This window comes from Nitrospirillum karajorum (assembly GCF_036348415.1).
Taxonomy (GTDB): Bacteria; Pseudomonadota; Alphaproteobacteria; order Azospirillales; family Azospirillaceae; genus Nitrospirillum; species Nitrospirillum amazonense_B.
The window spans coordinates 1,369,566-1,427,236 of the sequence record NZ_JAZBQB010000001.1 but is presented as its reverse complement, the minus strand read 5'-3'; the positions used below and the strand labels follow the sequence as shown (position 1 = coordinate 1,427,236).

At 68.9% G+C, this 57,671-nt stretch carries 48 protein-coding genes and 1 pseudogene (2 of these 49 cut by a window edge); 20 read left to right on the top strand and 29 right to left on the bottom strand.

Annotated features, from left to right (window positions below; translation table 11 throughout):
* The 8 genes and pseudogenes from UCD39_RS06235 to pyk form a co-directional block, all read left to right on the top strand.
* Positions 1-216, top strand: partial view of an MFS transporter gene (locus UCD39_RS06235; RefSeq protein WP_330495189.1) — the 3' end only. 1,350 nt of this gene lie to the left of the window's left edge; only the last 216 of its 1,566 coding nucleotides appear in the window; its start codon lies beyond the left edge, outside the window; the stop codon is at positions 214-216.
* A 67-nt stretch (positions 217-283) separates the two neighbouring features.
* Positions 284-1,306 carry an HlyD family secretion protein gene (locus UCD39_RS06230; protein ID WP_330495188.1) on the top strand — a complete coding sequence of 341 codons (1,023 nt, stop codon included), beginning with the start codon at positions 284-286 and terminating at the stop codon, positions 1,304-1,306.
* On the top strand, positions 1,303-2,673 hold the full coding sequence (locus tag UCD39_RS06225) for an efflux transporter outer membrane subunit (RefSeq protein WP_330495187.1): 1,371 nt from the start codon (positions 1,303-1,305) through the stop codon (positions 2,671-2,673). Before UCD39_RS06230 ends, UCD39_RS06225 begins: the two co-directional genes overlap by 4 nt.
* A gap of 318 nt (positions 2,674-2,991) precedes the next feature.
* Positions 2,992-5,231: pseudogene (locus tag UCD39_RS06215) on the top strand (DUF3141 domain-containing protein).
* 32 nt (positions 5,232-5,263) lie between these two features.
* Positions 5,264-6,247, top strand: a complete 984-nt coding sequence (locus UCD39_RS06210) for a phosphate acetyltransferase (protein WP_145729260.1) — start codon at positions 5,264-5,266, stop codon at positions 6,245-6,247.
* A gap of 4 nt (positions 6,248-6,251) precedes the next feature.
* A complete protein-coding gene (locus tag UCD39_RS06205; RefSeq protein ID WP_330495184.1) occupies positions 6,252-7,484 on the top strand; it encodes an acetate/propionate family kinase in 1,233 nt (410 codons plus the stop codon).
* Positions 7,481-8,275 (top strand): enoyl-ACP reductase FabI, encoded by a 795-nt coding sequence (fabI, locus tag UCD39_RS06200; RefSeq protein WP_330495183.1) that lies wholly within the window; start codon positions 7,481-7,483, stop codon positions 8,273-8,275. Before UCD39_RS06205 ends, fabI begins: the two co-directional genes overlap by 4 nt.
* A 205-nt stretch (positions 8,276-8,480) precedes the next feature.
* Positions 8,481-9,899, top strand: coding sequence for a pyruvate kinase (gene pyk, locus UCD39_RS06195; RefSeq protein WP_330495182.1), 1,419 nt, complete (start codon positions 8,481-8,483; stop codon positions 9,897-9,899).
* Between the two features lie 275 nt (positions 9,900-10,174).
* On the opposite strand, the gene UCD39_RS06190 is transcribed toward pyk, so the two are convergent.
* Positions 10,175-10,558 carry a VOC family protein gene (locus UCD39_RS06190; RefSeq protein ID WP_145729255.1) on the bottom strand — a complete coding sequence of 128 codons (384 nt, stop codon included), beginning with the start codon at positions 10,556-10,558 and terminating at the stop codon, positions 10,175-10,177.
* A gap of 331 nt (positions 10,559-10,889) precedes the next feature.
* Between UCD39_RS06190 and UCD39_RS06185 the strand changes: the two genes are divergently transcribed.
* The 3 genes from UCD39_RS06185 to UCD39_RS06175 all read left to right on the top strand — a co-directional run bounded on the left by UCD39_RS06185 (position 10,890) and on the right by UCD39_RS06175 (position 15,884).
* Entirely contained in the window at positions 10,890-11,519 is a 630-nt protein-coding gene (locus UCD39_RS06185) for a TetR/AcrR family transcriptional regulator (RefSeq protein ID WP_330495181.1), read from the top strand.
* A 97-nt stretch (positions 11,520-11,616) separates the two neighbouring features.
* The gene (locus UCD39_RS06180) at positions 11,617-12,783 is read left to right on the top strand and encodes an efflux RND transporter periplasmic adaptor subunit (protein WP_330495180.1); all 1,167 of its coding nucleotides are present in this window, start codon (positions 11,617-11,619) and stop codon (positions 12,781-12,783) included.
* Positions 12,780-15,884, top strand: a complete 3,105-nt coding sequence (locus UCD39_RS06175; RefSeq protein WP_330495179.1) for an efflux RND transporter permease subunit — start codon at positions 12,780-12,782, stop codon at positions 15,882-15,884. The genes UCD39_RS06180 and UCD39_RS06175 overlap by 4 nt, the downstream gene beginning before the upstream one ends.
* A gap of 71 nt (positions 15,885-15,955) precedes the next feature.
* On the opposite strand, the gene UCD39_RS06170 is transcribed toward UCD39_RS06175, so the two are convergent.
* From UCD39_RS06170 to UCD39_RS06145, 6 genes are all read right to left on the bottom strand, one after another.
* A complete protein-coding gene (locus tag UCD39_RS06170) occupies positions 15,956-17,410 on the bottom strand; it encodes a S9 family peptidase (RefSeq protein ID WP_330495178.1) in 1,455 nt (484 codons plus the stop codon).
* Positions 17,374-18,048, bottom strand: a complete 675-nt coding sequence (locus UCD39_RS06165) for a TolB family protein (protein ID WP_330495177.1) — start codon at positions 18,046-18,048, stop codon at positions 17,374-17,376. Before UCD39_RS06165 ends, UCD39_RS06170 begins: the two co-directional genes overlap by 37 nt.
* A gap of 128 nt (positions 18,049-18,176) precedes the next feature.
* The gene (locus UCD39_RS06160; RefSeq protein ID WP_330495176.1) at positions 18,177-18,353 is read right to left on the bottom strand and encodes a hypothetical protein; all 177 of its coding nucleotides are present in this window, start codon (positions 18,351-18,353) and stop codon (positions 18,177-18,179) included.
* Between the two features lie 85 nt (positions 18,354-18,438).
* Positions 18,439-20,550: a methyl-accepting chemotaxis protein gene (locus UCD39_RS06155; RefSeq protein ID WP_330495175.1), complete on the bottom strand. Its 2,112-nt coding sequence runs from the start codon at positions 20,548-20,550 to the stop codon at positions 18,439-18,441.
* A 126-nt stretch (positions 20,551-20,676) separates the two neighbouring features.
* Positions 20,677-22,626, bottom strand: coding sequence for a methyl-accepting chemotaxis protein (locus UCD39_RS06150; RefSeq protein ID WP_330495174.1), 1,950 nt, complete (start codon positions 22,624-22,626; stop codon positions 20,677-20,679).
* A gap of 212 nt (positions 22,627-22,838) precedes the next feature.
* On the bottom strand, positions 22,839-23,777 hold the full coding sequence (locus UCD39_RS06145; RefSeq protein ID WP_330495173.1) for a GlxA family transcriptional regulator: 939 nt from the start codon (positions 23,775-23,777) through the stop codon (positions 22,839-22,841).
* A 105-nt stretch (positions 23,778-23,882) separates the two neighbouring features.
* On the opposite strand from UCD39_RS06145, the gene UCD39_RS06140 reads away from it, so the two are divergent.
* Positions 23,883-24,575 carry a DJ-1/PfpI family protein gene (locus UCD39_RS06140; protein WP_330495172.1) on the top strand — a complete coding sequence of 231 codons (693 nt, stop codon included), beginning with the start codon at positions 23,883-23,885 and terminating at the stop codon, positions 24,573-24,575.
* On the opposite strand, the gene UCD39_RS06135 is transcribed toward UCD39_RS06140, so the two are convergent.
* The 15 genes from UCD39_RS06135 to UCD39_RS06065 all read right to left on the bottom strand — a co-directional run bounded on the left by UCD39_RS06135 (position 24,572) and on the right by UCD39_RS06065 (position 42,044).
* Complete coding sequence (locus tag UCD39_RS06135; protein ID WP_330495171.1) at positions 24,572-25,939, bottom strand: sensor histidine kinase; 1,368 nt, start codon at positions 25,937-25,939, stop codon at positions 24,572-24,574. The two genes, UCD39_RS06140 and UCD39_RS06135, sit on opposite strands and share 4 nt — an antisense overlap.
* Position 25,940: 1 nt before the next feature.
* Positions 25,941-26,624, bottom strand: coding sequence for a response regulator transcription factor (locus UCD39_RS06130; RefSeq protein ID WP_330495170.1), 684 nt, complete (start codon positions 26,622-26,624; stop codon positions 25,941-25,943).
* A 17-nt stretch (positions 26,625-26,641) separates the two neighbouring features.
* Positions 26,642-29,773: a multidrug efflux RND transporter permease subunit gene (locus UCD39_RS06125; RefSeq protein ID WP_330495169.1), complete on the bottom strand. Its 3,132-nt coding sequence runs from the start codon at positions 29,771-29,773 to the stop codon at positions 26,642-26,644.
* On the bottom strand, positions 29,770-30,813 hold the full coding sequence (locus tag UCD39_RS06120) for an efflux RND transporter periplasmic adaptor subunit (RefSeq protein WP_330495168.1): 1,044 nt from the start codon (positions 30,811-30,813) through the stop codon (positions 29,770-29,772). The genes UCD39_RS06125 and UCD39_RS06120 overlap by 4 nt, the downstream gene beginning before the upstream one ends.
* Complete coding sequence (locus UCD39_RS06115) at positions 30,741-30,974, bottom strand: hypothetical protein (RefSeq protein ID WP_330495167.1); 234 nt, start codon at positions 30,972-30,974, stop codon at positions 30,741-30,743. Before UCD39_RS06115 ends, UCD39_RS06120 begins: the two co-directional genes overlap by 73 nt.
* 4 nt (positions 30,975-30,978) lie before the next feature.
* Complete coding sequence (locus UCD39_RS06110; protein WP_330495497.1) at positions 30,979-32,328, bottom strand: efflux transporter outer membrane subunit; 1,350 nt, start codon at positions 32,326-32,328, stop codon at positions 30,979-30,981.
* A 248-nt stretch (positions 32,329-32,576) separates the two neighbouring features.
* Positions 32,577-33,506 carry a DUF2268 domain-containing putative Zn-dependent protease gene (locus tag UCD39_RS06105; RefSeq protein ID WP_330495166.1) on the bottom strand — a complete coding sequence of 310 codons (930 nt, stop codon included), beginning with the start codon at positions 33,504-33,506 and terminating at the stop codon, positions 32,577-32,579.
* Between the two features lie 100 nt (positions 33,507-33,606).
* Positions 33,607-34,272 carry a glutathione S-transferase family protein gene (locus UCD39_RS06100; protein ID WP_330495165.1) on the bottom strand — a complete coding sequence of 222 codons (666 nt, stop codon included), beginning with the start codon at positions 34,270-34,272 and terminating at the stop codon, positions 33,607-33,609.
* Positions 34,273-34,369: 97 nt separating this feature from the next.
* The gene (locus UCD39_RS06095) at positions 34,370-34,759 is read right to left on the bottom strand and encodes a C-glycoside deglycosidase beta subunit domain-containing protein (protein ID WP_330495164.1); all 390 of its coding nucleotides are present in this window, start codon (positions 34,757-34,759) and stop codon (positions 34,370-34,372) included.
* 57 nt (positions 34,760-34,816) lie between these two features.
* A complete protein-coding gene (locus tag UCD39_RS06090; RefSeq protein WP_330495163.1) occupies positions 34,817-35,821 on the bottom strand; it encodes a sugar phosphate isomerase/epimerase family protein in 1,005 nt (334 codons plus the stop codon).
* A 28-nt stretch (positions 35,822-35,849) separates the two neighbouring features.
* Positions 35,850-37,076, bottom strand: coding sequence for an MFS transporter (locus UCD39_RS06085; protein ID WP_330495162.1), 1,227 nt, complete (start codon positions 37,074-37,076; stop codon positions 35,850-35,852).
* A 185-nt stretch (positions 37,077-37,261) separates the two neighbouring features.
* Complete coding sequence (locus UCD39_RS06080) at positions 37,262-38,764, bottom strand: MFS transporter (RefSeq protein ID WP_330495161.1); 1,503 nt, start codon at positions 38,762-38,764, stop codon at positions 37,262-37,264.
* Positions 38,765-38,916: 152 nt separating this feature from the next.
* A complete protein-coding gene (locus tag UCD39_RS06075) occupies positions 38,917-40,629 on the bottom strand; it encodes a GMC oxidoreductase (protein WP_330495160.1) in 1,713 nt (570 codons plus the stop codon).
* Positions 40,626-41,234 (bottom strand): gluconate 2-dehydrogenase subunit 3 family protein, encoded by a 609-nt coding sequence (locus UCD39_RS06070; RefSeq protein WP_330495159.1) that lies wholly within the window; start codon positions 41,232-41,234, stop codon positions 40,626-40,628. The genes UCD39_RS06075 and UCD39_RS06070 overlap by 4 nt, the downstream gene beginning before the upstream one ends.
* 174 nt (positions 41,235-41,408) lie before the next feature.
* Complete coding sequence (locus UCD39_RS06065; protein ID WP_330495158.1) at positions 41,409-42,044, bottom strand: TetR/AcrR family transcriptional regulator; 636 nt, start codon at positions 42,042-42,044, stop codon at positions 41,409-41,411.
* A gap of 274 nt (positions 42,045-42,318) precedes the next feature.
* On the opposite strand from UCD39_RS06065, the gene UCD39_RS06060 reads away from it, so the two are divergent.
* From UCD39_RS06060 to UCD39_RS06050, 3 genes are read left to right on the top strand one after another with little or no spacing between them, the layout of a single operon-like run.
* A complete protein-coding gene (locus UCD39_RS06060; protein WP_330495157.1) occupies positions 42,319-43,425 on the top strand; it encodes an LLM class flavin-dependent oxidoreductase in 1,107 nt (368 codons plus the stop codon).
* Positions 43,425-43,994, top strand: a complete 570-nt coding sequence (locus tag UCD39_RS06055; protein WP_330495155.1) for an NADPH-dependent FMN reductase — start codon at positions 43,425-43,427, stop codon at positions 43,992-43,994. The genes UCD39_RS06060 and UCD39_RS06055 overlap by 1 nt, the downstream gene beginning before the upstream one ends.
* 24 nt (positions 43,995-44,018) lie before the next feature.
* Positions 44,019-46,439, top strand: coding sequence for a glycoside hydrolase family 3 protein (locus UCD39_RS06050; RefSeq protein ID WP_330495154.1), 2,421 nt, complete (start codon positions 44,019-44,021; stop codon positions 46,437-46,439).
* Between the two features lie 74 nt (positions 46,440-46,513).
* On the opposite strand, the gene UCD39_RS06045 is transcribed toward UCD39_RS06050, so the two are convergent.
* The 3 genes from UCD39_RS06045 to UCD39_RS06035 are packed head-to-tail and all read right to left on the bottom strand — an operon-like array spanning position 46,514 to position 49,729.
* Positions 46,514-47,494: a sugar phosphate isomerase/epimerase family protein gene (locus UCD39_RS06045; protein ID WP_330495153.1), complete on the bottom strand. Its 981-nt coding sequence runs from the start codon at positions 47,492-47,494 to the stop codon at positions 46,514-46,516.
* A 20-nt stretch (positions 47,495-47,514) separates the two neighbouring features.
* Positions 47,515-48,567 (bottom strand): sugar phosphate isomerase/epimerase family protein, encoded by a 1,053-nt coding sequence (locus tag UCD39_RS06040; RefSeq protein WP_330495152.1) that lies wholly within the window; start codon positions 48,565-48,567, stop codon positions 47,515-47,517.
* A gap of 34 nt (positions 48,568-48,601) precedes the next feature.
* Positions 48,602-49,729, bottom strand: coding sequence for a Gfo/Idh/MocA family protein (locus tag UCD39_RS06035; protein ID WP_330495151.1), 1,128 nt, complete (start codon positions 49,727-49,729; stop codon positions 48,602-48,604).
* Between the two features lie 125 nt (positions 49,730-49,854).
* Between UCD39_RS06035 and UCD39_RS06030 the strand changes: the two genes are divergently transcribed.
* On the top strand, positions 49,855-50,862 hold the full coding sequence (locus UCD39_RS06030) for a LacI family DNA-binding transcriptional regulator (protein WP_330495150.1): 1,008 nt from the start codon (positions 49,855-49,857) through the stop codon (positions 50,860-50,862).
* Here UCD39_RS06030 and UCD39_RS06025 read toward each other — a convergent pair.
* Genes UCD39_RS06025 through UCD39_RS06010 form a run of 4 tightly spaced genes read right to left on the bottom strand, consistent with a single transcriptional unit; the run spans position 50,859 to position 53,590 of the window.
* Positions 50,859-51,335: a hypothetical protein gene (locus UCD39_RS06025; RefSeq protein ID WP_330495149.1), complete on the bottom strand. Its 477-nt coding sequence runs from the start codon at positions 51,333-51,335 to the stop codon at positions 50,859-50,861. The two genes, UCD39_RS06030 and UCD39_RS06025, sit on opposite strands and share 4 nt — an antisense overlap.
* Complete coding sequence (locus UCD39_RS06020) at positions 51,332-52,183, bottom strand: FAD:protein FMN transferase (RefSeq protein ID WP_330495148.1); 852 nt, start codon at positions 52,181-52,183, stop codon at positions 51,332-51,334. Before UCD39_RS06020 ends, UCD39_RS06025 begins: the two co-directional genes overlap by 4 nt.
* Positions 52,164-52,685 carry an FMN-binding protein gene (locus tag UCD39_RS06015; RefSeq protein WP_330495147.1) on the bottom strand — a complete coding sequence of 174 codons (522 nt, stop codon included), beginning with the start codon at positions 52,683-52,685 and terminating at the stop codon, positions 52,164-52,166. The genes UCD39_RS06020 and UCD39_RS06015 overlap by 20 nt, the downstream gene beginning before the upstream one ends.
* A gap of 47 nt (positions 52,686-52,732) precedes the next feature.
* The gene (locus UCD39_RS06010) at positions 52,733-53,590 is read right to left on the bottom strand and encodes a DUF6662 family protein (protein ID WP_330495146.1); all 858 of its coding nucleotides are present in this window, start codon (positions 53,588-53,590) and stop codon (positions 52,733-52,735) included.
* Positions 53,591-53,867: 277 nt separating this feature from the next.
* On the opposite strand from UCD39_RS06010, the gene UCD39_RS06005 reads away from it, so the two are divergent.
* From UCD39_RS06005 to UCD39_RS05990, 4 genes are all read left to right on the top strand, one after another.
* Complete coding sequence (locus UCD39_RS06005; RefSeq protein WP_330495145.1) at positions 53,868-54,866, top strand: MBL fold metallo-hydrolase; 999 nt, start codon at positions 53,868-53,870, stop codon at positions 54,864-54,866.
* A 129-nt stretch (positions 54,867-54,995) separates the two neighbouring features.
* Positions 54,996-56,219 (top strand): MFS transporter, encoded by a 1,224-nt coding sequence (locus tag UCD39_RS06000; RefSeq protein ID WP_330495144.1) that lies wholly within the window; start codon positions 54,996-54,998, stop codon positions 56,217-56,219.
* Positions 56,220-56,222: 3 nt separating this feature from the next.
* On the top strand, positions 56,223-57,338 hold the full coding sequence (locus tag UCD39_RS05995) for an FAD binding domain-containing protein (RefSeq protein WP_330495143.1): 1,116 nt from the start codon (positions 56,223-56,225) through the stop codon (positions 57,336-57,338).
* Positions 57,307-57,671: the beginning of an HlyD family secretion protein gene (locus tag UCD39_RS05990; RefSeq protein ID WP_330495142.1), read on the top strand. It continues 763 nt past the right edge of the window; 365 of the gene's 1,128 nt are visible here — the first part of the coding sequence; the start codon lies at positions 57,307-57,309; the stop codon falls past the right edge of the window. The genes UCD39_RS05995 and UCD39_RS05990 overlap by 32 nt, the downstream gene beginning before the upstream one ends.

Here is a 57,671-nt window from a genome sequence, read left to right as displayed (position 1 = left end):
ACCCTGTCGGAACACCTGGTGGCATCCGACCCCCAGGTGGTGGGCCGCCTGGCGGCGGGCGGCGCCGGCCAACTGGGCCAAGCCATGGGGCGCGAGGCCGCCGTTCTGGCCTTCAACGATGTCTTCCTGTTCGTGGCCGGCCTGGCGCTGCTGAACGCGCTCTATGTCGGCTACCTCATCCTGTTCAACACCCTGCGCCGGAGACGCGGATCATGAGCGCCCCCGATACCCCCCTCACTGGCACCCGCCCCGGCGCGGCTGGCCGGCCGCCCTGGCCATCCTGGTGGTGGCCACGGGCGCCATCCTGGCCCTGCTGGCCGCCTGGCGCCTGCCCCCCTTCGCCGGCGCGGTGGAGGCGACGGAGAACGCCTACATCCGCGGCCGCACCACGGTGATCGCCCCCCAGGTCAGCGGCTATGTCGTGGATGTCGCCGTGGGCGACTACGCCCACGTCAAGGCCGGCCAGGTACTGGCCCGCATCGACGACCGCATCTACCGCGCCCGGGTGGACCAGGCCCGGGCGACGCTGACCGCCCAGCGCGCCGCCCTGGCCAACAGCGAACAGGCCCACGCCGCCCGCACCGCCGCCCTGGCGGGCCAGGTGGCCAACCTGGCCAACGCCCGCGCCCAGCTGGCCCGCGCGCACGCCGACATGGCGCGCGTGACCGACCTGGTGCGCGACGGCTCCGTCTCCATCCGGGAGCGGGACCAGACCCAGGCCGCCCTGGCCCAGGCCGAGGCCCAGGTGCGCCAGGCCGAGGCGGGCGGGGAGATCGCCCGCCAGGACGTGCGCACGGTGGACGTGGGCCGCGATGGCCTGCAGGCGCAGGTGGAGGCGGCCCTGGCCCAGCTGACCCTGGCCGAGATCGACCTGGAGCATACGGTCATCTACGCCCCAGAGGACGGCCAGGTGGGCGAGGTGGGCGTGCGCCTGGGCCAATACGTCACCAACGGCACGCAATTCCTGTCCCTGGTGCCGGACGACCGCTGGATCATCGCCAATTATAAGGAGGCACAGACCGCGCATATGGCCGTGGGGCAGCCGGCGCGCTTCACCGTCGACGCGCTGGGCGGGGCCGAACTGACCGGCACGGTGGAGATGCTGTCGCCAGCCGCCGGCTCAGAATTCGCGGTGCTGAAGCCCGACAACGCGACCGGCAACTTCATCAAGGTGCCGCAACGCATCGGCGTGCGCATCGCCATCACCCCCGGCCAGCCCCTGGCCGACCGCCTGCGTCCCGGCATGTCGGTGGAAACGCGGGTGGATACGGCCGCCACGGGGACGCCCAAGGGGGCCAAGCCATGAGGCGCCTGGCCTATCCCCTCGCCCTGCTGCTGGCCGCCTGCGCCGGCCCCCGGCCGGAGGCGCCCCTGACCGCCGCCGTGGAACCGCCGCCGGCATGGCGGGGCGCCCCCGTCGGCGACGACGCGGTCGAGGCCGCCTGGTGGCGGGCCTTTGGCGATCCGGTGCTGACCCGTACCGTCGACCGGGCCCTGGCCAGCAACACCGACGTCATGGTGGCGGCGGCCCGCGTGGCCGAGGCGCGCGCCCAATACCGCCTGGCGGAAGACCAGCGCCTGCCCAATGTCGTCCTTGCCGCCGGCGGGGGGCGGCAGCGCGACGTCAGCCCGTTCGGCCAGCCGCGCCAGCAGACGGCCGGGCAATGGCAGGCCACCGCGTCCTACGACCTGGACCTGTTCGGCCGGCTGGCGGAGGCCAGCGAGGCCGCCCGCGCCACCCTGCTGGCGACCGAGGCGGCCCGCGACGCCGTGCGCCTGGCGGTCGCGGCCTCGGCCGCCGCCGGCTACGTCGGCCTGCGGGCGCTGGACGCCCGGCGGGATGTCGTGCAACGCACCCTGGCGGCGCGCGCGGCCTCGCTGCACCTGGCGCGGCGGCGGGCGGAAGCGGGCTACGCCGCCGAGCTGGACCTGGCCCAGGCCGAGGCCGAATACGAGGCCACGGCGCAACTGCTCCCGGCCATCGACCTGGCGATCACTCGGCAGGAGGATGGCCTGAGCCTACTGCTGGGCGAAAGCCCTGGCGCCATCGACCGGGGGGCGGGCCTGGACGACCTGACCACGCCGGCGGTACCGGCGGGCCTGCCGGCGGACCTGCTGCGCCGCCGGCCGGACATCGCGCAGGCGGAACAGCAGGTGGTGGCCGCCGACCATGGCCTGGACGCCGCCCGCGCGGCCTTCCTGCCCGACGTGCAGTTGAGTGCGGCGGGCGGCACCGTGGTCAGCAGCCTGATCGACCCCGTGAACGTCTTCGCCTTGGGCGGCAGCGTCCTGGCCCCCCTATTCGACAGCGGCCGACTGCAGGCCCAGGCCGACAGCGCGGCCGCGCGGCGGGACGCGGCGGCCTTCGGCTACCGCAAGGCCGCCCTGACCGCCTTCCGCGAGGTCGAGGATGGGCTGGCCATGGTGCAGCGCAGTGCCGAACAGGAGACGGCGCTGCTGCGCCAGCGCGACGCCCTGGCCCGCACCCTGGCCATCGCCACCAGCCGCTACCGCGCCGGCTATTCCCCTTATCTGGAGCAATTGGATGCCGAGCGCGGCCTTTTGTCGGCGGAGCTGTCCCTGGTGCAGTCGCGCGCCGACCGGCTGTCCGCCGCCATCAGCCTGGCCCAGGCCCTGGGCGGTGGCTGGCGGCCGCCGGCACCCCCGCCCTGACGACACCGGCGGGGCGGCGCTATGACTGCCCATCCTGTTCATTTTCCCGCCGAATCGTTGATATAGGTCATAAATATAATCAAGCGCAGAAGCTACCCTGCTCAACGGTGATACCTGGGGTGGACTTGAGTATTGTTGGTTAATAATCCACGGTGAATTCATTATTAATCAGAACACAATTGCTCAAATCACCGAACCGCCCCGCTGGATTAGTTTCGATTCCGAACTAACAGAAATCCCTCTGCTGATTTCTCCTATCCTTCATATTTATCGCTTACAATTACCGCGTTGCAGCATTCTCCCCGAACGAGGAACTTCATGGACACGGCACGGATGGCGACCACGACGCCCCTCACGCGAACGGAACCGTCCCTTTTTACGACGCCCTGGACCAGCCTGGCACAGCAGGCGGTGGACTATTGGGTGGACGCGGGCCAACGCTCCCTGCTGTTCCTGGATGTGCTGCGCCAGCGCGGGAACGACCATTTCCAGCATATGGACGAGACTTGGCCCAACGTCCTGAGCTTCCCCTACGAACTGGTCCTGGATGGGCGGACGCTGGACCGGCCCGTGAACTATTGCCTGGTGCGCATCCTGCCGCCGCCAGACCGGCCCACCAACCCCCGCCTGCGGCCCTTCGTCGTCTTCGACCCCCGGGCCGGCCACGGCCCCGGCATCGGCGGGATGAAGCATGACAGCGAGATCGGCGTGGCCATCGCCGAGCGGCATCCGTGCTATTTCGTCGGCTTCCTGCCGAAGCCGGTGCCAGGCCAGACGGTGGAGGATGTCTGTCGGGCGGAGGCCGCCTTCGTGGAAAAGGTGGCCGCGCTGCATCCCGAGGCGGACGGCAAACCCTGTCTGATCGGCAACTGCCAGGCCGGCTGGCAGGTCATGATGATGGCCGCCACGCGGCCGGACCTGACGGGGCCCATCGTGCTGGCGGGCTCCCCCTCTCCTACTGGGCGGGGGTGCATGAGAAGAATCCCCTGCGCTATCTGGGCGGCCTGCTGGGCGGCACCTGGCTGACGACGCTGAGCGGCGACCTGGGGCGCGGCATCTTCGACGGTGCCGCGCTGATCGCGAACTTCGAAAACATGAACCCGGCCAACACCCTGTGGAAAAAGAACTACACCGTCTATTCCAAGGTCGACACCGAAGGGCCGCGCTTCCTGGAGTTCGAGCGCTGGTGGGGCAGCCCCATCCTGCTGAGTGCCGGGGAAATGCAGTACATCACCGATGAGCTGTTCCTGGGCAACCACCTCACCCGCGGCGGGATCACCCTGTCGGATGGCAGCAAAGTCGACCTGCGGGCCATCAAGTCGCCCATCATCGTCTTCTGTTCCTGGGGCGATGACATCACCCCGCCGCAGCAGGCCCTGGACTGGATTCTGGACCTGTACGCCAGCGACGCGGAGCTGGAGGCCGGCGGCCAGACCATCGTCTACTCCCTGCACCCCAGCATCGGCCACCTGGGCATTTTCGTCTCCGCCACCGTGGCGACCAAGGAACATGACGAGTTCGCCCGGACCATGGACCTGATCGACATGCTGCCGCCCGGCCTCTACCAGGCCGTGTTCACGGAAAAGACCGGCGTGGCGCACGCCGAACTGGTGTCGGGGCGGTATCTGACACGGTTCGAGCGGCGGGGCCTGGACGACATCCGGGCGCTGGGCGGCAACGACGCGCGCGATGAACGCCGGTTTGCCACCGTGGCCCGAATCTCCGCCCTCAACGGCGACCTGTACGCCCATACCTTGCGCCCGGTGGTGCGGCAACTGGCGACGGATGAAAGCGCGGAGCTGCTGCGCCGCCTGCATCCGAATCGCCTGCGGTTCGAGGTGTTTTCCGACAAGAACCCGCTGATGCGCCCCGTCGCCGCCCTGGCGGAAACGGCCCGCGCCCACCGCCGGCCCGTGGCGCCCGACAACCCCTTCCTGAAGGTGCAGGAGGCGATGTCGGATAGCGTCGTCCAGGCGCTGGACACTTGGCGCGAGTTGCGCGACCGGGCCACGGAAACCTTTTTCCTGACGGTCTACGGTTCCGCCCTGCTGCAGGCGGCCATCGGTGTGGAGACGCCCGCGCGGCAGCCTGCGGACATCCCGCCGCCGGCCAATGAGGACAAGGCGGTGGATGCCGGCCACGACGGGCTGACGACCGCCGTCACCCGCGCCCTGCTGTATGTCATGCAGGCGGACGCCCACCCCGGCGCCGATGAGCGGCGCTTCACCGTGCTGCGGGCCCTGCGGCGTCAAACCCCGGCAGATCAGCGGCTGAGCCTGACCCAGTTCAAGGCCCTGGTGCGGGAGCAATCGGCCCTGTTGCATCGGGACGAGGCGGCGGCTCTGGCCACCCTGCCCGCCCTGCTGCCGCCGGACGCCGAGGTCCGGGCCACTGCCGCCACGGCCCTGCGCCGCCTGGTAGAGGCGGGCGACCCGCCCGGCCCCGCCGAGGCGGCGCGGCTGAACCAGGTGATGACCCTGTTCCAATCCGCGGACACACCTGCGCCCAGCGCAGCTCCCGCCAAACAGAGGCGCGGGAACGCCACCACCGCCGCCTGACCGCTTTCGACCCGCCCGTATTGGAGACCGCCATGGACAGCCCCACCGCCGCGACCACCCCCCGGGTGCAGGCCGACATCGCCCGCCACAAGAAGTACCAGCGCCTGATCGCCGCCGCGCACCAGGCCGGCCCACCACCCACGGCGGTGGCCCATCCCTGCGACCAGAGCGCGTTGGAGGGCGCGGTGGATGGCGCCCGCCTGGGCCTGATCGCCCCCATCCTGGTGGGGCCGGAGGCGCGCATCCGGGCGGTGGCGGAGCAGGCGGGCCTGGACATCGCGTCCCTGCCCATCATCGACACGCCGCACAGCGTGGCCTCCGCCCAGCGGGCGGTGGAGCTGGTGCGCGAGGGCAAGGCCGAAGCGCTGATGAAGGGCAGCCTACACACCGATGAGCTGATGGGTGCGGTGGTCAGGACGGAGACCGGCCTGCGCACCGCCCGCCGGCTCAGCCACTGCTTCGTCATGGACATCCCCGGCCATGACGATCCGCTGATCATCACCGACGCCGCCGTCAACATCGCCCCCACCCTGGCGGAGAAGGTGGACATCGTGCAGAACGCCATCGACCTGGCCCTGATCCTGGGCTTCGGCGAGGTGCGCGTGGCCATCCTGTCGGCGGTGGAGACGGTGAACCCCAAGATCCCCTCCACCATCGAGGCGGCCGCCCTGTGCAAGATGGCGGAGCGTGGGCAGATCACCGGCGCCATCCTGGACGGCCCCCTGGCCCTGGACAACGCCATCAGCCCCGAAGCCGCCACCATCAAGCACCTGACCTCCCCCGTCGCCGGGCACGCCAACGTCATCCTGGTGCCGGACCTGGAGGCCGGCAACATGCTGGCCAAGAGCCTGACCTTCCTGGCGGGGGCGGACGCCGCCGGCATCGTGCTAGGCGCCCGTGTGCCCATCATCCTGACCAGCCGGGCCGACAGCGTGCCGGCCCGGCTCGCCTCCTGCGCCGTGGCGGCCCTGATCGCCCGGCATCGCCGCACCGTCTCGGCCATGGCGGTGGGGTGAGCCCATGCGCCGCAGGAAGATCAGCAACGCCATCATCGTCATCAACGCCGGCTCCTCCAGCATCAAGTTCTCGCTGTTCGCGGATGAGACGCGGCACCTGGAACTGTTCCTGAAGGGACAGATCGAGGGGCTGCATACCGACAACGCCCACTTCATCGCGCGGCACCCCGCCGGCGACGTGGTGGGGGAGCAGCGCTGGACCGGCGCCGAAACCGGTGCCTTCGACCATGACGCCGCCACGCGCTTCCTGATGGGGTTCATCAACACCCATCTGGAAGGCCACAAGGTGGAGGCGGTGGGCCATCGCATCGTCCACGGCGGCGGCGACTTCACCGCTCCGGCGGCGCTGAACACCGCCGTGCTGGACCGGCTGGCGACCCTGGTGCCCCTGGCCCCCCTGCACCAGCGGCACAACCTGGCGCCGGCACGCAGCATCCTGGCGAGCACGCCCGGCCTGTTCCAGGTGGGCTGCTTCGACACCGCCTTCCACGCCACCCAGCCGCCCTTGGCCCAGGCCTTCGCCCTGCCGGCGGAGATCACCGACCGGGGTGTGCGCCGCTATGGCTTCCACGGCCTGTCCTACGAATACATCGCCTCCCAACTGGGCGAACTGGGCCTGGACGGCGCCAAGGTCATCGTGGCCCACCTGGGCAACGGCGCCAGCCTGTGCGCCATGGATGGCGGCCGCAGTGTCGCCAGCACCATGGGCTTTACGGCGGTGGAGGGCCTGCCCATGGGCACCCGCTGCGGCACGCTGGACCCCGGTGTGCTGCTGTACCTGATGGATGAGATGCATATGGGGCCGCGGGAACTGGAGAAGCTGCTGTACCAGCGGTCCGGCCTGCTGGGCGTCTCCGGCATTTCCAGCGACATGCGGACGTTGGAAATGTCGGCCGAGCCCCGGGCCAAGCTGGCGGTGGACCTGTTCACCTACCGCATTGGGCGGGAGATCGGGTCGCTGGCGGCGGCGCTGGGCGGCCTGGACGCCCTGGTGTTCACCGCCGGCATCGGGGAGCACAGCGCCGGCGTGCGGGCCGCCGTCTGCCAGCACGCCGCCTGGCTGGGTGTGACGCTGGATGCGGAGGCCAACGCCCGGCCCCAGGTGGGCGCCACCGAGGTTGGCGCCACCCGCATCAGCGCGCCCGGCAGCCGCGTGGCCGCCTGGATCGTGCCGACGGATGAGGAACAGATGATCGCCCGCCACACGCGGCGCCTGCTGACGGAGGCGATTCCATGACGACGGATATCCACCTGCCTACGCCCCACCGCATCCTGGCCGGCAAGCGCGCCCTGGTGGTGGGCATCGCCAACGACCAGTCCATCGCCTATGGCTGCGCCAAGGCCTTTCACGAGGTGGGGGCGGAACTGGCGCTGACCTACCTGAACGACAAGGCCAAACCGCATGTGGAGCCACTGGCGCAGGAGCTGGGCGCCCGCCTGTTCCTGCCGCTGGACGTGACGGCGCCGGGGCAGCTGGAGGCGGTGTTCGATGCGGTGCGCGATACCTGGGGCGGGCTGGACATCCTGGTCCATTCCATCGCTTACGCCCCCAAGGAGGACCTGAAGGGCGGCCTGTTGGACTGCTCGGCCGAGGGCTTCGCCCGCGCCATGGACATCTCCTGCCACTCCTTCATCCGCATGGCCAAGCTGGCGGCGCCGTTGATGACGCATGGCGGTGCCATGTTCGCCATGAGCTATCTGGGTGCCGACCGCGTGGTGCCCAATTACAACGTCATGGGCCCGGTCAAGGCCGCGCTGGAGGCATCGTGCCGCTATCTGGCGCATGAGCTGGGGCCGCAGCACATCCGGGTGCACGCCCTGTCACCCGGGCCGCTGATGACCCGGGCGGCATCGGGCCTGAAGGACTTCGACCGCCTGCTGAACGACGCCATAAGCCGCGCGCCGGTTGGGGAATTGGTCGATATCATGGACGTGGGCTACACCTGTGCCTACCTGGCCAGCCCCTTCGCGCGGCGGCTGACGGGCAGCACCCTTTATATCGACGGCGGCGCGAACATCGTGATCTGAGACGCGCCCGCCGGTGCGCGTTATGTAGTAAAATTACCGCCTTTAACCGGAATTTCGCATATCCCCATGTTGTTGTCGGCGGGCGAAGCGGGTACCATCGCCGCCGACCGGACCGGGCAACCGTTGGCCATGCCGATGGTGCGCCCGGAAACCGTTTCCAACCGGCATTCACTTCTGGGGCGGCCCGCCAGGGCCGAAAACAACAATGCGTCGCCACCGCCGTGCCAAGATCGTCGCCACCGTCGGACCCGCCAGCAACTCACCCGAGATGCTGAAGGCGCTGTTTCTGGCGGGCGTGGACACCTTCCGCCTGAACTTCAGCCACGGCACCCATGAGGACCACGCCAAGGTCCACGCCCACATCCGGGCGCTGGAGAAGGAAGTGGGCCGGCCCATCGGCATCCTGCAGGATCTGCAGGGCCCCAAGATCCGCGTCGGCACCATCAAGGACGGCAAGATCACGGTGGCCAAGGGCGACACCATCCGCTTCGTGCTGAAGGGCCAGGACGGCGACCGCGACGCCATCCCCCTGCCGCACCCCGAGATTTTCGCCGCCGTCCTGCCGGGCCATCACCTGCTGATCGACGACGGCCGCGTGCGGGTTAAGGTGACCAGCCTGGGCGACGATGCCATGACCGCCGAGGTCGTGGTGGGCGGCGTCATCTCCAACCGCAAGGGCGTCAACCTGCCCGGCACCCTGCTGAACCTGTCGCCCCTGACCGCCAAGGACCGCGCCGACCTGGAATTCGGCCTGAACCTGGGCGTGGACTGGGTGGCCCTGTCCTTCGTGCAGAAGCCCAGCGACATGATCGAGGCGCGCGGCCTGATCGGCGACCGCGCCGGCCTGATGGCCAAGATCGAGAAGCCGCAGGCGCTGGAGCAGATCGACGACATCATCCGCCTGTCGGACGCCATCATGGTGGCCCGTGGCGACCTGGGTGTGGAAATCCCGCAGGAAGAGGTGCCCGGCCGTCAGAAGGAACTGGTGCGCGCCTGCCGCCTGGCGGTGAAGCCGGTGATCGTCGCCACCCAGATGCTGGACAGCATGGTGGCCGCCCCTACCCCCACCCGCGCCGAGGCGTCGGACGTGGCCACCGCCATCTATGACGGCGCCGACGCCGTCATGCTGTCGGCGGAGTCGGCCAGTGGCGCCTACCCGCTGGAAGCCGTGTCCATGATGGACCGCATCATCGCCACCACCGAGCGGCACAAGCTGTACCACTCCCTCATCCGCGCGTCGGACCCGGCGGAGGAGCAGACCCCGCCGCACGCCGTGGCCGCCGCCGCCGCCGACCTGGCGGAGGCCGTGCGCGCGCCAGTGATCGTCGCCTTCACCTCCAGCGGCACCACCGCCGCCCGTATCGCCCGCAAGCGTCCGGAAGTGGCCATCCTGGCCATCACCGCCGACCAGGCCGTGTCGCGCCGCCTGTGCCTGCTGTGGGGTACGCACAGCGCCCTGTCGGAGGACATCCACTCCTACGAGCAGATGGTGGATGTCGCCACCGCCGTGTCGCAGAGCGCGGAGTTCGCCAAGCTGCACGACCAGATCATCGTCGTCGCCGGCATCCCCTTCGCCCAGGCCGGCACCACCAACAACCTGCGCATGCTGCAGATCGGGGGGTAATACCAGCGGCACGAGACGTGATTCGTGCCGCTGTAGCCCGCGACTGCGGGCGCCGGAGATTTCTGGGGAGCCGAAGGCGGACTGGAAATCGAGGACAAGCCAAGGGCACGGATGTGGCCGCCCGGCGTTTGAGGGGGCATTTGAACGATCACGTTCAAATGCCGCACGTATAAGCCTCCCTGGGATGCCGGACGCCATCGCGTCCGGCGGCATGCGCCCAAAGATAAACGGCGCCGCATCGCTGCGGCGCCGTTTTCATGTGCGCGGGAAGACGGTTATTCGGGCTTAAAGCAATAGGCGGCCAGCTTGTTGCCGTCCAGGTCGCGGGCATAGGACGCGTAGGCGTTGGGGGCCCAGCCGCGCGGGCCCGGCTTGCCTTCGCACACGCCGCCCTGGGCCAGGGCTTCGGCATGGAAGGCGTCGACGGCGGCGCGGTTCGGCGCCTCGAAGCTCACGGTCACGCCGTTGCCGACGGTGGCGGGCTGGCCATTGGCCGGCTTCAGGACGAAGAAGGACGGCTTGTCCTCACCCCAGATGGAGCCGTTGTCGCCGAGGTCGGCCACCCGCTTCAGGCCCAGCTTGGCCAAAACGGAGTCATAAAAGCCGCGGGCCTTGGCCAGGTCATTGGTCCCGACGGAAACGTGGGTGTAGATTGCCATAGTCTTCCTCCCCTTAATTCTTCGCGGAATGGGTACGACGACTATAGACAGGCGGCCAGCCCCAACAATGATGCCATATGAGGATTGACTTTTCTCCCTGTCAATCAATTCAATGGCTTACGGCGTATTGTCCTTAAGGACGAGATGCACGTGGTTGCGGCCCGTTAAGCCGCCCCACACCACCCCGGCCGCCAAGCGTGGGGGCCTGTGACGATATTGCAAGATCGTCATTTGTCACTTACATAGGAATGGCGTGTGCCCGCGCATCACGGCTTCCCACCGGACGCCGCACAAGGTGCCGGTCGACATCTTTCCATAAAGGCAGCCCCTCATGACCTCCCCGTCCGCTCGCGCCACCCCCGCCGCCGCAGGACAACGCGGTCCCGCCGACCATGAACGGCGCGCGCAGATCGTGGAGGCTGCGGACCAGCACTTCCGCCATTACGGCTATCACAAGACCACCGTTGCCGACCTGGCGAAGGCCATCGGCCTGTCCACGGCCTATATCTACAAATTCTTCAACAGCAAGCAGGCCATCGGCGAGGCTATTTGCGCCCGCTGCCTCAGCGAAATCACCGCGCAGTTGCGCGCCATCGTGTCGGAGCCGGTGCCCGCCGCCGACCGGCTGCGCCGTTTCCACCCCACCCTGGCGCGTGCCGGCGCCGCCCTGTTCTTTGAGGAGCGCCGGCTGCACGACATCGTCGTCACCGCCGTGACCGAGAACTGGCACGCGGGCACGACGTATGAGGAGGAACTGCGCGAGATGGTGCGCACCCTGGTGGTCGAGGGGCGCGAGGCCGGGGAGTTCGAGCGTGAAACCCCGCTGGACGAGGTGTGCCTGGCGATCGAGGAGACGCTGTGGCCCTTCGCCCATCCGCTGATGCTGGAGGACAAATTGGACAGGATGGAGGCCGCCACGGCGGCGTTGGCCGGACTGGTGCTGCGCGCGCTGCGCCCCTGACATGTGATAGGAAATGGATGATGCGATACGAGTGACGGATTGACTAAATCGTCACTCGTAAGTATGGTCGAAGCTCCCTCAGGGTTGGAGCTTCGCCATGCGCTTGTCCTTGTCTGCCCGTCTGCTGCCCCTCGCCGCCTTGGCCCTGGCCGGCACCTCGCTTTCCGCCTGTGACAAGCCTGCCCCCGACCCGCGCACGGCCGACCGCCTAGTGCGCGTGGCCACAGCCCAGCCGGCCGCCCGTGACGAGCGGGCCTTCGTCGGCGTCATCACCGCCAAGGTGCAGAGCGGCCTGGGCTTCCGCGTGGCCGGCAAGGTGACGCAACGCCTGGTCGACCCCGGCCAGACGGTGAAGGCCGGCCAACCGCTGATGCGGATGGACAACACCGATTACCTGCACGCCATCACCACCCAGCAGGGCCAGGTGGCCATGGCCAAGGCCACGCTGACCCAGGCCCGGGCGGACGAGGTGCGCTATCGCGCCCTGGTGGGCAACGGCGCCGTCTCCCCCTCCGCCTACGACCAGAAGAAGGCCGCCGCCGACAGCGCCCAGGCCCAACTGGACGCGGCTCAAGCCCAATTGAGGGTGGCGCAGGACGACAGCGCCTATACCACCCTGGTGGCGGATGCCGATGGCACCGTCATGGACACGGCGGCCGAGCCGGGCCAAGTGGTCACCGCCGGCCAGATCGTGGTGCGGCTGGCCCACGCCGGCCCGCGTGAGGCGTCGGTGAACCTGCCGGAAACCATGCGCCCGGCCGTGGGCTCCACCGCCAGCGCCACGCTGTACGGCGGCACCGCCCAGGTCACGGCGACCCTGCGCCAGCTGTCGGACGCGGCCGACGTCCAGACCCGGACCTATGAGGCCCGTTACGTCCTGGACGGTTCCGCCGCGCAGGCCCCGCTGGGGGCCACTGTCACGGTGCGCCTGGCGCAGGGGCGCGATGACACGCCGCCCGTTTCCATTCCGCTGGGCGCCCTGGTTGACGAGGGCAAGGGCCCTGGTGTCTGGGTACTGACGCCGGCGGCCGGCGGCGACCCCGTCAGCGGTGCCCCCCTCAGCGGTGGCCCCATCAGCGATAGCCGGGCCACCATCACCTTCCGCCCGGTCAAGGTGGGCCAACTGGGGGCCGAGGACGCCATCCTGCTGGGTGGCGTGACGGCTGGCGAACGGGTCGTGGCCCTGGGCGGCCATTTCCTGCATGAAGGCGAGCGCGTGCGCGTCGCCCAGACGGTGGCCGTGGCGAAGGAGAGCGGCAAATGAGCGGCTTCAACCTGTCCGCCCTGGCGGTGCGGGAGCGGGCCATCACCCTGTTCCTGCTGGTGGCCATCACCCTGTCCGGCGTCTACGCCTTCCTGAAGCTGGGCCGCGCCGAAGACCCGCCCTTCACCATCAAGGTCCTGACGGTCAGCGCCGTCTGGCCCGGCGCCACGGCGCAGGAGATGCAAGACCTGGTGGCCGAACCCTTGGAGAAGCGCCTGCAGGAGCTGCGCTGGTACGACAGGGTGGAGACCTTCACCCGGCCGGGCATGGTGCTGATGACCCTGTCCCTGCAGGACAAGACCCCGCCGTCGGCCGTGGCCGAGCAGTTCTACCAGGCGCGCAAGAAGCTGGGGGACCAGGCCCGCACCCTGCCATCCGGCACGCTCGGCCCCTTCGTGAACGACGAATACGCCGACACCGACTTCGCCGTGTACGCGGTGAAGGCGCCGGGCATGCCGGCCCGTCAACTGACCCGCGAGGCGGAAGCCCTGCGCCAGCGCCTGCTGCATGTGCCGGGCGTGAAGAAGGTGGACATCCTGGGCGAACGGCCGGAACGCATCTTCGTCGACTTCACCTACGCCCGCCTGGCCACCCTGGGCATCAGCGCCCGCGACATCTTCGACGCGCTCGCCCGGCAGAACACGGTGACGCCCGCCGGGTCCATCGACACCGACGGCCCCCAGGTCTTCATCCGCCTGGACGGCGCCTATGATGACCTGGAGAAGATTCGTGACACCCCCATCGTCGCGGGCGGCCGCACCTTCCGCCTGGCTGACGTGGCCGAGGTCAAGCGCGGTTATGAGGACCCGCCCACCTATCTCATCCGCCATGACGGCGAGCCGGCACTGGCCCTGGGCGTGGTCATGCAGGACGGCTGGAACGGCCTGGAACTGGGCAAGGCGCTGGACGCGGAGGAGGCGCGGATCGCCGCCGAGCTGCCGGTGGGCCTGACGCTCTCCAAGGTCAGCGACCAGGCGGTGAACATCCACGAGGCGGTGGGTGAGTTCATGCTGAAGTTCTTCGTGGCCCTGGCCGTGGTGATGTTCGTCAGCCTGACCAGCCTGGGCTGGCGCGTCGGCATCGTGGTCGCGGCCGCCGTGCCCCTGACCCTGGCCGCCGTCTTCGTCATCATGCAGCTCACGGGCCGCGCCTTCGACCGCATCACCCTGGGCGCCCTGATCATCTCCCTGGGCCTGCTGGTGGATGACGCCATCATCGCCATTGAGATCATGGTGGTGAAGCTGGAGGAGGGGTACGACCGCATCAAGGCCGCCGCCTACGCCTGGAGCCACACGGCCGCCCCCATGCTGTCCGGCACCCTGGTCACCATCATCGGCTTCACGCCCGTGGGCTTCGCCCAATCGACCGCGGGGGAATACGCCGGCAACATCTTCTGGATCGTGGGCTTCGCCCTGATCACCTCCTGGGTGGTGGCGGTTGTGTTCACGCCCTACCTGGGTGTGAAGCTGCTGCCCAATATCCGGCCCATCCCGGGCGGGCACGCCGCCATCTACGCCACCCCGCGCTATCAGCAACTGCGCCGCCTGATCACCTGGGCGGTGGACCATCGCGGCCGGGTGGCCCTAGCCGTGGTCGGCGCCTTCCTGCTGGCCGGCGCGGGCATGGGCTTCGTCAAGCAGCAGTTCTTCCCCACCTCCGACCGGCCGGAGATCATGGCGGAGGTGCAGATGCCCGAGGGCACCAGCATCGAGGCCACGGCGGCGGCAATGAAGAAGGTGGAGGACTGGGTGCGGCGACAGCCGGAGGCCAAGATCGTCTCCACCTATGTCGGCCAGGGCGCGCCCCGCTTCTTCCTGTCCTACAACCCCGAGCTGCCCGACCCGTCCTTCGCCAAGATGATCGTCCTGACCCCGGACGATAAGGCGCGCGACCGGCTGAAGGACAAGCTGCGCCAGGCGATCGCCGATGGCCTGGCGCCGGAGGCCCGGGTGCGGGTGACGCAGCTGGTGTTCGGTCCGCCCTCGCGCTTCCCCGTCATGTTCCGGGTTTCCGGTCCAGATTTGGGCGTGCTGCGCGGCATCGCGGACCAGGTGCAAACCGTCATGCGGGCCAACCCCGACACCCGCCTGGTGAACCAGGACTGGGGCGAGCGCACGCCCACCCTGCACTTCGTGCTGGACCAGGATCGCCTGCGGCTGATCGGCCTGAACCCCAGCGACGCAGCACAGCAGCTCCAGTTCCTGCTGACCGGCGCCCCGGTGACCGAGGTGCGCGAGGATATCCGCGTGGTGCAGGTGACGGCGCGCAGCGCCGGCCCAGACCGCCTGGACCCCGCCCGCCTGGGCGACATGACCCTGACCAGCGCCGACGGCCGCCTGGTGCCCTTGAGCCAGATCGGCCATGTGGAAGTGCGGGCGGAGGAGCCCATCCTGCGCCGCCGCGACCGCGTGCCGACCATCACCGTGCAGGCCGACATCGACGACGCGCTGCAGCCGCCCCAGGTGTCGATGGCCATCGAGAAGGCCCTGGCCCCCACCATCGCCAAGCTGCCCGCCGGCTATCACATCGACATGGGCGGCAATATCGAGGAAGCGGGCAAGGCCAACGCCGCGCTGGCGCCCATCTTCCCCGTCATGGCGGCGCTGATCCTGCTGGTTCTGGTGCTGCAGACCCGGTCGCTGTCGGCCATGGCCATGGTGTTCCTGACCGGGCCCCTGGGCCTGGTGGGGGCGGTGCCCGTCCTGCTGATCTTCCACCAGCCCTTCGGCTTCAACGCCATCCTGGGCTTGATCGGCCTGTCGGGCATCCTGATGCGCAACACCCTGATCCTGATCGGCCAGATCCACACCAACCAGGAGGAAGGGCTGTCGCCCTACCACGCGGTGATCGAGGCCACGGTGCAGCGGGCACGGCCCGTCATCCTGACGGCCCTGGCCGCCGTGCTGGCCTTCATCCCCCTGACCCAGTCGGTGTTCTGGGGGTCCATGGCCTATGTGCTGATCGGCGGCACGGCCGTGGGCACGGTGCTGATCCTGGTGTTCCTGCCCGCCCTCTACGCCCTGTGGTTCCGGGTGAAGGCGGACGGAGCGGCGGCGCCTCAGGAAGTGCCGCATTACCCCAGGGCGGTACTGGCGGAATGAGGACGGCGGCCTGACAAAAAGCCCCGGCCAGGGCGACCTGGCCGGGGCTTTTCCTCACATGGATGCGGCGCTTATTGCTGGACGTCCGTCCGGTACTTCTTGAACCAAGCCAGGATGGCGTTGGTCTCGCCCACCAGTTGCGACGGGCGTTCGGCCAGGCCGCCGTGGCTGGCGCCGGGCACGCGGATCAGGGCCGTGGGGATGCTGCGCAGCTGCAGGGCGGCGTAGTACTGCTCCGCCTCACTGGGGGGCGTGCGGTGGTCTTCCTCGCCCACCATCACCGCCGTAGGCGTCTTGACGTTGCCCACCAGGCTCAGGGGGGAGCGGCGCCAATATTGCTCGGGATCCTCCCACGGCATCTTGCCGAACCAGTATTTGGCCATGAAGGTGAAGCCGTCGACGGTCAGCACCTCGCTGGTCCAGTTGATCACCGGCTTCTGCGTCACCGCCGCCTTGAAGCGGTCGGTCTTGCCCACGATCCAGGCCGTCAGCACCCCGCCACCGGAGCCGCCGGTGACGAACAGGTTGTTGGGATCGACCGAGCCCTTGGCGATGGCCGCGTCCACCACGCTCATCAGGTCGTCATAATCCTGGGACGGGTAGTTGTGGTGAATCTGGTTGGCGAAGCTTTCGCCATAGGAGGTCGAGCCGCGCGGGTTGGCGTAGACGACGATGTAGCCGGCGGCGGCGTAGAGCTGATCCTGCGTCGACCAGACGGGGCCGTAGCTGGCGAAGGGCCCGCCATGGATTTCCAGGATCAGCGGGTACCTCTTGGCTGGGTTGAAGTCCGGCGGCGTCACCATCCAGGCGCCGATGGGCAGGCCCCCGGCGCTGGACGTCACGGGCAGCGGCTGCACCTTGGCCAGGGCCTTGCCGGCGAACAGGCTGGCGTTCAGGGTGGTCAGGCGCTTCTGCTCCCCCGGGCCGGTGCTGAGGCCAACATCGGCTGGATGGGTGGGATCACCCCAGGGGAAGGCTACCGCGCCGTCCTTGGCGACGGTGAAGCCGCCACCGGAATAGGGGCGGTCCAGCTCACTGCCCGCCAAGCCTTCGGCTACGGTCGTGATCTTACCGTCCAGGGTGACGCGGGCGACCTTGGTGACGCCCTGGTCGGTATAGGTCGCGTAGATGGACCGGCCGTCCGCCGCCCAGCGCGGGCTGCCCAGGTCGCGGTCGAACCCGGCGGTGAGCGCGCGCACGTCCGTGCCGTCAGCGTTCATGACCGACAGCACGCTGTTCTGATAGCCCAGTTCCTTGTCGTCGAAGCCGACGAAGGCGATGCGCTTGCCATCCGGCGACACCACCGGTTCCTGGTCCGGCCCATGGCGGGTGGTCAGCTGGGTCAGGCCGCCGGTGGTGGTATCGACGGAAAAGATGTCGGAGTTCAGGGGGTCGCGTTCCCAATCCTTGCCGTGGTTGGTGCTGAACACGATGTGGCGGCCATCAGGCATCCACGACAGGGCGCCGCCATCGTCGTACGCGCCGCTGGTCAGTTGGCGCGGCGCCCCGCCATCCGCCGGCACCACGAAGATGTGGTTGAAGCCGGGACGGACATAGCCCTCGCCATCCTCACGGTAGTTGATTTGGGTGATGACCTTGATGGGGTCGGCCCACTTCGCCCCCTCCGGCGCCGCCAGGGGGAGCCCAGGCTGGCCCCCTCCTCCGGCACGAACATGGTGAAGCCGATCTGCTTGCCGTCCGGCGACCAGGCGATGTCGGACGGGGCTTCCGGCAGGGCGGTTAGGGCGGCACCGGTGCCACTGCCCCCGCCCGATAACCAGCGCACCCAGATCTGCGGCTTGTCACCCGGCCCCTTGGCGACGTAGGCGAGGCGGGTGCCGTCCGGCGACCAGCGCGCCCGGCTGCTGCCCGGCACGCCCAGAGGCACCTGCTGGCCGCTGGCGACATCCACCAGCCAGATCTCATTGCGGGCGTTATCGGCCAGGATGTCCTCGGACGAGCGGGTGTAGGCGATGCGCTTGCCGTCCGGGCTGATCTGCACGTCCTTGGCCTGAGACAGGGCGAAGGCGTCGCGCGGCGTCAAGGTGCGGGCGGGGGCCACGGCCTCCGGCGTGGCGGGGGAAGCGGTATCGGCCAGCGCGCAGGGCGCAACGCCAAGCGTCAGGGCCAGCGCGAACGCCGCCCGGTGCAAACGTGAGGTCATGTGGGTCCCATGTGCCGTGTTCTTGTGAGGTCCGGGCCCCGCTCCCGCACCAGACGCCAGCCTGTCACGTTTGCCGGCCGGCCGCCAGCGGGGACCTGGGATGGTACGGACCTCAGGCGGCAGCGACCTCAGCCGCCGCCCACCGGCGTCACAACCCGGCCGGTGCCGCCGCAGTCAGGACAGGGCGCACCGTCCACCCTGCCGGTGCCGCGGCAGCGACGACAGGTGTTCTCACCGGCACCGGATGTGCCGGGGGGCACGGCGTCGGGGTTGTCGGTGTGGTTCTTGTCGGTTTCCTGGCTCATGACTTCCTCCGCCGGGTGATGACTGGCGGAGGAACCCGGCGGGCGCCTGTTTGTGCCCTTGATCGAAACGCCGAAGGCGCAAAGCTCAGCCGTTGGCGCGCAGAACGGCCAGGAAACTGTCGACCTGCCGGTCCAGCCCCCGGGCATCGCGGGACAGATCCTGGGCGGCGCGTAACACCTGTCCGGCACCGTCGCCCGCCTCGGCCATGGCGCCGCTGACGGTGGTGATGCGCTGGCTGACCGCCGCCGTGCCCATGGAAACCTGCTGGATGTTGCGGCTGATCTCCAGCGTGGCCGCACCCTGCTGCTGCACCGCCCCGGCGATGCGGCCGGCGATCTCGGCGATGGTGCGGACGGTGGCGATGACGGCGTCGATGGCGGCCACCGCCTCCACCGTCGCCGTCTGCACCCCGCCCACCTGGTCCGCGATGTCGCCTGTGGCCTTGGCCGTCTGGGTCGCCAGCGCCTTGACCTCACCCGCCACGACGGCGAAGCCCTTGCCCGCCTCGCCGGCGCGGGCGGCCTCGATGGTGGCATTGAGGGCCAGCAGGTTGGTTTGGCCGGCCACGGCGCTGATCAGGTCCACGATTTCGCCGATGCGCTGCGCCGCCTGGTCCAACTGGCGCATGCGGTCGCCGTTCCTCTCCGCCTGGCCCACCGCCTCCGCCGCGATCTCCGCCGCCCGCACGGCCTGGGCGGCGATCTCGTCGCTGGCGGCGGACAACTGCTCCGTCGCCGCGGCGATGGTCTGCACGTTGGCCGAGGCCTGCTGCGCCTCCCCCTGCATCTCGTCGGCCTCGCGCACCACACGGGCCGCCGTGTGGTTCAGGCCGTCGGCGACGCCGGTCATGGTGTCCACCGCCTGGCCCAAGGCCCTCACCAGGGTGGCGACCTCACTCTCGAAATTGGCGGCCACGCCCATCAGAGCCTGGTGCCGTTCCGCCGCCGCCTGCGCCTCCAGCGCCTGCTGCCGCGCCCGCAGATCCGCCACATGCAGGGCCTGTTCCTTGAACACCTGCACCGCCCGCGACATGGCGCCGATCTCATCCCCCCGCTCGCGCGCGGGCACGGCCACGTCGGTATCACCGCCGGCCAGCCGCCCCATGACGGCCGTCATGACCTGCAAGGGCCGCGACAGGCTGGTGCCGATCACGGCCGCCAGGCCGCAGACGATGGCCAGAACCAACCCACCCACACCCATCAGGCGGTCCCGCGTGGCCCAGACGCCGGCCAGCAGGGTGTCGCGCGGGGCGGCGACGGCGAAGCCCCAGACCTCCCCCGCCCGGCCGAACCGCACCGGCACCATGACCACCACCATCTCCGCCTTGGTCACCGGGTCGCGGAAGGCGCCCTCGTGCGGCTTGCCGTCCGCCACGGCGGCCAACAGGTCGCGCGCCCACGCCTCCTGGACGGGCTGGCCCAGCCGGGCGGCATCCGGGTTGGCGATCCATTGGCCGCTATCCCGCGTCCCATCCTTCCGGGCGGGCGGGCTGGACACCAGCAGGGCGTAGCCGTTCCCCCAGGGCCGCAGGGCCCCGACGTCGGCCTGGATGCGCTTCAGGCTGAGATCGGCGGTGGCCACGCCCAGCGCCTTACCGTCCACCAGGATGGGCGCCACGACCGTGGTCATCAGCACCCGGGTCTGGCCCACCTCATAGAAATAGGGCGGTGTCACCGCTTCCCGCCGCTCCCGCAGGGGGCGGTGGTACCAGTTTTCCTCCGCCGGATCGCCCGTCATGGGCGTGGTTTCCACCCCCGTGCCGCCATCGGCGTGGCGGTAGGCGTACAGCATCAGCCGTCCGTCGGCGTCCCCCTGGGCTGTGCCCTTGTAACGGGCGTCACCACCATCGGCGTTGGGTTCAAGCCCGGCATAGATACCGGTGATGTCGGGGTTGGCGTCCAGCACCCGGTTCAGCGCCCGGCCATAGGCGGCGCGGTCCAGTCCCCCGTCTTGGATGAGAGAGGCGGTCCAGGCGGCATCGGTACGGGCGGCGGCCAGGGCGTCGTCGATCACGCCCACGATCTGGCGGGACTGACTTGCCGCCATTTCCGTCATCAGGCGGCGCGCGGCCTCCTCGCTGGCGCTGACCTGCACGTGCACGGCGTAGGCGATCAGGCTGGCGATGCCCAGCGCGGTGACGGCCAACAGCGGCAGCATGATACGCAGCCGCAGGGAAAGGTTCTGGAAAACCGGCACGGCTGGCACCCCCCTTACATCCCGACCCGATGGTGGGGGAAAGTGTGCCCTATCGCCAGCCGTACCCAAGTTAACTTTTTAAAAACAAGCGCTTGTCATATCCCCGTCACACAGCGCGAGCGTATATCACGCCGCCCGCACAGCGGTGACGAAGCGGCTGACCTGTTCGTCCAGGGCCTTCAGTTGCTGCGCCAGTTCGCCGGCGGTGCCCAGCACGTGGCTGGCGCGGTCGGCGCTATCCACCACCACATCGCTGACGGCATGGATGTTGGTGGTGACGGCCCGGGTGCCGCGGGCGACGATGCTGGCGTTCTGCGAGATTTCCCGCGTCGCCGCCCCCTGCTGTTCCACGGCGGAGGCGATGTTGGCCGCCACCTCCTGCGCGCGGGCCGACACCTCGGCGATGGAGCGGACCTCGGCCACCGCCCGGCTGCTGGCCTGCTGCGTCGCCTCGATCTGCGCCGTGATGTCCTCCGTCGCCTTGGCGGTCTGGTTGGCCAGGCTCTTGACCTCCGACGCCACGACGGCGAAGCCCTTGCCCGCCTCCCCCGCCCGCGCCGCCTCGATGGTGGCGTTGAGGGCCAGCAGGTTGGTCTGGCTGGCGATCTGGGTGATCAGGTTCACGATCTCCGTGATCTTCTCCATCTGGCCGGCCAGATGCTCGATGGTCTGGCGGGCGGTTTCGGCGCGGGTGGCCGTGTCGGTGGCGATCTCGGCGCTTTGGGTCACGCGCGTGGCGATTTCCCCGATGGAGGCGGACAGCTGCTCCGCCGCCACCGCCACCGTCTCCACGCTGCTGGACGTCTCATCCGTCGCCGCGCGCACGGCGTCGCTGCTGCGGCGCGCGTCGGCCAGTCCCGCCGCCAGGTGATTGCTCTGCGCATCCACCTGCCCGCTGGCCTGGGACACCAGCTTCAGGACGGAGGAGACGTTGGCCTCGAAATCGCTGGCCAGCCGTTCCGCCAGGGCGCGACGCTTGCGCTCCGCCTCCTCCTGCATCTGGGTGCGTTCCTGGTGCAGCTTCGCCACCTCGGTCGCGTTGCGCTTGAACACCTCCAGCGCCCGGGCCATGGCGCCGATCTCATCCCGCCGTTCCACCGCGGGCGTGGGCACGTCGATGGCCCCCTCGCTAAGCGCGATCATGGTGCCGGTGATCTCATCGATGGGCCGCGCCACCAGGCGATAGGTCACGAAGCCCAGCAACACCACCAGCACCGCCACCGTGCCGCCCGTGGCCAGCAGGATCAGCATGCCCAGCGAGCGCAGGGGCCCGAAGGCCTTGGCCGCGTCCATGGTCACGCCCACGTACCACCGGGCCGACGGCAAATCCTTGATGGGATAGAAGGAGACCAGGGTGTCGCCCTCCTGCTCCGGCGTGCGGCCCAGGTGCTTCTGGATGTCGAAGCCGTCGGCCAGCTTCTTCATCACCCGGTCCTTGTCGGGGTGGACCAGCACCGTGCCGTCGCCGTCGATCAGGAACACCTGGCCGTTGCCGCCCAGGTCGAAGGACTTGAGGAAGGTCTTGACCATGTCCAGGTCCAAATCGCCGGCGGCCACGCCCGCCAAGACGCCATTCTTCATGACGGGGCTGGCGATGGTCAGCACCAGATTGCCGCCCGACGCGCTGACATACGGCTGCGTCATGATGGTTTGCCGCGCGGCATCGGCGGCCTTGTACCAGCCGCGCTGGCGCGGATCATAGCCGGGTGGCAGATCCAGCGCCGGGACCATGGTGAAGACGCCGGCGGCGTCGCCGTAATAGACGGGGCTGAAAGTGCCGCTCAGCGTCGGTCCCTGCAGCAGGTTCATGACATGGGCGCCGTCGCCGGCCGCCACGTCATCGGCCAGGTTCCGCACCAGCGAAACGCGGCCCATCAGCCACTTCTGGATACCATCGGCGGCCGACTCGCCGGTTGACTTGATCTGTGTATTGATTTGCGTGGTTAGAGTATCGCTGGATACAGAATAAATGACGTATCCCAGTACACTGAACGCCAAGGCCACAAATATTGCGGTGAAAGCAACAATCCTATAGACAAACTTCGTTTGTTTGCCCGACTGCTCAATTGCGCGCATGCCAGCATACTGTGTGGAGTTCATTGCCCCCTCGCACTGTCATGTCTGTTATAGGGGCGGTCAAGGCCAGCCCCATTAAGGAACAGACTAGATCAGATTTCGGGACGGCGGAACGCCAAATTTTTGCATGTGCGAGAAGTTTTGCGCGTCTGCACCTTTAAAGGGCAACCGCCTTCGTCCAGAGCAGGAGATGATCCTGCTCTGGAGCGGACCTAGGCCGACCTGCGGATGGCCTGCGGTGGCGCGCCGAAGGTGCGGATGAAGGCCCGGCGCATGCGTTCGGTATCGCCAAAGCCCGTTTCGAGGGCGATACGGTCCAGGGACGCGGGGCTTTCTTCCACCAAATCCCGTGCCACCTCCAGCCGCAACTGCTCCACCGCCTTGGCCGGGGTGACGCCCTGTTCGGCGACGAAGGCGCGGGCGAAATTGCGAGGGCTCATGGCCGCCTGGGCCGCCAGGTCCTCGACCGTCAACGGCCGGGACAAATTGTCCCGCACCCAGGCCAGCAAGTCGCCGAAGCGGCTGCTGGCGCCCTGCATCTCCAGCAAGGTGGAGAATTGCGACTGCCCGCCCTGGCGGCGGTAGGGCACGACAAGTTGCCGGGCCGTGCGCCGCGCGATGGCCTCGCCCTGGTCCTCCGCCACCAGAGCCAGCGCCAGGTCGATGCCGGCGGTGATACCGGCCGACGTCCAAAAGGCGCCGTCGCGGATGAAGATGCGGTCGGGCTCCAGCCGCACCTGGGGAAAGCGCCGGGCAAAGGAACTGGTGCGGTACCAATGCGTGGTGACCCGCCGCCCGTCCAGCAGGCCGGCGGTCGCCAGCAGGAAGGTGCCGGAGCAAACGCTGGTGACCCGCCGGGCATGTCCCGCCACGGCGCGGGCATAATCCAGCAGGGCAGGCTCCGCACTGGCGGCGTTCACGCCATCGCCGCCGGCCACCACCAGCGTGTCCACCTGCGCCGGGTCCACCAGCGGCCCCGCCATCAGCAGGACGCCGGACGAACTGGCGACCGGCCCGGCCTGCAGCGCCATGACGCGGATGTCATAGGGCTGGCGGGCGTAACGGCCCGCGATCTCAAACGCCGCCAGGGGCCCGGTGACATCCAGGATCTGAAAGCCGGGATAAGCCAGGAAGGCGATGGTGCGGGCCATGGGCGCTGTCCTCATTGGCAGAAAAGGAGGGATTTATGGCATTGCTGCCAACGCCTGTCGAGGGCACCGTTGGCACCGCCCTCCCCTTGAGCCCGGAGCCCTCCCATGAGCCAGGCCGCCTTCACCGTCGTGGAAGTCGTCTTTCCCCTGATGACCCAACTGGACTTCACCGCCCCGCACCAGGTGTTCAGCCGCCTGCCCGGCATCACCACCCGTGTGGCATCCGCCACCGGCGGCACCATCGCCTCTCACGAAGGCCTGCGGTTCGAGGGAACGGAGCGGCTGGCCGACATTCCAGCCTGCGATCTGCTGTTCATCCCCGGCGGCATGGGCATCGCCGCCGTGCTGAACGACGCCGAAACCATGGCCCAGGTGCGCCGCCTGGCCGCCGGCGCCCGCTATCTGACCTCGGTCTGCACCGGGGCTCTGGTCCTGGCGGGGGCCGGTTTGCTGAAGGGCAAGCGGGCGGCCTGCCATTGGGCCTGGCGCGGCCAGCTGGCGCGGTTCGGCGCTATTCCCGACGCCGGCCGCGTGGTCCGCGACGGCACCATCATCACCGGCGGCGGCGTCACCGCCGGCCTGGACTTCGCCTTCACCGTGGCCGCCGAGATCGTGGGACGCGACGCGGCGGAAGCCCTGTTGCTAATGCTGGAATACGCGCCCGAACCGCCCTTCGCCGGCGGTCGCCCCGAGCTGGCACGGCCAGAGGTGAGGCAGCGGGTGGATGAAATCTACGGCCAAATCCTGCCCCGACGCATGGCAGAGGTGGAGGAGTACGCCCGCCGGATGTTCCCTTAAGCCAACCGCATCCGGGCCCGAAGCCCCGGATGATTGTCCGCCAGGTCGAAGGCGCCGCCGTGCAGCTTGGCGACGGCGCTGACCAGACTGAGGCCCAGGCCCACGCCGGGGGTGCCCCGGCCGGCGTCGCCGCGATAAAAGCGCTCCGTCACCCGCGGCTTCTCCTCATCAGGGATGCCGGGGCCGTTGTCGATGACCGACATCTCGACCTTGCCGTCGGCGCCGCTGGCGACCCACACCACGATGGTGCCGCCCTCGGGCGTGAACTTCAGGGCGTTGTCGATCAGGTTGCCCACCGCCTGGGCCAGCAGGACGGGGTCGCCCAGGATGGTCGCCATGCCCGTGTCCCCCTGGAAGGCCAGGGAAACGCCCTTCACCTCCGCCGCCGGCAGGTAGAACTCCACGGCCCCCGCCGCCACCTCCGCCACGTTGACCTCGGCGAATCCGGAGCGGCGGGCGCCGGTGTCGATCTCCGCCAGGCGCAAAAGGGCGTTGAAAATGCCGATGACGCGGTCGACGTCAGCCACGGCCCCGTCCACCTCGGCATAGGTGTCGGCCAGGGGCGGGCGGGTGACGCTGACCTCCTCCAGGCGCGAGCGCAACTCCGCCAAGGGGGTGCGCAGATCGTGGGCGATGGCGTTGGAGACGTTGCGCACGCCGTGCACCAGGTGCTCGATCTGGTCCAGCATGCCGTTGATGGTGCGCGACAGGGTGTTGAACTCATCCTGCCCCCGGGCGGTGGGCAGGCGCCGCGAGAGGTCGCCCTGGACGATGCCGGTGACGGTGCGGCTCAGCTCATCGATGCGGCGCAGCACGGCGCGGCGGATAAGGAAGCCGCCCAGCATGCCCAGCAGCAGCAGCACGCCCATAGCCGCCAGCAAACTGTACCAGAACCGCTGCTCCAGGGGGCGGAAGTGGGCCATGTCCCGCGCCACCAGCAGGTGATAGCCGCCGGGCAGCACCATATGGACCAGCCGCGCCTGTATCGTCTTGCCATTGAACGTCAGGGGCGCGGTATAGGCGCCCGCACGCTCGGGCACGTCCCCGGGCCAGGCCGGCATGTTGCCGGCCAGCACGGTGTGGGCCGGATCGGTCAGCAACAGGATGCGCTCCGCCGCGATCTGCATGCCCATGCGTTCATTGAGAAAGGCCGCCAGCCCGTCGGGCCCGCGCTGGCGGAACACCTCGGCGAAGCGCTGCGCATCCTCCTGCAATATCTCGGTGCGCCCATCGTCGATGGTCACCCGCCAGGCATAGCCCAGGGGGGCGGCGAACAGCACCAGGGTCACCAGCCCCAGCAGCACATAGCTGAACGCCAGGGTGAAGGCGGAGGAGCGCAGGGGCAGGACGGGGGCGGGCGCCATGTCAGCCCCCGGCCGTCATCATGTAGCCGGCATTGCGCACCGTGCGCAGCAGCGGCGGCTCCCCCTCCCCCTCGATCTTCTGGCGCAGCTTGCTGATGTGCACGTCGACCACGTTGGTCTGGGGATCGAAGTGATAGCCCCAGACGCCTTCCAGCAGCATGGTGCGGGTAACCACCTGGTCGACATGCCGCATCAGGTATTCCAGCAGCTTGAACTCCTGGTTCTGCAGGGCGATGGCGCGCTCCCCCCGCGTGACCTTGCGCGACAGCAGGTTCATGCGCAAATCCCCCACCGCCAGGCTGGTTTCCGGCACGGCGCCGGTAGGCGACCGGCGCATCAGCGCGTCCAGCCGGGCCAGCAGCTCGCCGAAGGCGAAGGGCTTGGTCAGGTAGTCGTCGCCGCCGCTGCGCAGGCCCTTGATGCGCTCATCCACGCTGCTGAGCGCGCTCAGGATCAGCACCGGCGTCTGGGTGCCCATCTTGCGCAGGGTCTCGATGATGGTCAGGCCATCAATGTCACCCGGCAGCATGCGATCCATGACAATGACGTCGAACGGTTCGCCGGTCGCCTGGAACATGCCGTCCCGCCCGTTGTCGACATGCTCCACGGTGTGGCCCGCCTCGCGCAGTCCCTTCACGACGAAGCGCGCCACCCGTTCGTTATCCTCAACCAACAGCACCTTCATGGGATGCCCCCCGCGCCTCAATCACCCACGCCCATGGCCGCATGCGGCCGGGCTTGGTCATGGTCCACCCGGTTGCGGCCCCGGCGGTTCAGCCAGTCATTCACCCGGTCCAGGTAGAGATAAACCACGGGCGTGGTGAACAGGGTCAGGATCTGGCTCAAAATCAGCCCACCCACCATGGTGACGCCCAGCGGCTTGCGCAGTTCGGAGCCCGTGCCGTTCTCCAGCATCAGCGGCAGGGCGCCCAGCAGGGCCGCCATGGTGGTCATCATGATGGGCCGGAAGCGCAGCAGGCAGGCCTGGCGGATGGACTCGATGGGCGCCATGTGGTGCTCCCGTTCCGCCTGGATGGCGAAGTCCACCATCATGATGCCGTTCTTCTTCACGATGCCGATCAGCAGGATGATGCCGATAAGCGCGATGACCGACAGGTCATAGTGGAAGACCATGAGCATCAGCAGGGCCCCCACGCCCGCCGACGGCAGGGTGGACAGGATGGTCAGCGGGTGGATGTAGCTTTCATACAGCATGCCCAGGATGATGTAGACGGCCACCAGCGCCGCCGCGATCAGGTAGGGTTGGGTCGACAGCGACGCCTGGAAGGCCTGGGCCGTGCCCTGGAAGGTGCCGTTGACCGAGGACGGCATGCCCATCTCCGCCTGGGCCTGCTGGATGACCTGCACCGCCTCGCCCAGCGACACGCCCGGCGCCAGGTTGAACGACAGGGTCACCGCCGGAAACTGGCCCAGATGGTTGATGGACAGGAAATTGACGTGGTCGGTGTCGTACCTCACGAAGGTGGATAGCGGCACCTGCTGCCCCGTCACCGGTGACTTGATGTACAGCTTGTTCAGGGTGTCGGGGCTGGATTGCAGCTCCGGCGTGATTTCCAGCACGACGTGATAGCTGTTCAGCTGGGTGAAATACTGGGTCACCTGGCGCTGGCCGAAGGCGTCGTACAGGGTGCTGTCGATCAGCGAAGGCTGGATACCGAAGCGGGCGGCCTGGTCGCGGTCGATCACCAGGTTCAGGGTGGTGCCGTTGGTTTGCTGGTCGGTGGCGACGTCGCGCAGCTGGGGCAGGCCCTTGAGCTTTTCCAGCAGCTTGGGCGCCCAGTCGTTCAGTTCGCCCAGGTCGGCGTCCTGCAGGGTGTACTGGTACTGGGTGCGGGCCAGGCGGCCGCCCACGTTCAAATCCTGGCTGGCCTGCAGGAACAGGGTCGCTCCCTTGACCTTGGCCAGCTTGGGCCGCAGCCGCGCGATGATCTGGTCGGCGCTGGCGGTGCGCTGATCGCGCGGCTTCAGGCCGATGACGATGAAGCCGTTGTTGATGGGCCGCGACCCGCCGCCGACGGAAGTGGCCCAGGCGGCCACGTCCGGGTCCTGGGCGACGATGTCGGTCAACTGGTGCTGCAACCGCACCATCTCGTTAAAGGACACATCCTGCGAGGCGTCGGCCAGGCCGGCGATGATGCCGGTGTCCTGCTGCGGAAAGAAGCCCTTGGGGATGGCGATATAAAGCGCCACCGTGGCCGCCACCGTGGCGAAGAACACCATCAGGGTCAGGCGCTGGTGCCGCAGCACGAAGTCCAGGCCCCGGGCATACCGGTTCACCAGCCAGTCGAAGCCGCCTTCGATGATCATGTAGGCCCGGCCATGCCGCGCGTGCTTCTCATCCTTCAGGAACAGGGCGCTCATCATCGGCGACAGGGTCAGCGACACGAAGGCGGAGACGGCGATGGTCATGGTCACGGTGATGGCGAATTCACGCATCAGCCGGCCGACGATGCCGCCCATCAGCAGCAGGGGGATGAACACGGCCACCAGCGACACGCTGATGGACATGATGGTGAAGCCGATCTCCCCCGCGCCCTTCAGCGCCGCCTCCCTGGGCGACATGCCCTCTTCAATGTGCCGGTAGATGTTCTCCACCATCACGATGGCGTCGTCGACGACGAAGCCCACGGCAATGGTCAGGCCCATGAGCGACAGGTTGTCCAGGCTGAAGCCCAGCAGGTACATCAGCGCCGCGGTGCCGAACAGGGCCAGCGGCACGGTCACGCCGGGGATCAGCGTGGCCCACAGGTTGCGCAGGAACAGGAAGATGACCATGACCACCAGGAAGATGGTCAGTAGCAGGGTGAACTGAACATCCTCCACCGACGCCTTGATGGTGGTGGTGCGGTCGATGACCTTGTCCATCTTCACGCCGGGGGGCACCGCCGCCATCACCTGCGGCAGCATGGCCTCCACCCGCGACACGATGTCGATGATGTTGGCGCCCGGTTGCTTGAACACCTGCAGGATGATGCCCGGGCCATTGTTCTGCCAGGCCAGAAGCTGGGTGTTCTCCGGCCCGTCCACCGCCACGCCGATGTCGCGGATGCGCACCGGCGCCCCGTTGCGATAGGCGACGATGACATCATTCCACGGCTCCGCCTTCAGCAACTGGTCATTGTTGTAGATGACGAAGTTGTGCTGGACGCCGTTGATCGACCCCTTGGGCGCGTTGACCGTGGCGGTGGGGATGACGGTGGCGATGTCCTCAAGCTGGATGCCCAAGGCGGCGATCTTGGCCGGGTCCACCTGCACCCGCACGGCCGGCTTCTGCTGGCCGCCGATGGACACCTGGCCCACGCCCGGGATCTGCGACAGGCGCTGGGCGATGACGTTCTCGGCGTAGTCGTCCACCGTGGTCAGGGGCAGGTTGGTGGAGTGGACCGAGTACACCAGGATGGAGCTGTCGGCCGGGTTGATCTTGCGGTAAGTGGGCGGCGACGGCAGGTTCTTGGGCAACTGGCCGCCGGCGGCGTCGATAGCCGTCTGAACGTCCTGCGCTGCGGCGTCGATGTTGCGGTTCAGGTCGAACTGCAAGGTTATCTGCGTGCTGCCCAGCGTGCTGGTCGACGTCATCTGGCCGACGCCGGGGATGGCCGCGAACTGGGTTTCCAGCGGCTGGGCCACGCTCGACGCCATGGTTTCCGGACTGGCGCCCGGCAGGTTGGCCGACACCTGGATGGTGGGGAAGTCCACCTGCGGCAGCGGCGCCACCGGCAGCAGCGGATAGGCCACCATGCCCACCAGCAGCACGCCCAGCATCAGGAGCGAGGTGGCGATGGGCCGGGTGATGAAGGGGCTGGAGAGGCTCATGGCTGGGTGCCTCCGGCATGGGCGGGCGTGGCGTCAGCCGTTTTGGCCTCGCCGGCCACCGCCACCTTGGCGCCCGGTTGCAGGCGATAGGCGTTGCTGGTGGTGACACGCTCACCGGCCTGCAGGCCCTTGGTCACCACGACGGTGTCGCCCATCGTCTCCGCCGTTTCGATGGGGCGCATCTCCACCGTGGAGTCGGGCTTCACGACATAGGCGTAGAGGCCGTTGGGCCCACGCTGCAGGGCGGCGCTGGGGATGGTCAGCGCCCCCCGGCGGGTCTGCTTCAGCACCTTCACGTTCACGAACTGGCCGGGCCACAGATGCTCATCGGTGTTGGGGAACTGGGCCTTCAGCCGCACGGTGCCGGTGGTCTGGTCGATCTGGTTGTCGACCAGCATGACGGTGCCGGTGGCCAGGTCCATCTTGCCGTCGCGCGCCACGGCGGTGACGGTCAGCGGCCCCTGGGCCATGGCCTGGCTGACGGCCAGGCGATCCTCTTCCGGCAGGGTGAAGATGACGGAGATGGGCTGCATCTGCGTCACCACCACGATGCCGGTGCCGCTGGCCGCGTGCAGGTTGTTGCCGGGATCGACCATGCGGATGCCCGTCCGCCCCTGGATGGGGCTGGTGATGTGGGTGTAGTCCAGCTGGGTCTTGGCGTTGTCGATGGCGGCCTGGTCGCTTTTGAGCTGGGCCAGCAACTGGTCGACCTGGGCCTTGGCCGTGTCCACCGTCTGCTTGCTGGCCAGGTTCTGCGGGGCCAGGCGGGTGTAGCGTTCCAGGTCGGCGCGGGCGTTGGCCAACTGCGCCTCGTCCTTGGCCTTGGTGGCCAGCGCCTGGTCGTAGGCGGCCTGGTAGAGGCGGGGGTCGATCTGGGCCAGCAGGTCGCCCGGCTTCACCGTCTGGCCTTCGGTGAAGGCGACCTTGTCCAAGGCGCCATCCACGCGCGTCGTGACCGTCACCGTGTTCAGCGATTGCACGGAGCCCAGTCCCGCCAGGTAGACGGGGGCGTCGGCCGGCGTGGCCACGGCCGTGTCCACGGCGACGGCACCGCCGCCCTTCGCGGCCGGGGGGCGGCCTTGGTGGCGGCGGGCAGCAGCTCCGCCCCCGCGGCGGCCAGGATGAAGATGCCGCCAAGGCCGGCCATGACGGCGCGGGTGCGGCTGATACGAAGGGGCTTCAGGATCGGGGTCTTGCTCATGATGTCAGCTCTGCTTCCAGCCGCCGCCCAGGGCGTTGTACAAACCGACCAAGGCCTGCAGGCGGGCATAGCGGGCCTGGACCAAGGCATCGTTGGCGGTGAACAAGGCGGTTTCCGTATTCAGCACCGTCAGGACGGTAATGGTGCCGGCGGCCAGTTGCGCCTGCGCCAGCTCATAGGCGTGGCGGGCCGTGGCCGTCGCCTGCTCCTGCCGCGCCAACTGCTCCGTCGTCTCGCGCACGGCGGTCAGCGAGTCCTCCACGTTTGAGAAGGCGGAGCGGACGGCCTTGCGGTATGTGGCCACCAGCTCGTCATAGCGGGCCTGGGTGTTGGCGTACTGCCCCTCCAGCGCCCCGCCCTGGAAGATGGGCTGGGTCAGACCGGCGGCCAGGGAGAAGAGGGCGCTGCCCGGATCGAACAGACGCGACAGGGCGGTGCTGGCATAGCCACCCGACGCCGTCAGGTCGATGGCCGGGAAGAAGGCGGCGCGGGCCACGGTGATGTTGGCGTTGGCGGCGCGCAGTTGTGCCTCCGCCTGGGCCACGTCGGGCCGGCGGGCCAGCAGATCGGACGGCAGGCCCGGCGTCACGGCGGGCAGCGACAGCTTGGCCAGGGTGTCGCCCTCCGCCAAGTCCATCGCCTCCGGCATCTGGCCCAGCAGGATGGCCAGGGCATGCACCGACTGGCGGTATTGCTGACGCAGCGGCGGCACCTTGGCGCTAAGGGTTGAGACGGTGGTTTCCTGTTGCGCCACGTCCAGCGCCGTGGCGATGCCGGCGTCGGCCTGGCGGCGCAGGCCATCCAGGGTGGCCTGGGCGTTGGCCAGGTTATCTTCCGCCACCTGCACCTGTTCCCGCAGTTCCAGGGCCTGGAAATAGCTGGTGGCGACACTGCTCAAAACCGTCAGGCGAACCGTTTCGAGATCGTAACGGCTGGCGTCGGCGGTGGCGAGGGCGGCGGTGGCGGTCGCCCGGTTCTTGCCCCAGAAATCCAGTTCGTAACTGGCGCTCAGGCTCAGGCTATGCGCCGTGGAGGTCTGGGCCACGCCGGAGCTTTTGGCCCGCTGGTGGTCGATGTCGGCGCTGGCCCCCACGCTGGGCAGCAGGGCGGCGCCGGCCACCTGGGCCTGAGCGTCGGCCTCGCGCACCCGGGCCATGGCGGCGGCCAGGTCATCGTTGGCCGTCTGCGCCTGGGCGATGTAGGCGTCCAGTTGGGCGGAACCGAAGCCCTTCCACCAATCGGCGGCCGGCCAGACGGATGCGCCCGCCTTGGGCGCGGCCTCCTGCCATGCCGCCGGTGGCGGGGCGGCGGGGCGCTGGTAATCCGGCCCCACGGAACAGCCGGCCAGCGCCAGCGCGGCGGCACCCGCCAGCCAGAACCGCTTGCGGAACCGGGGGGCGCGAGGGAGAGGGGGGAGGATATCGGCAGCATCATCCAGGTCAGGGGCAGGTCAGGGGCAGGTCGCGGGAGGCCAAGGGTTTGTGCACCTTGGGCGGAACGCTAACGCCGGCGGGATTTAGCCAGCGTGGGCGATTTATTAACTTTGCTTAATCTGAGCCGCCGGGACGCCGCGTCGGCACCTGCCCCCTTACTCCCGGCACCTCACTTCGGCAGCGGCACTTTCTCAGGTAGGGACATGCCCGGCGTCCAGCCGCTGTCCGCCAGGAAGGCCTTCGCGGTGCCGGCGTCGATGGTCAGGATACGGGCGATGGCCTGGCGCTTGTCCTTGGCGTGGACGTAAAAGGCCTTGGCGATGCGGTAGCCCACCCAGTAGGCGAGATCCCCGGGGCGATCGTCCGTGCCGACTCCATTGTAAAGCCAGGCTTTCAGGTCGGTCTTGTCCTGGTCGGCGGCGAATTGGATCTCAATCTCCTTTTCGCGCCCCCTGGCCCAGTTCTTCAGCCGGACATAGCCGACATCGCCGGAGATCAATTCGGCCAGGAACTCCGCCCCACCCTCGATCAGGGTGGGGAACAGCAGCGTGGGATGCTCCGGCTCCGCCCGCGCCGCCGGCTGCTGCACATGCACATATTCATGCGCCACCAGATGAACGAAGCGGTCCTCGGGGTTGGGGTCCATCCAACTGGCGCCGCACAGCGCCTCCAGCCCCACCAGCACGCCGGACGCGCTGGTGGTGCCACCGGTGTTGCCCTGCCCCACCAGGATGGTGATGGGCGGGAATTGGGCCGGGGGATACAGCTGGCCCAGGCGGGGCAGGGCCTGGGCCAGGCGCCGCTTCACCGCTGGCAGCACGTCCAGGCAGGTCTTGGCGTCCGCGAACATCCGGGGATGTTTTTCGATGGCGGCCGCCAGGGATTCGCCCGACAGGTGGCGCAGGTCCACGAACTGACGCAACCCGTCGCTGCCGTGATCCAGGTATCCCTGCAAGGCGGCCGCGGAGGGTACGCCCCCGCCGGCGTCATAGACGCGATAGAAGTCGATGACGTCCTGGATGCGGATCTCGGGGGCCGCCGCCCGCGCCGGGCCTGCCAGGACCAACAATCCCGCCACCGCCCAGGTCCAGAAGCGCATGTCCATCCTCCCCTCTTGGCCCACCCCTGCTGGCCAGCCGCTTCTGGCCCCTGCCTTTGTTGGCGGCGATGATGGGTGCCCGCGGCATGGCGCGCAAGCCTCACGGCACGCCGGGCCCTATGACATGGGCGGTGAAGCCCGGCCGCACCGCCAGCCGGTTCAGCCAGGCATCAACCGCAGGGCAATGGGCATGGTCCATAGGGGTCAGGCGCCAGCGGTTGGCGGATAGCGCCAGAACAATGTCGGCCAAGGTGAAGGCGGGGCCGGTGACATGCGCGCCGGTTCGCGCCAGGTGCCGGTCCAGCAGGACCATGGCCTTGTTCCAGGCGGTCACGCTGGCCGCGATCTCATCGGCGTGGGTGAAGCCCGGCATCCGGCGCACCAGGGCCAGGTAGGCATAGCGCCAAGCGGGATTGAGGTCGCCGACCTGCCAATCCATCCACTGCTCCACCACCGCCCGGGCGCGCGGCGCCGTGGGCAGCAGGTCGTCGCGGCCCGCCGCCGTGGCCAGGTAGCGGCAGATGGTGTTGGACTGCCACAGCACCCGCCGCAGGGCCCCCTCGCCTTCAATCAGCACCGGGAACTGGCCGTTGGGGTTGAGGGCCAGCAGCTCATCCCGCCGGCGGATGGCCGCCTCCCCCACCCAGTCGCTGTCGAAGTGATGGTCCAGGCCGATTTCGGCACAGGTCCACAGCACCTTGCGCACGTTGATGGACGTGGCGCGGCCGATGACCGTGGGTTTGCCAGACAGGGGAGCTTGGGACATAGGGCAGTCTCCGAGAACAGGGGCACGCCGGCCAATCTTCCCCCGAAACCCGCCGCACGCATGGCCTATGTTGTCCCCCGGACAATAAAAAGCCTCATCACGCGATGATCAGCGTCTTGGCGTCCCTGGTGGTCGGCTCGAACGGCAGGTAGGAAATGCGCAGGCGTTCCGCCAGTTCCACCGTATGGGCGCCCGGTGCCAGGCCGCCGGGCGTCAGCACGCGGATCTCCGCCACCTCACCGAAGTTCCAGCGGTCCCCGTATTCCGCCTCCATCTCATCCAGGGTCCAGCTGCGGCCGCGCACGCTGAAACGGATGGCCTCGCGCGGGTAGGCTTGGCCGTCCACGGCCACCGCGATCTCCTCCACCATGGACAGGCCCAGGCCCCGATAATAGGGCAGCCGGGCGCCGAAGGCGAAGCCCACCACCTGGCCGCCTTCCTCCACGTTGCGGAAGCCGTCCTCGCAGATCATGTATTTGTCGAACATCGTGTATTCCTTTTTCCTCTCAAACGCCGGGCGCTGCCGCCCGGCATGCCGGCAAGGTCAGGCGGCGTGCGCGGCGGGCTTCGGCGACAGCAGACGTTCGAACATGGCCTGCTGGCGGCGCACCTGTTCCACGCTGTCGACGGGGAAGGCGTCCTCGACCCAGCGGTTCCCCTCGTACTCGCTGCACAAGTAGCCCTGGTAGCCACCCTCGACCAGCACGGGGATGATCTCCTCATACGGAATGCTGGGCTCCACCAGGTCCGCCGTCATTTCATAGAACTTGGCGTGGATGTTGTGGATGCGGTGCATGAACTCCAGCATGCGGCGCGGATTGGCGTAAAGGTTGTGGCGCAAGGTGGTGACCATGGCCATGGCGGCGGGGCCAGCCTTCATCTTCTCCACGTCGTTGATGACATATTCCGCCAGCGTGCGGGCCTCGTAGGCCTGCTCGATATAGTCTGCGACCTTTTCCGGGCAGCCCTGGCGGATGAAGCGTTCCTTCCACACGCGGGGAAAGCGCTTCACGAAGATGCCCATGTCGGGCAGGAAGCCCAAATGGGCCGACCCCAGCTTTTCCATCACCTCATAATGGCGCTGGATCCAGGGGTGGTCGAAGTGCAGGGGCGCGTGCACCTCGATCAGCACCTTCACGCCCTTCTCCTCGGCATAGGGCGCCACCGCCGCCAGGACTTCCGGGCTGATGCTGACCAGCGCGCGGGTGAAGGGGCAGCCCAGGCGGGCGGCATGGGCGATGTCCACCTTCATGGACGCCACCTGCTCCTCGAACGGCATCAGGCGGCCCTTGTACTTTTTATAGTCCAGCATCAGGTCGTGGCAGACCGGGGTGGTGCCGTACTTGTCCATCAGGGCGTGCCAATGGTCGTACGTCGCGTCCGGCAGCGGCGCGGGATAGCCCCAGAACGATTGCTCGCTGACGACCTCGATGCCCAAGGCGCCCATGCGGGCTGATGCGGCTATCACGTCCTCAAGCGTCATTTTCTGAAGGTAGGTCTCTTCCTGGTAGCTATAGAGGCTGACGCCCCGTTTGATGGCAGTGGCCATGATGGCGGATCTTTCCCGTAGGTGTGGATCAGGCGGAGGATTTGGCCCGGAAGGCCAGGATGGCGGCGATGGCAGCCCCGGCCAGCGCGATGCCCCCCATGACGACGAAGGCCGATTGCACCGTGCCGGTGCCGGCGATGCCCTTGGCCAGCGCAACGAAGAAGGGGCTGGTGAACTGGCCCAGGAAGAAGCAGGACGACCACACGCCCATGCCCCGGCCGCGATGTTCGAACGGCAGCTCGCTCTGCGCCCACGCCACCAGGGTGGGTATGGTCATGCCGGCGCCCATCTGCTGGATGACCAGCAGGGCCACCATGGTGGCGGGGTCATGGGCCAAGCCGATGCCGGTGAGGCCGATGCCCAGCATGCCGAGGAACATCAGAATCTGAAGCGCCGTGCCCCGTGCGCCGACGGCACCGAAGATCAGGGCCCCCACCGGCACCGCCAGGCTGGCCAGCGAGATGTACCGCCCCGCCGCCGCCGGATCGGCCACGCCCACCTCACGGAAGGCCAGGCCGCCCTGGACGATGAAGACATAGTAGAGGGAGGAGGCGAACAAGGTGGCGGCGCCGAAGATCACCACCGCCTTCAAGGGAAAGGGCGCCCGGCCTGACGGCGCGGTCGTCCCGGGCGCCACAGCCCCCACAGCCGGGCTCCCCACCCCTGGGGCATCGCCCGCCGGCTCGAAAATGTAGGCGTACATGCCCAGGAAGATCGGGATGGCGCTAAGGTAGATGAGGAAAGAGGTGTTCCAGCCGATGACCGTGAGGGCGCCCGACCCCGCAATGACCAGACTGGCGAGCGCCGGCCCGGCCATGCCCTGCAGCATCAGCAGCCGGCGCCGGCCCACCGGCGTGAAGTAATCGGCGATGAGGGTGTTGACGATGGTGAGGATCGCGGCCTCCGCCACGCCCAAGGCCAGACGGCTGGCGATGATGGCCTTAAGGCTGTCCAGGAAGTAGGGCGCCACCCCCACCGCCCCGTAGAGCAGGGCGGCACCCACCAGCAACGGCCGGCGGCCATAGCGGTCGACCAGCATGCCGGCGAAGGGCGACAAGAGCGCGATGGACAGGCCCGGCGCCGTGACCAGCAGCGTGACCAAGAGCGAGGCGTCGGCCCCGATCTGACCCACCGCCCGGAAATGGTCCAGGATGATGGGCACCGCCGGGGTCAGCGACACGATGGCCAGGATGGGCAGGAAGCCCGCCAGCACCAGGACGACCCCCTGGGCCCATCCGGCTTGGCGCGCTGCCATGGGGCGCGCTGCCATGGGGCGCGCTGCCATGGGGCGCGCCGCTGCGGGGTGTGCCGCCGGGGGGGACTGCCCGGAGGAGACCGCCGCCAGCGCGGCCGGCGGTGTCAGGTCAGTTGCCATTCTTGCCCTCCCTCGATGCCGCGCGGGCGACATCCATTGTTGGTTTTTCGCGATGTGTTGAACGGTCAGACATGGAAGGCCCCGGCGCCGGTGCCGAGGTGGCGGGGAAGCCGGAGGCTGAAAAGACCGGCCACCAGCAGCGCCGCCGCCGTCAGGACGGCGGCCCCGCCGAAGGCGTTGAGATAGGCGGCGGCCGTGCGCGGGTCCGCCAAACGGAAGAACACCAGGCCGACGAGGGCCACGCCCAAGGCCGAACCCAGTTGCTGCGTGGCGTTGACCACGCCGGCGGCGGCCCCCGCGTGGCGGGGATCGGTTTGCACCAGGGTCAAGGGGGTCAGGGCGGCGGCCACCAGCCCCATGCCGATGCCCGCCACAAGGAACGCCGCCAGCAGGGGCGGCAGGCCGCCGTTGACGACACCGCCCTCCGCGACACCGCCCCCTACCCCACCCAAGGCGCCCCACAGGGCCGGCAGTGACGCCGCCATGACCAGGCACCCGGCGGTCACCGTGTAGCGGCCGGCGCGCAGGATCAGGCGGCGGCCCAACACGCTGATACCGATGCTGGCGCCCACGGCGAAAGGCACGTGGATCAGCGCGGCACCCGTCGGCGTGAAGCCCAGCCCCTCCTGTAGACTCAAGGTCGTCACCAGGAAGAAGCCGCCCATGGCGACCTGGAAGGCGACCAGCACGATCAGGCCGACGCTGAAGGCCCGGTCACGGAACAGGGCCGGCACCAGCAGGGCGGAGCCGACGCGGCGGATGCGCCGCCGCACATGCCAGGCGAACAGGGCCAGCAACGGCAGGGTGGCGGCCAGAGACGCCATACACCAGGCGGGCCAGCCGGAGTCACGGCCCTGGATCAGCGGCAGGAGCAGGGCGGACAGGGCCACGGCCAACAGCACCGTGCCCGTCCAGTCGGCCCGACCCGGGTGGGGGGAGCGCCCGGCGGGCAGCACCGGCAGCCCCAGCGCCATCCCCAGCACACCCACCGGCAGGTTCAGCAGGAAGACCGGTCGCCAGCCCAGGCCGAACAGGTCGGCGTCAATGAGGAAGCCGCCCAGAATGGGGCCCAGCACCGCCGACAGGCCGCCAAGCACGCCGAACAGGGCCATGACCGCCACCCGCTGGTCGGCCGGGTAGAGGATCTGCGTGAGCGCCAACACCTGCGGCACCATCAGCGCCGCCGACAGGCCCTGTAGCAGCCGCGCGGCCACCAGCGTTTCCGGCCCCGTGGCCAGACCGCACAGGGCCGAGGCGATGGTGAAACCGGCGACGCCGCCCAGGAAGATTCGGCGATAGCCATAGAGATCGCCCAGGCGGCCGCCCGTGATCAGCAACACGGCGAACGCCATGGAATAGCCTGCCACCAGCCATTGGACCGCCGCTGGTCCGGCACCCAGGCTCTGCCGAATGGCCGGCACCGCCACGTTCACAATCGTGGTGTCCACCAGGTCCATGACGAAGGCGATGGCCACCACCGCCACGGCCAGCAGCCGCCGGCGCGGCGACAGGGCTGTCACCGCGGTCAGGGCCGAGGCGGCAGGCGGCGGGGAGACGGGTTCGCTCATCCCGCCCCCATCCGCGCCAGGGGGCTGCCGCTTTTCGGCAAGGAACGGATCCTGAGGCATAGGGTTCGAGCACTCATGTATAGAATAAGTATTCTTATTCTATTTTTGGTTAAGCCAGCCGCCGGCGGAGGGCGCGGTTGCGACGGGCATGGTTACAAGGCCCCTGATTTCAGCTTGGACACCGCCGCCTCGCAGGCCCGCGCCGTCAAGGCCATGTAGGTCAGCGACGGGTTCTGGCAGGCGCTGGAGGCCATGGCGGCGCCATCGGTGACGAACAGGTTGGCGACGTCGTGCGCCTGGTTATGGGCGTTCAGGACGGAAGTCTTGGGATCGGCCCCCATGCGGGCGCCCCCCATCTCATGGATGGCGGAACCGCCGGGACCTGGCTGGTCCAAGGAAACCAGCATCCTGCCGCCCGCCGCCGTCAGCATGGCCGTGGCCTCCCGCGCGGCGTCGGCCAACGCGGCGCGCTCATTGTCACCGTGGCGGAACTCGATGCGTTGCAAGGGCGCGCCGTGCGGGTCGGTCCGCGCCGTGTCCAGGGTGATACGGTTTTCCGCGCGCGGCAGGCTTTCGGCGAAGGCGACGAAGATCATGCGCCACGGGCCGGGGCCACGTAGGCCATTCTTGAACTCCGCCCCGATACCCGCCTGGTGCCGGCCGCGCACCCAGGCGCTTTGCAGCGCCCCGCCCTGGAAGGAATAGCCCCGGGTGAAGCCCTGGCCGTCCCGGGTTTCCAGGTTGCGGAAGCGCGGCACGATGATGCCGTTGGGCCGGTTGCCGAAGGTGGTGTGACCCTCGAACCCCGGCATCAGCGCCACGCCGGACAGGGAGGTCGCATGATCCATGATGTAGCGGCCCAGCACGCCACTGCTGTTGGCCAAGCCGTTGGGCTGGTCGGCGGACGCCGAGCGCAACAGCAGGGTGACGCTGTTGAAGGCGCCGGCGCATAGGAAGACCAAGCGGGCGGTGTGGGTGGTCCGCTGCCCCGTCTTCACGTTCAGCACCCGCACGCCGGTGGCGCGGCGGGTGCGGGTGTCATAATCTACCCCCTCCACCAGGCTGTCGGTCATCAGCGTCAGGTTGCCCGTGGCCTGGGCCGCCGGCAGGGTGCTGCTTTGCGTGCTGAAATAAGCGCCGTAAGAGCAGCCGCGGGCACAGATGGACCGGTATTGGCACAACGCCCGCCCCTCGCGCTCCGCCGTCAGGTTGGCGACACGGCCGATGGTGACGCAGCGGCCGGGGTGACTGGCGGCCACGGACTGGCGCACATGCGCCTCCACCACGTTCAGCGCCATGGGCGGGGTGAAACGGCCGTCGGGAAGCTGGGGCAAGCCTTCCTTGGCCCCCGACACGCCGATGAAATCCTCGACATGGTCGTACCAGGGCGCCAGGTCCTTATAGCGGATGGGCCAATCGGTGCCGTGGCCATCGGCCTTGTTGGCACCGAAATCATAGTCGGACCAGCGATAGCACTGCCGCCCCCAGGTCAGCGAGCGGCCGCCCAGCTGATAGCTGCGGTACCAGGTGAAGGGCTGGTCCTCGGGATGGGTGTAGGGGTTCTCGCGGTCATTGACGAAATGGTCTTCCGTCCATTCGTCGAACTCGCGGTTGCCCTTCTGGATGGCGTAATCCTTGGCCCAGCGGGCGGCGTCGCCCAGGCCGCGAAACGGCATTTCCCAGGGCGCCTTGGTCTCGTTGGTGTAGCCGGCGCCATGCTCGATCATGCGCCCGCGTTCCACCATCAGGACCTTCAGCCCCTTCTGCGTCAGTTCCTTGGCGGCCCAGCCGCCGGTGATGCCGGAACCGACGACGATGGCGTCGAACTCCACGGTCTTCGCATCCGTCTTCATGGGCGTGCTCATCCGAAGGCGATCCCCGTCCAGTCGTTGGACCACGCCCGGTCGCCGGCGCGGACGGGCAGGTCCGGGTCCCAGCGGCCGGGCACCAGCTCGTATCGCAGTTCCTGCGTGCCGCCGATTTCCGAGGTGTAGTAGCCGGTAACGATCAGGCCCTTGATGGCCTGCCAGGCGGCGCCGCCGGCATCCGGCGTGCGGGAGGCATAGGCCGCGGCGTCCAGCGCCGCCAGCACCCCCGCCTGACGGTCGGCCGAAAGCTTCAGGAAGGAACCGCCAGCGCGGGCATCCAAGTCGGCCGCCAGCCGCACCAAGGTACCGGCATCGGCACCGGCCAAGCCGTGATCCAGGGCCACGCCCAAGAAAGCGGCGACGCCGGCCCGGAGGGCGCCGGGCGTATCGGTATCGGGAATGACCAGATCGCACAGCCGTTCCCGCAAGGCCGGCAGACCGGCGCCGGGCACGGCGGCGGAAGACGCCACCGTGCCGGCCTTGACCTGCGACCAGATCAGGGGGGCCGCGGCGGCAAGGGTCAGGCCGCCCAGCAGCACGGCACGGCGGCCGGGCGGCGGCTGGGAATTTTCACGGTATGGGGGCGCTACGTCCTCTGTCACGTTCTGAACCCTCCCGGGAGGGCGCCGGTGGAACGTGATCCCCGGCGCCGCCATCGCCTCTCCCCATTTCCCTGGGGCAGCCTTATTCCCGAGAATTAGAACATTAATTCTGAACGGTCAACAGTTGTTCGCGCGAACGATATCAAAAAAAATCGCCCCGGACCCCTGGGCCCATCAGGCGGGTTTGTACTTCAGGAAGCACAGCGCCATGAGGCTGATGTCCGTCTTCAGTTCGGTCCAGTCCCCCTCCCCCGCCACGTTCATGGCGGAGCCGAGGCCCAGGTATCGGGCGTAGGAGGCGTAGGCCATGGCGAAGCAGGCGTGCACCGCCCGTTCCGGTTCTGGATGGTTGATCTCGTTCCGGCGGGACAGCAACAGGGTTTCAAACCGCACCGCCATGCCCTCATGCGAGCGTTTGCCCGTTTGCGCGATGACGGGGTCCACCGGCGCGCGCGCCATGAAAGCCCGCAACAAAGGGCTGTTTTCCTTAAGAAATTCACCAAACTCAGCCAGGACGGCGGGCACCAGCCGATCCAGGCCATAGCCCTGCCAGCGGACGGGATCGGTCACCCGCCGCTCCTTCTCCTCGATCGTCGTAAGCGAGCGGGTCTGCACCGTGCGGATCAGCGCGTCCTTGCTGTCCACCCGGCCGTAGATCGAGCCGATGGAGACACCGGACCGGCGGCTGACCTCATTCAGGGTGAAATCCTCATACCCCCGCTCCTGCAACAGCGCCGTGGCCGCATCCAGCACCCGTTCAAACGATGCGTGGCTGCGATTCTGCTTGGGCGCGCGCGCCGACGTTTCCATCACCTATTCCCCAAAACAAGCACAGGATCACAAAGCATTCCCATCCATCGCCCCATTCTTATTCGCAAGCGCAATCTTTCTGCCCCTTGACGGCGGGCTGTCACCTGACCTACAGAATAATAGAACGATGGTTCTGGTTCTGGATGTCCATGGTAGCACAGGCGTCCGGTTCCCGCGCACGCCAAATCCGGCCCCCTGCCGGCATGGCCTCCCCTTGCCCCATCCATGAAACAACAGCCCGGACACCACCGGGATCGACAGGAGGTTCACCCCCATGCGCTTTTCCGTCTTCCTCGCCGGCCGGTCCCTGGGCCCGCAAGACGACAAGTTCGTCATCGACACGCTGGTGTCCCACGCCAAGGAGGCGGAGGCGTTGGGCTATGACGCCGTGTTCACGCCCGACCATCACTTCACCGGCTATGCCCCCATGGCCAGCGACCCCTTCGTCTTCACCGCCTTCCTGGCGGGACAGCTGAAGCGGGTGCATTTCGGCTTTTCCGTCACCACCGTGCCCCTGCACCACCCCGTGCGTTTCGCGGAACGGGTGAATTTGCTGGACCAGCTGACCGAGGGACGGCTGCTGGTGGGCATCGGCAGCGGCACCACGCCGGAGGAGATGATCGGCTTCGGCGTGAACTACAAGGAAACCAGCCGCATCGCCCAGGAGAACCTGGATATCGCCGAGGCGCTATGGGCCAAGACCACCGACGATCCGGCCGTGGAATTCGACACCGGCCACTACAAGGGCCAGGTGGTGCAGCGCATCGTGCCCGCCCCCTACGGCGACAAGCCGCACGCCCCGTTGATGAGCGTGGCGCTGCGCCCCGGCAGCGCCGACCGCGCGGCGAAGGCCGGTTTCCCCGCCTTCATCCCCGCCTTCACCCCACCCCAGATCGGCGGGCGGGAGCCGCTGGCTCATGTCACCAAATACTTCACCTACTACCGCGACGCCTTGTTGGCCGCCGGCCATGCCCCCGACGTGGTGGCCAAGGCCCTGGCCTGGACCACCCACACCTATCAGTGCGTCCATGTCGCCCCGACCGATGTCCAAGCGCGGGAGGAACTGGAGCTGATCCTGAAGTCCTACCAGGCCGCCGTGGATCGTGAGCTGGTCTACAACAAGCGGGCCGAGGCCATCAGTGACGTGAAAATCCATGAGGCGCCCAACGCCCTGTCGGAAGACTGGATCAGCACCTGGTGCCTGTACGGCAGCCCGGACACCGTGGCCGCCCACCTGCGGGACTATGCCGACCTCGGCATCGGCAACGTGCTGATGAGCTTCACCAACGGCCCGTTGACGGCAGAACGGGACCGGCTGGGCCGCGCCTCCATGCGGCTGTTCGCCGAGCAGGTCATGCCGCGTTTCCGGGAGGGCGAGTGATGCCCGCGCCCCTCATCGTCGGCATCGGCGGCACCACGCGGCCCGGCTCCAGCGGAGAGAGGGCGGTGCGCGCCGCGCTGGGCCGCGCCGAGCGGACCGGCGCCCGCACGCGGATGTTCGGCGGGGCGGAGCTGGCGGCCCTGCCCCACTTCGCGCCGGAGGACAGCAGCCGCACCCCGGCCCAGCGGGCCCTGGTGGAGGCGGTTCGGGCATGCGACGGCCTGGTCATCGGCACCCCCGGCTATCACGGTGGCGTGTCGGGCCTGGTCAAGAACGCGCTGGACCTGCTGGAAGACCTCAGGGACGACAGCCGCCCCTATTTCGAGGGGCGGGCTGTGGGCTGCATCGTCACCGCCGCCGGCTGGCAGGCCTGCGGCGTGACCCTGACCGCCCTGCGCGGCATCGTGCACGCCATGCGCGGCTGGCCCACGCCCCTGGGCGTGACCCTCAACACCAGCGGTGGCGGCCTTTTCGGCCCCGACGGCGCCTGCACCGACATGGCGGCGCAGGCCAACCTGGACATGCTGGCGGACCAGGTCGCGGGCTTCGCCCGCCGCCAGGCCTCGTGACCCACGGAACCGGGGAGAATGCCCGTGACATCGGATGCTATGGACGTGTCGGCCCTGTCCCTGGACGACAAGGCCCGCCTGACCACGGGCGCGGCCATGTGGTCGACGGCCGCCCTGCCGCAAGCGGGCATCCCCCCGGTCAAGATGGCCGACGGGCCCATGGGCATCGCCAGCGGCCGGGTGGATGAGCGCGACGTTTCAACCCTCACTCCTTGCGGAACCGCGCTCGCGGCCAGCTGGGACCCCGCCCTGGTGCGGCGCGTCGGCGCCCTGGTGGGGGAAGAGGCGCGGCGCCTGGGGGTGCAGGCCGTGCTGGCGCCCAACCTGAACCTGCCGCGCAGCCCCCTGGCCGGTCGCGCGTTCGAGATGTTCTCTGAAGACCCGTGGTTGACGGGCGAGATTGGCGCCGCCTGGATCGAGGGCATCCAGAGCCGTGGGGTGGCCGCCGTCGCCAAGCATCTGGTGTGCAACGACAGCGAAACCGAACGCAACGCCATGGACGCGGTGGTGGACGAGCGCACGCTACGCGAGGTCTATCTGCTGCCGTTCGAGCGGGCGGTATCCACCGGCGTCTGGGGCATCCTGGCCGCCTATAACCGCGTCAATGGCACCCATTGCGTGGAGCATCCCCTGTTGCTGCGCGACATTGTGAAAGGGCAATGGGGTTTCGACGGCTTCCTCGTCTCCGACTGGTTCGGCACCTTGGACACGGACGCCAGCGCCATCGCCGGCCTGGACCTGGAGATGCCGCCCATGACCGGCCGCTTCGGCCCCGCGCTGGCCGCGGCGGTGCGCGAGGGCCGGGTGGCGCCGGCCCGCGTCGATGACGCGGCAGCCCGGGTGGCGCGGCTGGCGGCTCGCACCCACGCGGGCGTCGTTTCCCCTCATGAGGACGACGCGCCCGCCCTGCTGACCGAGGCCGCCGCCGCCGGCTTCGTGCTGCTGAAGAATGAGGGCGCCCTGCTGCCCCTGGCGCCACGGCCGGGCCTGACCATCGCCGTCATCGGGCCCAACGCGCTGGCCCCCTGCTACCAGGGCGGTACCTTCGCCAAGATCGCCGTGCGGCCCGACGCCCTGGCACCGCTGGACGCGATCCGCGCCCGCTATGGCCAGGACTGCACCGTGCTGTTCGAGCCGGGCGTGGACCCGCAGCCGCGCCTGCCGGCCATGCCCGTTACCGCCCTGGATGGAACAGGACGCGGCATGACGGTGGAGTATTTCACCAGCCACGACCTGGATCAGGCCCCCAACCGGACGGAGACGCGCGATACCAACAGCCTGACCTGGTTCCACGGCATGGACGGCGCCCCGCCGCTGGACCGGCCGGGAACGGTAAGGGCCAGCGGCCTGCTGACACCCACCCAGGATGGTCCGCATACCTTCCACGTCGGCGGCACCGGACCGGTGCGCCTGCTGCTGGACGGGGTGGAGGTCTTCCGCCGCGACGACGCCGTGCCGCCGTCCGACATCATGGGCGTGCTGAAGGCGGGGGAGGCGGACACCGTCACCCAAGCGCTGGTCGCCGGCCAAGCGGTGCGGGTGGTGGTGGAGTTGCGCTACGCCCCCGCCCGCGCCCACGGCCTGTGGTACGGAGTGCGGGGGCCGGACAACCCGGCGGAACTGCTGGAACGCGCGGTGGCGGCGGCATCCCGGGCCGACACCGTTTTCCTGATCGTGGGAGAGACGCAGGACGCCGGCGTGGAAAGCAAGGACCGGCCGGATACGCGGCTGCCCGCCGGGCAGGCCGAGCTTATCCGCCGCGTGGTCGCCGCCAATCCCAACACCGCCGTCCTGGTCAACGTCGCCCACGCCCTGGACCTGTCCTGGGCCGAGGGGGTGCCGGCCCTGATGATCACCTGGTATCCCGGCGAGATGTTCGGGCCGGCCATCGCGGCGGTGCTGGCTGGCGACCGAGAACCGGGCGGCCGCCTGCCCCTGACCTTCGCCGCCCAGGATGGCGATTACCCCGCCTATGACCTGACGCCGGACGAGGACGGCCGGGTGCGCTATGCCGAGGGCCGGCACATCGGCTACCGCCACTTCGCGGCCCGGGGCTTGGCGCCCTGCCATGGCCTGGGCGAGGGCCTGGGCTACACCACCTTCGCCTATGGCCATCCGGTGGCTGCACCCGCCGCCGATGGCGCCGTGACGATCATGGTACCGGTCCGCAACACCGGCGCCCGGGCGGGCAAGACCGTGGTGCAGGTCTATGTCACCAGCCCGGAGGAGGACGGCACACCCCCCATCCCGCGCCTGCGCGCCATCGCCCCCCTGGTTCTGGCGCCGGGGGCGGAGGCCACCGCCGTGCTGACCCTGGACGCCCGCGCCTTCAGCCATTGGGACGTCGGGCGCCAGGGCTGGCGCACCGCCCCCGGCGGCCACGCCATCAGCGTGGGGCCATCGCTGGCGGCGGCGCGCCCGGCGCACCTCTGGCAGGCGCCCTAAGCCTTATACCCACGGCATTTGATCGTGGCCTCTCAAATGCCGCCCCAGTCGCCGGAGGCGCCGGACAGGATGCGTCACACCGCCAGCTTGGCCAGGTAGTCGGCGCTGAGCCGCGCCGCCTCCAGCCGGGGCAGGGCGAAGGGGGGTTCCTGCTCGACATAGAAGTGGCTGACGCCGCCGGCATGGGCGGCGGGCAGGACGCGGCGCCAGTCCAGGGTACCGGCGCCCACCTCCGTCGGGTCCATCTTCAGCCGGGTGTTGGTGGCGGTGCCGGCCTTCACATCCTTCACATGCATTAGGCGGAAGCGACCGGGATGGGCCTGCAATAGCGCCACCGGATCAAGGCCCGCCGCGGCCACCCAGCCGGCGTCCATCTCCATCTTCACCAGATCCGGATCGGTTTCGGCCAACAGGATGTCGTAGCCGGTGGCCGTGCGGCCCGCCACCGGGGCGAATTCGGGATTATGGTTGTGGTAGGCCAGTTGCAGCCCGGCTTTCTTCAGGGCCGCCCCTTTCTCGTTGAGGAAGGCGGCCTGGGCCTTCCAGTCGTCGGCGGTGAACTGCGACGCGACCCGGGCCAGGAAATCACCGAAGCCTTCACCGGCCTGCATCCCGCCCAGGCGCGCCGGGATGGTGAACATGGGCATGACGATGAACTTCAGCCCGATGGCGTGGGCATCGCGCACCAGCGCGTCCAGGTCGCCGGACAGGCTGGGCGCCGGGCCCCTGCCCTGCGCATTGACATGGGCGCTTTCACACACCAGGCCGGCGGCCTTCAACGCCGCCGCCAAGTCACCCGCGGTATGGCCGTAAAAGCCCGGCAGTTCCACCGCGCGATAACCCATGCCCGCCACCGCCGTCAGCGTGCCGGGCAGGTCCTTATGCGGCAGGTCCCCCAGGGTATAGAGTTGCAGGCCGATGGGCAGGCCGTTGCCCGTGAAGAAGGGCGTGGGAGCGGCGGTGGACAGCCGCGCCAAGCCCAGGCCGGCCAGGGCGGCGGCACCACCGACGAAGGCGCGGCGGCTGGTTCGTGTCGTGATCATTGGGGTGATCATGGGGTTTTCCTCAGCTTGTCTTATAGGCCCAGCAGGGCGCGGTTGCGGGCCGTGTCCACACCGCTGGCGGCAAAATCGTCGAAGGCGCGTTCCGTCACCCGGATGATGTGGTCGCGGATGAAGGGCGCCCCTTCCCGCGCGCCATCCTCGGGATGTTTCAACGCACATTCCCATTCCAGCACGGCCCAGCCGGGATAGTCGTATTGGGCCAACTTGGCGAAGATGGCGCCGAAATCCACCTGCCCATCACCCAGGGAGCGGAAGCGCCCCGGCCGCTCGACCCAGGGCAGATAGCCGCCATAGACGCCGGCGCGGCCATCGGGCCGGAACTCCGCATCCTTCACATGGAAGGCGCGGATACGGGAATGGTAGCGGTCGATGAAGGCCAAGTAGTCCAGCTGCTGCAGAACGAAATGGCTGGGGTCGTAAAGGATGGTGGCGCGGGGATGGTGATCCACCTCCTCCAGGAAGCGTTCGAAGGTGGCGCCGTCGAACAGATCCTCCCCGGGATGCAATTCAAAGCACAGGTCGACGCCGGCGGCATCGAAGGCGTCCAGGATGGGACGCCAGCGCCGGCCCAGCTCGGCGAACGCCTCCTCAACCAACCCGGCGGGGCGCTGCGGCCAGGGGTACATATAGGGCCAGGCCAGGGCGCCGGAGAACGTGGCGTGCGCCGTCAAGCCCAGATTGCGGCTGACGCGGGCCGCCAGCATCAGTTGATTCACCGCCCATTCCTGGCGCGCCGTGCCATTGCCGCGCACCTCCGGCGGGGCGAAGCCGTCGAACAGGGCGTCATAAGCGGGATGGACCGCCACCAGTTGGCCCTGCAAGTGGGTCGACAGCTCGGTCACCACCACCCCCTTCTCCGCCAGGATGCCGGCGAATTCCTGGGCGTAGTCGACGCTTTCCGCGGCCTTTTCCAAATCCAGCAGACCGCTTGGCCCCGTGGGCACCTGCACGCCCTGATACCCCAGGGACGACGCCCAGCCGGCCAAGCCATCCACGGTGTCGAAGGGCGGCGTGTCGCCCGCGAACTGGGCCAGGAAAATGCCGGGGCCCTTGATGGTCTTCATGGTTGTTTTCCTTCCCCGAAAAGCGCTGGCCCCGTCACAGATCAACCCAACCGGCGCCGTTGGCGGCCACGGCGCGGGCGATGAACGCCATGCCGCGCACCCCGTCCTGGATGGTGGGGACCGCCGTGCCGTCGAGATCACCCCCGCTGACGATGATGGCGGCGAAGTCGCGGTAAAGCGTGGCGAAGGCCTCGATGAAGCCCTCGGGATGGCCGGTAGGCAGGCGCGCCGGCCCCTGCCCCGCCGGGCCGAGATAGGGCGATGCCGCGTGCAGCGTCTGGGTGGGGCGGTCCAGCCAGTTGAGGGTCAGCACGTCCGGCCGCTCATGGCACCAATCCAACCCGCCCCGTTCACCATAAACCCGCAGGCGCAGACCGTTGCGGTCCCCCGCCGCCACCTGACTGGCCACCAGCACGCCCGGCACGTCATCGCCGAAGCGCAGCAGGATGTTGCAGTCGTCATCCAGCCGGCGGCCGGGCACCACGCTGTTGAGGTCGGCGTTCAGCCGGGTGACCTTCAGGCCGCTGACGAATTCCGCCATGTTGAAGGCGTGCACGCCGATGTCGCCAATGCAGCCGCCCAGGCCGGACTGCGCCGGATCCGCCCGCCAGGCAGCCTGGGCGTTGTTCGTCTTCTCCACCGCCTCGGACAGCCAGCCCTGGGAATATTCCACCACCACCTTGCGGATGGCGCCCAGGTCACCACGCCGCACGATCGCCCGCGCCTCCCGCACCAGGGCATAGCCGGTGTAGGTGTAGGTCAGGCCATAGGGGCGGCCGGTATCGGCAACCACGCGGGCCAGTTCCTGCGCCTCCTCCAGGGTGGCCGTCGCCGGCTTGTCGCTCAGCACGGGGAAGCCCGCCTCCAGCGCCGCCTTGGCCACCGGAAAGTGCAGATGGTTGGGGGTGACGATGGCCACGAACTGGGCGCCGTCGGGCCGCACCGCCTCCGCCGCCAGCATTTGGCGATAGTCGCCATAGGCCCGCGCCGGGTCGATGCCATAGCCCCGGGCCGCGGCTGCGGACTTGGCCGAGTCCCGGCTAAAGGCCCCTGCCACAAGGCGGATTCGGCCGTCCAGCTCCGCCGCCATGCGATGCACCGGCCCGATGAAGGAGCCGGGGCCCCCACCCACCATGGCCATGCGGATCACGCTGTCGGACATCGCCCCCCCTTTGCGCTCTATTGATGTGCGGCGCAGTTCATGAAATCGATTACATCACTCTAACAGCCGGGCCCCGCCCTCGCAACCCTTGCAGGCGGCGCGGATCAAACGCACCCTCCCATCCCATGCCGACCATTCAAGACGTGGCCCGCCGGGCCCATGTTTCCACCGCCACCGTCTCCCGCGTCCTGAGCACCCCCGAGGTGGTCAGTGAGGCGACGCGTGAACGGGTGATGGCCGCCGTCGAAGCCCTGGGCTATGAGCCCAACTACGCCGCCAAGAGCCTGCGCACCCTGCGCACGGCCAAGATCGTGGTGACGGTGCCCGACATCTCCAACCCCTTTTTCTCCAGCGTCATCCGGGGGGCGGAGGAGGCGGCCCAGGGCGCGGGATATTCGGTACTGCTGGGCGACACCCGCCACAGCACCGAGCGGGAGGAGCAGTACGCCGGCATGCTGCGCCGGAAGGAGGCGGACGGCCTGATCTTCCTGGGCCATCGTCTGCCCGACACATTGGCGGAGTTGATCGGCCGCCAGGGCGCCAAGGCGCCGGTGGTCAACGGCTGCGAGTTCAGCCCCGACCTGGGCGTGTCCAGCGCCCACATCGACAACGCCGCCGCCGCGGCGGAGGCCATGGATCTGCTGTACGGCCTGGGCCACCGCACCATAGGCGTCATCACCGGCCCGCTGGCCAGCCCCCTCAGCCGCGACCGCCTGACCGGCGTGTGGACCGCCGCCGCCCGCCACGGCGCGGAGGCGGGACTGCGCATCGCCACCGGCGACTTCTCCGTGGAATCGGGGGAGCGGGAGGCCGAAAGCCTGCTGGCCGCCGCCAACGCGCCCACGGCCCTATTCTGCTTCAGCGATGAGATGGCCATGGGCGCCCTGGCCGCCGCGCGCCACCGGGGCCGCCGCTGCCCGGACGACTTGTCCCTGGTGGGCTTCGACGACATCCGCTTTGCCCGCTACCTCGATCCGGCACTGACCACGATCAGCCAGCCCATGGAGGATTTAGGGCGGACGGCGGTGGCCCTGCTGCTGGACATCCTGAGCGGCAGGCAGGACGCCCCCCGGTCCGTCACCCTGCCGCACCGTCTGGTCGTGCGCGGCAGTACCGGGCAGGCCCGGTGTTAACGGGCGCGGCTTTTGCGGCCGGCGCGCACATGGATCAGGCAGGCGGCCACGGCAAGGGCCGCCACCACCTGGTGGCCCCAGCTTGCACAGTCATGCCAATCCTCATCGCCGAGGTAGTAGAGACCATAACCGGTCAGGACCAGGACCAGCACGGCGGAGATCAGGCCAACGCCGGAAAGGCGATGGCGTCGTGCCCGCCAGGCAAGGCGCACATGATGCGGCAGGACCGAGCCGAAAGCGACGAGGGCGGCCATGACCGCCCCGCCGTGCAGCTTCATGCACCATGCCTCCGCCGATCGGGCGGCGTGGCCGTCCACCCCGATCAGGCCGCGGCCATAGTGCAGGACCATCCACGCGAGGCCGGTCAGGGCCACCACCAACATGACGCGGTAAAGCCAGTGCCGGTGCCCCCGGCTGAGCCCGAAGGCCGCCCCCCGCACGGTGTGAGCCGGCATGCCGGACTGCGCGGTCATGCCGCCATCCTTCCGTCCAGGCGCACGGCTTGGGCCCGCAGGCCCTCAAGCCAAGCGGGGGTGTCCGTGCCCGCCAACATCACCGCCTTGGTCAGCGCGTCCGCCGTGGCGCAGTCGTCTGCCAGCACGGTGACGCTGGGTCCCACCGGCACGGCATGGCCGTCGCGCGGGTCGACGATGGGCATGACAGGGCCCTTCGCCGTCGGCCGCGCCGCGTAATAGCCGGCACTGGTGGCGACGGCGATATCGCGGAACTCCCCCAAGAGCCAGTGCCGGCCGGGATCGGCGGGATCGCGCACCACAACCGGCTGGGGGGCGTCGCCGAACAGGCGCAGGTCACCGCCGGCGTTCACCGCCCCGGCCCGCACGCCGGCGCGATGCAGGGCCGCCACCGCCTGGTCGACGGCAAATCCCTTGGCGATACCGCCGAGATCCAGAAACAACGGCCGGCCGCTGCGTGCCCTGTCATCGCCCACCACCAAATCGGCGATGCTACCGCCCGTGGCGCCCGCCTCCATCTGGATTGGCAGGAAATCCAGCGCCGCCAGGACGGGCGTCACCGCCGGGTCGAACAGGCCGCCAGTGGCCTGGTGCAGCGCTTGGGCCCGGCGCAACACCGCCACGGTCCACGGGTGCAGGCTGACCGGCTGACGGTGGCCCATCCGGTTCAGGCGCGACAGCTCGCTGTCCGGGTCATGGACGCTCATCAACGCCTGCACCTGGGCGACCGCCGCGAAGGCGGCCGCCAGCGCCGCCTCGACATCCCCCTCACAGGCATCGACGCGTACCTCGACCAGGGTGCCGAGCAAGGGGCGGGCGCGGCGCGCCTCAGGGCTTGAGCGCGACATTCCAGGTGACCAGCAGGCGGCGCACGCCGTCCGTCACATGGCGGGACGACAGGGTGGCGCCGGAGATGTTGGTGATATCCTTGTCCAGTTTGACGGGATTGGCGGCCGTCTTGCCCGTGAACTGCGCCCGCCAATCGTCGCCGCGCACCTCATGGCCGTAGCTTTCCTTGTACTCCAGGATCTCCAGCCCCTGCACCGCGCCCGCCTTGCTGATGGCCAGGGCGATGGTGATGTACTCGTGCTTGCCCAGCACCTCATCGACGATGAAGGTGCCGCCGTCGGCGGCCCGCCAGGCCTGCACCGTCTTGTTGCGCACATCCACGCCGCTCTGGCTTTCGATGGCATCCGCCTGGACACTGGTCAGCGTGACCGGCAACGGCGCCAACGCCTGGCCGGGGAACAGCGCCGCCTGGGCCTGTTCCGTGGTTAGGTAGACGGCGGCCGCCGCCGGCTGGACCAGGACCAGGGCCGGCGCCGCCAAAGCCAACAAGGGCGCGCGCATGGCGGGATACTCCTCTTGGATTTGGGAGGGACGGGGGCTTGCCACCGTCAGAACGGGACGCCGACCTTGAAGGTGACTTCGTTCAATTCGTGACTGCGCAGGAAGAGGTTGCCACCGATATAGTTGCCGTCCTCATCGTGACCCGGGTTGCCCGCGACCTGGCGCAACCAGCCCAAGGTCGCCCAGAACCTCTCTCCGCCATAATGCAGCACCGGGCCGACCCAGAACACCGAGTGCTCATGCGTGTCAAAGTTGCCGTATTCGTTATGATTGCGGAATTCCAGGCCACCGAACCAGTTGGACGCGAAGCGGTATGAAACGCCGAACTCGTTGTTCCAGTCCAATTCGCTGTTCCGATCTGGATCACCGGCGAATTTGATGGTCTCAAACTCCAGGATCAGGTTGTAGGCGAGGATCAGCCGGTCATCGAGGAAGTTTTTCTGCAGCATCAGGCGGGTTTCCCCCTCGAACGTCCCGCCGCCATAGCGCAAACCGTTATGCTGGTCATGGAACATGTAGGCCGGCTCCACATAGGCGGCGAGGCCCCAACCGTCCGTCTCATAGGGACTGAAAAAGCGGTAGATGAACTCCCCCGCGATGCTCTGGACAGCGAAATTGTTGCGGGTGAAGCCGGTGACGCCGTTGGGATCATCATCGTCCGGCGCGTTCTTCGCATCCATCCGGGTCATGTTCAGATAGCCGGCGACCTGGAACTTGTCCGTCACGCCGTATTCCACCTCGGTATCCAGATCGGTGGCGTTGTAGCTGCCATAGGCGCGCCCCTCCCGCTGCCGGATGATCTCTTCCACCTCATAATGGCCGGCGGGCGTGGTGTCCGTGGTGTAGACGCGGGAGAACAGCCCCTCACCCGCGCTGGCCGGTATGGACGCCAGCGGCCAGCCCATCAGAACCCCGGCAACCAGTCCGCGGATTTTTATCCGTCGCGACATTTCCCCAAATCCCCCAATTGCAAATGATTCTTATATGCGATTAGAGGCGCCGGGCTGGCCCTGTCAATTACGGCCAGACAGGCGTGGCGTATTGTCGCAGACCGCGCCGCCTTGGGTGGGATGCGGTCGTCAATAAACCCCACTGAGTGACAAAAGGATGGTGAAAGCGCCAAGACGGGCGGGGCCGGCGTGGCGATGCTGGGCGCGGATCTGACTGCCTGGTGAAACGACGATGACCGCTTTCCCCCGATACCTGGCGACAGCCGCCGCCCTGGCGTTCACCGCCGCCCTATCCATGGCCACGATAGCCGTGCCCCCGGCGCAGGCCGCGGCACCGCAGGCCCGGACGCAGGCGCCCGGCTTCTACCGCATGATGCTGGGGGATATCGAGGTCACGGCCCTGCTGGACGGCACCCATCCCTTCCCCGTGCATGAGGTGCTGACCGGCATCCCGATGACGGACGCCGACACGCTGCTGGCCGCCGCCGACCTGTCGGCACCGGTGGAGGGGTCGATCAACGCCTTCCTGATCAATACCGGGGCCAAGCTGATCCTGATCGACAGTGGCGCCGGGGTGCTGTACGGCGCGGACGGCGGGCACCTGATGGCCAACCTGCGGGCCTCCGGCTACACGCCCGAGCAGGTGGACGAGATCTATCTGACCCACCTGCACCGCGACCATGTCGGCGGGGTGGACCAGGGCGGCCACATGGCCTTCCCCAACGCCATCATCCGCGTCAACCGCCGCGATGCCGACTTCTGGCTGAACCCGGTCAACAAGGCCAAGGCGCCGGCCTTCCTGGGCCCCATGTTCGATGGCGCCATCGACAGCCTGCGCGCCTATGTCGATGCCGGGCGCGTGCAGCCGTTCGACGGCGAGGCGCAATTGAACCCCGCCATCCAGGCGCTGCCCAGCCCCGGCCACACGCCCGGCCACACCGCCTATCGCGTGCGCAGCCGGGACGGCCAGACCCTGCTGGCCTGGGGCGACATCGTGCATGTCGCGGCCGTGCAGTTCCCGGACCCGGCCGCCACGGTGAAATACGACAGCGACAGCGTGGCCGCGGCGCAGGCCCGCGACCGCCTGATGGCGGAGGCCGCGACGGAGGGCAGCTGGGTGGCCGCCGCCCATATCACCTTCCCCGGCCTGGGCCATATCGTCCGCCGGAACGGGGGCTATGTCTGGCTGCCGGCCAACTACACGACCATGGGGTTGACGCAGGCGCGCTGATCCCAACCCGGTCCGTCCGCTCGGCCCATCTGCCTAAGGCGTGTTCAAAACCGGAAAGGGGTGTCCAATCCGCGCGGGGGCGTTTCAGGCATCCTGCCCGGTATCCGCACCCGCCCAAAGAGCATCGCGATGACCCCCGTTCCCCAATCCCCGGACACGACAACGGCACCGGCCGCGCCCACCTTGACCGGGCCGCTGACCCTGGCCATGGCCGCCGCCTGCGGCATCGCCGTGGCCAACATCTATTACAACCAACCCATGCTGGGCATTCTGGAGCGTGAGTTCGCGGGGAGCCCCCTCACGGGCTTCGTGCCGACGGCGACACAGCTGGGCTACGCCGCCGGCCTGTTGCTGCTGGTACCCCTGGGCGACCTGGTGGATCGGCGGCGCCTGATCGTGGCGCAACTGCTGGTCATCGGCGTGATGCTGGCGCTGGCCGCCGCCGCGCCGTCCGCCGCTTGGCTGGTCGTGGCCTCACTGTTCATCGGGGTGCTGTCCACCGTGGCCCAGCAGATCGTGCCCCTGGCCGCCACGCTGGCGGCACCCCACAAGAGGGGCCACGTCATCGGTATGGTGATGAGCGGCCTGCTGTGTGGCGTGCTGTTCAGCCGCACGCTGGGCGGCTTCGTCGCCACCCATCACGGCTGGCGGTCGATGTTCTGGCTGGCGGTACCGCTGGCCTGGGGCACCGCCGCGCTGATGGCCGCGACCCTGCCCCGCCACGCGCCGGCCAGCACGCTGCGCTATCGGGAAGCGCTGGCCTCGCTGGTTCAGCTGTGGCGGCACCGGCCGGCCCTGCGCGCCGCCGCCCTGACCCAAGGCGCCCTATTCGCCTCCTTCTCCGCCTTCTGGACCGTCCTGGCGCTGCGGCTGGAGCAGCCGGCCTTCAACCTGGGGGCCGACGTGGCCGGCCTGTTCGGCGTCATCGGCGCCGCGGGCGTGGTGGCGGCACCCGTCGCCGGCCGCCTGGCGGACCGGCGGGGACCGCACCTGGTGGTGGGCCTGGGCACCGTCGTCACCCTGCTGTCGTGGCTGCTGTTCGGGTCCTGGGCCAATGTCTGGGCCATGGTGGCAGGCGTGATCATCCTGGATTTCGGCATGCAGGGCGCCCTCGTCTCCAACCAGGCCATCGTCTTCGCCCTGGACCCTCAGGCGCGCAGCCGTCTGAACACCGTGTTCATGGGCAGCATGTTCCTGGGCGGGGCCGTGGGGTCGGCCGCCGCCACCGCCGCGTGGAAGCTGGGCCAATGGCCGGCCGTCTGTACCCTGGGCGGCGGCCTCGCCGTCCTGGCCTTCGCCATCCAGGCCCTGTTGACCCTGCGCCGCCGCCGGGCGGCCCGGACGGGGGGCTGAGCGATGGAACCCTTGCGCATCCGCATCGTCGGCGGCTCCGTCGGCGGTTTGTTCGCCGCGGCACTGCTGCGGCAGGACGGGCATGACGTCCGCCTTTATGAACGGTCCACCACCGGCCTGGCCGGCCGGGGCGCCGGGTTGGTCAGCCAGCGGGAGCTGTTCACCCTGCTGCGGGCCGTGGGATGCGACCATGTCGCCCGCATCGGCGTGGTGGCGTTCGAGCGCATCTATTTCGACCGCGACGGGGGCATCACGGAACGGCACGCCACGCCGCAAACCCAGATCTCCTGGGACCATCTGTTCCGCGTAATGCGGTCGAAGGTGGCCGACGACCAATACGTGACCGGCCGCGCCGTGGCGACCGTGACCCAGGGGCCAGACCGCGCCCGCCTGCTGTTCCTGGACGGCGGGGAGGAGGAGGCGGACCTGGTGATCGGCGCCGACGGCCTGGGCTCGGTAGTGCGGCCGGTGGTGATCGGAGCACCCGCGCCCAACTGCTACGCCGGCTATGTCGCCTGGCGCGGCCTGTTCGCCGAAGATCAGTTGCCGGCGGAGGCCGCCATCCTGCGCGACCGCTTCGCCTTCTACATGATGCCGCGGTCCCATGCCCTGGGCTATCTGGTGCCGGGGCCGGGCGGTGAGACGGCCGTGGGCCAGCGGCGCTATAATTGGGTGTGGTACAGGCCGGTACCGGCGGCCGCCCTGCCCGCCACGCTGACCGACACGGAGGGACGGTGCCATCCCCATTCGCTGTCCCCCGGCCAGGTGCGGGCGCCGGCGGTGGCGGCCTTGCGGTCCGACGCCGCCCGCCTTCTGCCCCCGCCCTTCGCCAGCGTGGTGGTGGCGGAACCGGAGCCCTTCCTCCAGGCGATCTTCGATTACGAGACGCCGGTGATGGCGTCCGGCCGTATCGCCTTGCTGGGCGACGCGGCCTTCGTGGCCCGGCCCCACACCGCCATGGGCGTGGCCAAGGCCGCCGGTGACGCCCTGGCCCTGCGCCGCCATTTGGCGGAGGCGCCGACGGTGGCCGACGCGCTGGCGCTGTACAGCACTGAGCGATGTGCCGCCGGCACGGCCATCACCGCCTATGGCCGCCGCCTGGGCGCGGCGTTGGAGTGAGCGCCATGGACACCATGACCACACCCGCAATCGACACCGATGCCGGCACCCGGCGCTGGCTGCCCCCCTGCTGCGCACCCTGGCCCTGGGCGGAGCCATCGTCCTGGTCTGGCTGGTGGCCGGGCACTGGGATCGCTGGGTCGGCGACGCACGCCACCAATCGTCCAGCGACGCCTATGTCACCGGCGACCTGACGCCGCTGTCGGCCAAGATATCGGGCTACGTCCAGACGGTGGCGGTGGACGACTTCCAGACGGTGCGCAAGGGTGACCTGATCGCCCAGATCGAGCCGTCGGACTACCGCGCCCAGGTGGACTTAGCGGAAGCCGGCCT

Coding starts and splice junctions, on each gene's coding strand:
- UCD39_RS06150 (WP_330495174.1), bottom strand. CDS start 22,626: ATGCGCGCAATTGAGCAGTCGGGCAAACAAACGAAGTTTGTCTATAGG.
- UCD39_RS06105 (WP_330495166.1), bottom strand. CDS start 33,506: ATGCGCTTCTGGACCTGGGCGGTGGCGGGATTGTTGGTCCTGGCAGGC.
- UCD39_RS06210 (WP_145729260.1), top strand. CDS start 5,264: ATGGACAGCCCCACCGCCGCGACCACCCCCCGGGTGCAGGCCGACATC.
- UCD39_RS05995 (WP_330495143.1), top strand. CDS start 56,223: ATGGAACCCTTGCGCATCCGCATCGTCGGCGGCTCCGTCGGCGGTTTG.
- UCD39_RS06085 (WP_330495162.1), bottom strand. CDS start 37,076: ATGGCAGCGCGCCAAGCCGGATGGGCCCAGGGGGTCGTCCTGGTGCTG.
- UCD39_RS06055 (WP_330495155.1), top strand. CDS start 43,425: ATGCCCGCGCCCCTCATCGTCGGCATCGGCGGCACCACGCGGCCCGGC.
- UCD39_RS06075 (WP_330495160.1), bottom strand. CDS start 40,629: ATGAGCACGCCCATGAAGACGGATGCGAAGACCGTGGAGTTCGACGCC.
- UCD39_RS06010 (WP_330495146.1), bottom strand. CDS start 53,590: ATGGGCTGGCCGCTGGCGTCCATACCGGCCAGCGCGGGTGAGGGGCTG.
- UCD39_RS06005 (WP_330495145.1), top strand. CDS start 53,868: ATGACCGCTTTCCCCCGATACCTGGCGACAGCCGCCGCCCTGGCGTTC.
- UCD39_RS06130 (WP_330495170.1), bottom strand. CDS start 26,624: ATGAAGGTGCTGTTGGTTGAGGATAACGAACGGGTGGCGCGCTTCGTC.
- UCD39_RS06060 (WP_330495157.1), top strand. CDS start 42,319: ATGCGCTTTTCCGTCTTCCTCGCCGGCCGGTCCCTGGGCCCGCAAGAC.
- UCD39_RS06035 (WP_330495151.1), bottom strand. CDS start 49,729: ATGTCCGACAGCGTGATCCGCATGGCCATGGTGGGTGGGGGCCCCGGC.
- UCD39_RS06045 (WP_330495153.1), bottom strand. CDS start 47,494: ATGATCACCCCAATGATCACGACACGAACCAGCCGCCGCGCCTTCGTC.
- UCD39_RS06020 (WP_330495148.1), bottom strand. CDS start 52,183: ATGTCGCGCTCAAGCCCTGAGGCGCGCCGCGCCCGCCCCTTGCTCGGC.
- UCD39_RS06165 (WP_330495177.1), bottom strand. CDS start 18,048: ATGACCTCACGTTTGCACCGGGCGGCGTTCGCGCTGGCCCTGACGCTT.
- UCD39_RS06190 (WP_145729255.1), bottom strand. CDS start 10,558: ATGGCAATCTACACCCACGTTTCCGTCGGGACCAATGACCTGGCCAAG.
- pyk (WP_330495182.1), top strand. CDS start 8,481: ATGCGTCGCCACCGCCGTGCCAAGATCGTCGCCACCGTCGGACCCGCC.
- UCD39_RS06175 (WP_330495179.1), top strand. CDS start 12,780: ATGAGCGGCTTCAACCTGTCCGCCCTGGCGGTGCGGGAGCGGGCCATC.
- UCD39_RS06080 (WP_330495161.1), bottom strand. CDS start 38,764: ATGAGCGAACCCGTCTCCCCGCCGCCTGCCGCCTCGGCCCTGACCGCG.
- UCD39_RS06180 (WP_330495180.1), top strand. CDS start 11,617: ATGCGCTTGTCCTTGTCTGCCCGTCTGCTGCCCCTCGCCGCCTTGGCC.
- UCD39_RS06115 (WP_330495167.1), bottom strand. CDS start 30,974: ATGAGCAAGACCCCGATCCTGAAGCCCCTTCGTATCAGCCGCACCCGC.
- UCD39_RS06125 (WP_330495169.1), bottom strand. CDS start 29,773: ATGAGCCTCTCCAGCCCCTTCATCACCCGGCCCATCGCCACCTCGCTC.
- UCD39_RS06205 (WP_330495184.1), top strand. CDS start 6,252: ATGCGCCGCAGGAAGATCAGCAACGCCATCATCGTCATCAACGCCGGC.
- UCD39_RS06095 (WP_330495164.1), bottom strand. CDS start 34,759: ATGTTCGACAAATACATGATCTGCGAGGACGGCTTCCGCAACGTGGAG.
- UCD39_RS06030 (WP_330495150.1), top strand. CDS start 49,855: ATGCCGACCATTCAAGACGTGGCCCGCCGGGCCCATGTTTCCACCGCC.
- UCD39_RS06135 (WP_330495171.1), bottom strand. CDS start 25,939: ATGGCGCCCGCCCCCGTCCTGCCCCTGCGCTCCTCCGCCTTCACCCTG.
- UCD39_RS06225 (WP_330495187.1), top strand. CDS start 1,303: ATGAGGCGCCTGGCCTATCCCCTCGCCCTGCTGCTGGCCGCCTGCGCC.
- UCD39_RS06160 (WP_330495176.1), bottom strand. CDS start 18,353: ATGAGCCAGGAAACCGACAAGAACCACACCGACAACCCCGACGCCGTG.
- fabI (WP_330495183.1), top strand. CDS start 7,481: ATGACGACGGATATCCACCTGCCTACGCCCCACCGCATCCTGGCCGGC.
- UCD39_RS06100 (WP_330495165.1), bottom strand. CDS start 34,272: ATGTCCCAAGCTCCCCTGTCTGGCAAACCCACGGTCATCGGCCGCGCC.
- UCD39_RS06090 (WP_330495163.1), bottom strand. CDS start 35,821: ATGGCCACTGCCATCAAACGGGGCGTCAGCCTCTATAGCTACCAGGAA.
- UCD39_RS06145 (WP_330495173.1), bottom strand. CDS start 23,777: ATGGCCCGCACCATCGCCTTCCTGGCTTATCCCGGCTTTCAGATCCTG.
- UCD39_RS06140 (WP_330495172.1), top strand. CDS start 23,883: ATGAGCCAGGCCGCCTTCACCGTCGTGGAAGTCGTCTTTCCCCTGATG.
- UCD39_RS06000 (WP_330495144.1), top strand. CDS start 54,996: ATGACCCCCGTTCCCCAATCCCCGGACACGACAACGGCACCGGCCGCG.
- UCD39_RS06015 (WP_330495147.1), bottom strand. CDS start 52,685: ATGCGCGCGCCCTTGTTGGCTTTGGCGGCGCCGGCCCTGGTCCTGGTC.
- UCD39_RS06065 (WP_330495158.1), bottom strand. CDS start 42,044: ATGGAAACGTCGGCGCGCGCGCCCAAGCAGAATCGCAGCCACGCATCG.
- UCD39_RS06025 (WP_330495149.1), bottom strand. CDS start 51,335: ATGACCGCGCAGTCCGGCATGCCGGCTCACACCGTGCGGGGGGCGGCC.
- UCD39_RS06185 (WP_330495181.1), top strand. CDS start 10,890: ATGACCTCCCCGTCCGCTCGCGCCACCCCCGCCGCCGCAGGACAACGC.
- UCD39_RS06040 (WP_330495152.1), bottom strand. CDS start 48,567: ATGAAGACCATCAAGGGCCCCGGCATTTTCCTGGCCCAGTTCGCGGGC.